The 56,721-nt window shown below is 71.7% G+C and carries 48 protein-coding genes and 1 pseudogene; 19 read left to right on the top strand and 30 right to left on the bottom strand.

From position 1 onward, the window contains the following. Window positions 1-103: 103 nt before the first annotated feature. The 4 genes from JGS39_RS12090 to JGS39_RS12075 all read left to right on the top strand — a co-directional run bounded on the left by JGS39_RS12090 (window position 104) and on the right by JGS39_RS12075 (window position 6,254). The gene (locus JGS39_RS12090) at window positions 104-1,486 is read left to right on the top strand and encodes a GH1 family beta-glucosidase (RefSeq protein WP_219568868.1); all 1,383 of its coding nucleotides are present in this window, start codon (window positions 104-106) and stop codon (window positions 1,484-1,486) included. Window positions 1,487-1,500: 14 nt separating this feature from the next. Next, on the top strand, window positions 1,501-2,757 hold the full coding sequence (locus JGS39_RS12085; RefSeq protein WP_219568867.1) for an MFS transporter: 1,257 nt from the start codon (window positions 1,501-1,503) through the stop codon (window positions 2,755-2,757). Between the two features lie 209 nt (window positions 2,758-2,966). Further along, the gene (locus JGS39_RS12080; protein ID WP_219568866.1) at window positions 2,967-5,039 is read left to right on the top strand and encodes a discoidin domain-containing protein; all 2,073 of its coding nucleotides are present in this window, start codon (window positions 2,967-2,969) and stop codon (window positions 5,037-5,039) included. Window positions 5,040-5,495: 456 nt separating this feature from the next. After that, window positions 5,496-6,254, top strand: a complete 759-nt coding sequence (locus tag JGS39_RS12075) for an IclR family transcriptional regulator (RefSeq protein WP_219568865.1) — start codon at window positions 5,496-5,498, stop codon at window positions 6,252-6,254. 52 nt (window positions 6,255-6,306) lie between these two features. On the opposite strand, the gene JGS39_RS12070 is transcribed toward JGS39_RS12075, so the two are convergent. Next, the gene (locus tag JGS39_RS12070) at window positions 6,307-6,720 is read right to left on the bottom strand and encodes an organic hydroperoxide resistance protein (protein WP_219568864.1); all 414 of its coding nucleotides are present in this window, start codon (window positions 6,718-6,720) and stop codon (window positions 6,307-6,309) included. Between the two features lie 118 nt (window positions 6,721-6,838). On the opposite strand from JGS39_RS12070, the gene JGS39_RS12065 reads away from it, so the two are divergent. Next, window positions 6,839-7,345 carry a MarR family winged helix-turn-helix transcriptional regulator gene (locus tag JGS39_RS12065; protein WP_219568863.1) on the top strand — a complete coding sequence of 169 codons (507 nt, stop codon included), beginning with the start codon at window positions 6,839-6,841 and terminating at the stop codon, window positions 7,343-7,345. Window positions 7,346-7,374: 29 nt separating this feature from the next. On the opposite strand, the gene JGS39_RS12060 is transcribed toward JGS39_RS12065, so the two are convergent. The 7 genes from JGS39_RS12060 to JGS39_RS12030 all read right to left on the bottom strand — a co-directional run bounded on the left by JGS39_RS12060 (window position 7,375) and on the right by JGS39_RS12030 (window position 12,916). After that, window positions 7,375-8,067 carry a hypothetical protein gene (locus JGS39_RS12060; RefSeq protein ID WP_308120342.1) on the bottom strand — a complete coding sequence of 231 codons (693 nt, stop codon included), beginning with the start codon at window positions 8,065-8,067 and terminating at the stop codon, window positions 7,375-7,377. Between the two features lie 137 nt (window positions 8,068-8,204). Further along, complete coding sequence (locus JGS39_RS12055) at window positions 8,205-8,552, bottom strand: DoxX family protein (protein ID WP_219568862.1); 348 nt, start codon at window positions 8,550-8,552, stop codon at window positions 8,205-8,207. Between the two features lie 169 nt (window positions 8,553-8,721). Beyond that, window positions 8,722-9,354 (bottom strand): class I SAM-dependent methyltransferase, encoded by a 633-nt coding sequence (locus JGS39_RS12050; protein ID WP_219568861.1) that lies wholly within the window; start codon window positions 9,352-9,354, stop codon window positions 8,722-8,724. 28 nt (window positions 9,355-9,382) lie between these two features. Then, entirely contained in the window at window positions 9,383-10,168 is a 786-nt protein-coding gene (locus JGS39_RS12045; RefSeq protein WP_219568860.1) for an SAM-dependent methyltransferase, read from the bottom strand. A 148-nt stretch (window positions 10,169-10,316) separates the two neighbouring features. Further along, the gene (locus tag JGS39_RS12040) at window positions 10,317-11,330 is read right to left on the bottom strand and encodes an NAD(P)/FAD-dependent oxidoreductase (protein ID WP_219568859.1); all 1,014 of its coding nucleotides are present in this window, start codon (window positions 11,328-11,330) and stop codon (window positions 10,317-10,319) included. After that, on the bottom strand, window positions 11,327-11,848 hold the full coding sequence (locus tag JGS39_RS12035; protein WP_219568858.1) for an isoprenylcysteine carboxyl methyltransferase family protein: 522 nt from the start codon (window positions 11,846-11,848) through the stop codon (window positions 11,327-11,329). The genes JGS39_RS12040 and JGS39_RS12035 overlap by 4 nt, the downstream gene beginning before the upstream one ends. A 12-nt stretch (window positions 11,849-11,860) precedes the next feature. Next, window positions 11,861-12,916, bottom strand: coding sequence for a type III polyketide synthase (locus JGS39_RS12030; protein WP_219568857.1), 1,056 nt, complete (start codon window positions 12,914-12,916; stop codon window positions 11,861-11,863). 118 nt (window positions 12,917-13,034) lie between these two features. Between JGS39_RS12030 and JGS39_RS12025 the strand changes: the two genes are divergently transcribed. Further along, window positions 13,035-13,904 carry a UbiA family prenyltransferase gene (locus tag JGS39_RS12025; RefSeq protein WP_219568856.1) on the top strand — a complete coding sequence of 290 codons (870 nt, stop codon included), beginning with the start codon at window positions 13,035-13,037 and terminating at the stop codon, window positions 13,902-13,904. A gap of 15 nt (window positions 13,905-13,919) precedes the next feature. On the opposite strand, the gene JGS39_RS12020 is transcribed toward JGS39_RS12025, so the two are convergent. The 3 genes from JGS39_RS12020 to JGS39_RS12010 form a co-directional block, all read right to left on the bottom strand. Further along, window positions 13,920-14,453, bottom strand: coding sequence for an HAD domain-containing protein (locus tag JGS39_RS12020; protein ID WP_219568855.1), 534 nt, complete (start codon window positions 14,451-14,453; stop codon window positions 13,920-13,922). A gap of 22 nt (window positions 14,454-14,475) precedes the next feature. Next, window positions 14,476-15,210 carry an SDR family NAD(P)-dependent oxidoreductase gene (locus tag JGS39_RS12015; RefSeq protein WP_219568854.1) on the bottom strand — a complete coding sequence of 245 codons (735 nt, stop codon included), beginning with the start codon at window positions 15,208-15,210 and terminating at the stop codon, window positions 14,476-14,478. Window positions 15,211-15,400: 190 nt separating this feature from the next. After that, complete coding sequence (locus tag JGS39_RS12010) at window positions 15,401-15,583, bottom strand: DUF6381 family protein (protein WP_219568853.1); 183 nt, start codon at window positions 15,581-15,583, stop codon at window positions 15,401-15,403. Window positions 15,584-15,774: 191 nt separating this feature from the next. Here JGS39_RS12010 and JGS39_RS12005 point away from each other — a divergent pair, with 191 nt between their 5' ends. Continuing rightward, window positions 15,775-16,461: a ribonuclease H family protein gene (locus JGS39_RS12005; RefSeq protein ID WP_219568852.1), complete on the top strand. Its 687-nt coding sequence runs from the start codon at window positions 15,775-15,777 to the stop codon at window positions 16,459-16,461. Between the two features lie 208 nt (window positions 16,462-16,669). Continuing rightward, on the top strand, window positions 16,670-17,401 hold the full coding sequence (locus tag JGS39_RS12000; protein WP_219568851.1) for a CDP-alcohol phosphatidyltransferase family protein: 732 nt from the start codon (window positions 16,670-16,672) through the stop codon (window positions 17,399-17,401). Here the strand turns inward: JGS39_RS12000 and JGS39_RS11995 are convergent. Beyond that, on the bottom strand, window positions 17,370-17,816 hold the full coding sequence (locus JGS39_RS11995; RefSeq protein WP_219568850.1) for an FAD synthase family protein: 447 nt from the start codon (window positions 17,814-17,816) through the stop codon (window positions 17,370-17,372). The two genes, JGS39_RS12000 and JGS39_RS11995, sit on opposite strands and share 32 nt — an antisense overlap. Before the next feature lie 214 nt (window positions 17,817-18,030). Here JGS39_RS11995 and JGS39_RS11990 point away from each other — a divergent pair, with 214 nt between their 5' ends. From JGS39_RS11990 to JGS39_RS11980, 3 genes are read left to right on the top strand one after another with little or no spacing between them, the layout of a single operon-like run. Continuing rightward, the gene (locus tag JGS39_RS11990) at window positions 18,031-19,293 is read left to right on the top strand and encodes a glycosyltransferase (protein WP_219568849.1); all 1,263 of its coding nucleotides are present in this window, start codon (window positions 18,031-18,033) and stop codon (window positions 19,291-19,293) included. Beyond that, window positions 19,290-21,041: a lipopolysaccharide biosynthesis protein gene (locus JGS39_RS11985; protein ID WP_219568848.1), complete on the top strand. Its 1,752-nt coding sequence runs from the start codon at window positions 19,290-19,292 to the stop codon at window positions 21,039-21,041. The genes JGS39_RS11990 and JGS39_RS11985 overlap by 4 nt, the downstream gene beginning before the upstream one ends. After that, window positions 21,038-22,285 (top strand): MATE family efflux transporter, encoded by a 1,248-nt coding sequence (locus tag JGS39_RS11980; RefSeq protein WP_219568847.1) that lies wholly within the window; start codon window positions 21,038-21,040, stop codon window positions 22,283-22,285. The genes JGS39_RS11985 and JGS39_RS11980 overlap by 4 nt, the downstream gene beginning before the upstream one ends. Here the strand turns inward: JGS39_RS11980 and JGS39_RS11975 are convergent. Continuing rightward, on the bottom strand, window positions 22,254-23,768 hold the full coding sequence (locus JGS39_RS11975; protein ID WP_219568846.1) for a hypothetical protein: 1,515 nt from the start codon (window positions 23,766-23,768) through the stop codon (window positions 22,254-22,256). The two genes, JGS39_RS11980 and JGS39_RS11975, sit on opposite strands and share 32 nt — an antisense overlap. A gap of 113 nt (window positions 23,769-23,881) precedes the next feature. Between JGS39_RS11975 and JGS39_RS11970 the strand changes: the two genes are divergently transcribed. Continuing rightward, window positions 23,882-25,045, top strand: coding sequence for a glycosyltransferase (locus tag JGS39_RS11970; RefSeq protein WP_219568845.1), 1,164 nt, complete (start codon window positions 23,882-23,884; stop codon window positions 25,043-25,045). A gap of 1 nt (window position 25,046) precedes the next feature. Here JGS39_RS11970 and JGS39_RS11965 read toward each other — a convergent pair whose 3' ends face one another. Genes JGS39_RS11965 through gmd form a run of 5 tightly spaced genes read right to left on the bottom strand, consistent with a single transcriptional unit; the run spans window position 25,047 to window position 32,620 of the window. Beyond that, the gene (locus tag JGS39_RS11965; RefSeq protein ID WP_219568844.1) at window positions 25,047-25,874 is read right to left on the bottom strand and encodes a glycosyltransferase family 2 protein; all 828 of its coding nucleotides are present in this window, start codon (window positions 25,872-25,874) and stop codon (window positions 25,047-25,049) included. After that, window positions 25,871-26,572, bottom strand: coding sequence for an Rv1352/Rv1906c domain-containing protein (locus tag JGS39_RS11960; RefSeq protein WP_219568843.1), 702 nt, complete (start codon window positions 26,570-26,572; stop codon window positions 25,871-25,873). The genes JGS39_RS11965 and JGS39_RS11960 overlap by 4 nt, the downstream gene beginning before the upstream one ends. Further along, window positions 26,569-28,824, bottom strand: a complete 2,256-nt coding sequence (locus JGS39_RS11955) for a LamG domain-containing protein (protein WP_219568842.1) — start codon at window positions 28,822-28,824, stop codon at window positions 26,569-26,571. Before JGS39_RS11955 ends, JGS39_RS11960 begins: the two co-directional genes overlap by 4 nt. Continuing rightward, window positions 28,821-31,610 carry a LamG-like jellyroll fold domain-containing protein gene (locus JGS39_RS11950; protein ID WP_219568841.1) on the bottom strand — a complete coding sequence of 930 codons (2,790 nt, stop codon included), beginning with the start codon at window positions 31,608-31,610 and terminating at the stop codon, window positions 28,821-28,823. Before JGS39_RS11950 ends, JGS39_RS11955 begins: the two co-directional genes overlap by 4 nt. Beyond that, entirely contained in the window at window positions 31,607-32,620 is a 1,014-nt protein-coding gene (gmd, locus tag JGS39_RS11945; protein WP_219568840.1) for a GDP-mannose 4,6-dehydratase, read from the bottom strand. Before gmd ends, JGS39_RS11950 begins: the two co-directional genes overlap by 4 nt. Window positions 32,621-32,735: 115 nt before the next feature. Between gmd and JGS39_RS11940 the strand changes: the two genes are divergently transcribed. Continuing rightward, complete coding sequence (locus tag JGS39_RS11940; protein WP_219568839.1) at window positions 32,736-33,719, top strand: GDP-L-fucose synthase family protein; 984 nt, start codon at window positions 32,736-32,738, stop codon at window positions 33,717-33,719. A gap of 99 nt (window positions 33,720-33,818) precedes the next feature. Here the strand turns inward: JGS39_RS11940 and JGS39_RS11935 are convergent, their stop codons facing one another. Then, window positions 33,819-35,321 carry a sugar transferase gene (locus JGS39_RS11935; RefSeq protein ID WP_219568838.1) on the bottom strand — a complete coding sequence of 501 codons (1,503 nt, stop codon included), beginning with the start codon at window positions 35,319-35,321 and terminating at the stop codon, window positions 33,819-33,821. A 417-nt stretch (window positions 35,322-35,738) separates the two neighbouring features. On the opposite strand from JGS39_RS11935, the gene JGS39_RS11930 reads away from it, so the two are divergent. Beyond that, entirely contained in the window at window positions 35,739-36,998 is a 1,260-nt protein-coding gene (locus JGS39_RS11930) for an FAD-binding protein (protein ID WP_219568837.1), read from the top strand. A gap of 21 nt (window positions 36,999-37,019) precedes the next feature. On the opposite strand, the gene JGS39_RS11925 is transcribed toward JGS39_RS11930, so the two are convergent. Together JGS39_RS11925 and JGS39_RS11920 are read right to left on the bottom strand one after the other, a co-directional pair. After that, on the bottom strand, window positions 37,020-38,015 hold the full coding sequence (locus JGS39_RS11925) for an MASE1 domain-containing protein (protein WP_219568836.1): 996 nt from the start codon (window positions 38,013-38,015) through the stop codon (window positions 37,020-37,022). A gap of 64 nt (window positions 38,016-38,079) precedes the next feature. Next, window positions 38,080-38,913 carry a PP2C family protein-serine/threonine phosphatase gene (locus tag JGS39_RS11920; RefSeq protein WP_219568835.1) on the bottom strand — a complete coding sequence of 278 codons (834 nt, stop codon included), beginning with the start codon at window positions 38,911-38,913 and terminating at the stop codon, window positions 38,080-38,082. Between the two features lie 251 nt (window positions 38,914-39,164). Here JGS39_RS11920 and JGS39_RS11915 point away from each other — a divergent pair, with 251 nt between their 5' ends. Beyond that, window positions 39,165-39,464: a DUF1876 domain-containing protein gene (locus tag JGS39_RS11915; protein ID WP_219568834.1), complete on the top strand. Its 300-nt coding sequence runs from the start codon at window positions 39,165-39,167 to the stop codon at window positions 39,462-39,464. Window positions 39,465-39,555: 91 nt separating this feature from the next. Here the strand turns inward: JGS39_RS11915 and JGS39_RS41635 are convergent, their stop codons facing one another. After that, window positions 39,556-40,785 carry a pectate lyase gene (locus JGS39_RS41635; protein WP_372456144.1) on the bottom strand — a complete coding sequence of 410 codons (1,230 nt, stop codon included), beginning with the start codon at window positions 40,783-40,785 and terminating at the stop codon, window positions 39,556-39,558. 357 nt (window positions 40,786-41,142) lie between these two features. Between JGS39_RS41635 and JGS39_RS11905 the strand changes: the two genes are divergently transcribed. Next, the gene (locus JGS39_RS11905; protein WP_219568833.1) at window positions 41,143-41,790 is read left to right on the top strand and encodes a DUF6629 family protein; all 648 of its coding nucleotides are present in this window, start codon (window positions 41,143-41,145) and stop codon (window positions 41,788-41,790) included. A 407-nt stretch (window positions 41,791-42,197) separates the two neighbouring features. Continuing rightward, complete coding sequence (locus JGS39_RS11900) at window positions 42,198-42,677, top strand: lamin tail domain-containing protein (protein ID WP_219568832.1); 480 nt, start codon at window positions 42,198-42,200, stop codon at window positions 42,675-42,677. A 97-nt stretch (window positions 42,678-42,774) separates the two neighbouring features. Here JGS39_RS11900 and JGS39_RS11895 read toward each other — a convergent pair. Together JGS39_RS11895 and JGS39_RS11890 are read right to left on the bottom strand one after the other, a co-directional pair. Continuing rightward, window positions 42,775-43,080: pseudogene (locus JGS39_RS11895) on the bottom strand (hypothetical protein); the annotation flags it as partial. A 189-nt stretch (window positions 43,081-43,269) separates the two neighbouring features. Next, window positions 43,270-45,294 carry a SpoIIE family protein phosphatase gene (locus JGS39_RS11890; RefSeq protein ID WP_219568831.1) on the bottom strand — a complete coding sequence of 675 codons (2,025 nt, stop codon included), beginning with the start codon at window positions 45,292-45,294 and terminating at the stop codon, window positions 43,270-43,272. A 259-nt stretch (window positions 45,295-45,553) separates the two neighbouring features. Between JGS39_RS11890 and JGS39_RS11885 the strand changes: the two genes are divergently transcribed. Beyond that, window positions 45,554-47,434 (top strand): rhamnogalacturonan lyase, encoded by a 1,881-nt coding sequence (locus JGS39_RS11885; RefSeq protein ID WP_219568830.1) that lies wholly within the window; start codon window positions 45,554-45,556, stop codon window positions 47,432-47,434. Window positions 47,435-47,505: 71 nt separating this feature from the next. On the opposite strand, the gene JGS39_RS11880 is transcribed toward JGS39_RS11885, so the two are convergent. Then, window positions 47,506-48,810 (bottom strand): DUF6777 domain-containing protein, encoded by a 1,305-nt coding sequence (locus tag JGS39_RS11880; RefSeq protein ID WP_219568829.1) that lies wholly within the window; start codon window positions 48,808-48,810, stop codon window positions 47,506-47,508. 141 nt (window positions 48,811-48,951) lie between these two features. On the opposite strand from JGS39_RS11880, the gene JGS39_RS11875 reads away from it, so the two are divergent. After that, window positions 48,952-50,262: a streptophobe family protein gene (locus JGS39_RS11875; RefSeq protein WP_219568828.1), complete on the top strand. Its 1,311-nt coding sequence runs from the start codon at window positions 48,952-48,954 to the stop codon at window positions 50,260-50,262. Here JGS39_RS11875 and JGS39_RS11870 read toward each other — a convergent pair. From JGS39_RS11870 to JGS39_RS11850, 5 genes are all read right to left on the bottom strand, one after another. Further along, window positions 50,235-51,269, bottom strand: a complete 1,035-nt coding sequence (locus JGS39_RS11870) for a serine/threonine-protein kinase (RefSeq protein ID WP_219568827.1) — start codon at window positions 51,267-51,269, stop codon at window positions 50,235-50,237. The genes JGS39_RS11875 and JGS39_RS11870 overlap by 28 nt on opposite strands. Next, entirely contained in the window at window positions 51,269-51,850 is a 582-nt protein-coding gene (locus tag JGS39_RS11865) for an SH3 domain-containing protein (protein WP_219568826.1), read from the bottom strand. Before JGS39_RS11865 ends, JGS39_RS11870 begins: the two co-directional genes overlap by 1 nt. 9 nt (window positions 51,851-51,859) lie before the next feature. Beyond that, window positions 51,860-54,211 (bottom strand): FHA domain-containing protein, encoded by a 2,352-nt coding sequence (locus JGS39_RS11860; RefSeq protein WP_219568825.1) that lies wholly within the window; start codon window positions 54,209-54,211, stop codon window positions 51,860-51,862. 111 nt (window positions 54,212-54,322) lie between these two features. Then, window positions 54,323-55,963: a phosphoglucomutase (alpha-D-glucose-1,6-bisphosphate-dependent) gene (gene pgm / locus JGS39_RS11855; protein ID WP_219568824.1), complete on the bottom strand. Its 1,641-nt coding sequence runs from the start codon at window positions 55,961-55,963 to the stop codon at window positions 54,323-54,325. 64 nt (window positions 55,964-56,027) lie between these two features. Next, window positions 56,028-56,721: 4'-phosphopantetheinyl transferase family protein (locus tag JGS39_RS11850; RefSeq protein WP_219568823.1), on the bottom strand; the 694-nt coding region annotated here is incomplete at its 5' end.

Raw genomic sequence — 56,721 nt, 5'->3', positions numbered from 1 at the left:
ACAGCCGCCCCCTGGGCTGCCGTTGGGGTGCGAAGAGCCACCGTCGGCAGGATTCCGGAGCCACCGCGCGGGCGGCCGAACCTGGGCGACTCGCGCACCACCGATGAAGGCAGCGCCAGTGACGACGAGCTTCACCGATGCCACTCGACTTCCCCGGCTCCCGGCCGACTTCGTCTGGGGCGCCTCGACCGCCGCGTACCAGATCGAGGGCGCCGCCGACGAGGACGGCAAGGGGGCGTCCATCTGGGACACCTTCGTACGGCGCCCCGGGGCCGTACGCGACGGCCACACCGGCGACGTCGCCTGCGACCACCACCACAGGTTCGACGAGGACGTCACGCTGATGCGCCGCCTCGGGCTCGACGCGTACCGCTTCTCGGTCTCCTGGCCCCGCGTCCTGCCCACCGGCGCGGGCAGGATCGAGCCGCGCGGACTGGACTTCTACGACCGCCTGGTCGACGCGCTGCTCGGCGCCGGGATCGAGCCCGTACCCACCCTGTTCCACTGGGACCTCCCACAGGCCCTGGAGGACGAGGGCGGATGGCTGAACCGCACGACCGCCCATCGTTTCGCCGAGTACGCGGCCGTGGTCGCGGAACGGCTGGGCGACCGGGTCAAGCGGTGGATCACCCTCAACGAGCCCTTCGTCCACATGTCCTTCGGCTACGGCTTCGGCGTCCACGCCCCGGGCCGCGCACTGATGCTGGACGCACTGCCCGTCGCGCATCACCAACTGCTCGGCCACGGCCTGGCGACGGCGGCGCTGCGAGCTGCCGTTCCGGGCGGGCAGGTGCTGATCGCCAACAACTGCACGCCCGTCCGTCTGCGCCACGACGCCCGGCACGACACGGACGTGGCGGCGGCCTCCGCCTATGACGCCCTGCACAACCGGCTCTTCAACGATCCGCTGCTGCTGGGGAGGTATCCCGACCTGTCGGCCTACGGCATGACCGACCCGAGCTGGGGAGGGATCGTGCGCGAGGGCGATCTCGCCACGATCGCCGCACCGCTGGACGGGCTGGGCGTCAACTACTACAACCCCACCTGGGTCACCGCCCCGGCCGATACCGCCGCCGCGCTGCCCTTCGACCTGGCCGAGCCCGCAGAGCCGTACGAGCGGACCGCGTTCGGCTGGCCGGTGGTTCCCGATGGGCTCACGGAGCTGCTCACCGGACTCGAGGCCCGATACGGCAACGACCTTCCACCGGTGTGGATCACCGAGAACGGCTGCTCGCAGCCGGCCGGACTGCACGACCGGCCGCGCATCGAGTACCTCGCCGGGCACATCGACGCGATCGCCCGTGCCGTGTCCCGTGGGGTGGACGTGCGCGGCTACTTCACCTGGTCGCTGCTCGACAACTTCGAGTGGGCCGAGGGCTATCACCAGCGCTTCGGTCTGGTCGAGGTCGACTTCACCACCCGGCAGCGCACGCCCCGGGCGAGCTTCGAGTGGTACCGCGACCTCATCGCCTCCCAGCGGTCCTGAGCGGCGGAGCCGTCATGTCACATGCCTCCGCGGCGGACGACGCCGCCGTCTTCGCCGAGCCCACCGTCCCGGTCAAGGCCGTGTGGACGGTGAACCTCTCGCTGGCCACGCTGGCCGTCTTCATGGCGTTCATGACCCCCATCCAGATCCTGCTGCCTCTCCAGCTGGAGCAGATCGACCCGCACGACAAGAACGACGCGCTCTCGCTCGTCACCGGCCTCGGCGCACTCGTCGCGGTGCTTGCCAACCCGCTCGCCGGCGCATGGTCGGACCGCACCACGAGCAGGTTCGGCCGCCGCCGGCCCTGGATTCTCGGCGGCGCTCTCGCCGGGGCGGCGGGGCTGTCGATCACCGCCACCCAGCACACCGTGGCCGGGGTCGCCGTCGGCTGGTGCCTCGCACAGGCGGGCCTGAACGCGATGCTGGCCGGGGTCACCACCCCGATCGCCGACCGTGTACCGCTCACCCAACGCGCTCAGGTCTCCGGCTGGACCGGCATCACGCAGTCCTTCGGCCTCGTCCTCGGCGCGCTGATCACCACACTGCTCATCACCGGTGTCCGCTCCGGCTACGCCACCCTCGCCGTGCTCACCGTCGCACTCGCCCTCCCCTTCGTGCTCCGCCACTCCGAGCCGCCCCTGACCCGGGCACTGCGCCCCGCCTTCGACGCCCGCGCCTTCGCCCGCTCGCTCTGGGTGAGTCCCTGGCAGCACCCCGACTTCGGCTGGGCCTGGCTCACCCGGTTCCTGATCAACCTCGGCAACGCCCTCGGCACCCTGTACCTGTTCTACTTCCTCACCGACGCCGTCCACTACGACGACCCCGGCACCGGCGTCCTGATCCTCACGGTGATCTACACCCTCTGCGCCGCGCTCACGGCCATTCCGGCCGGTGTCCTGTCCGACCGCCTCGGGCGCCGCAAGGTCTTCGTCGTCCTCTGTTCGCTGGTCATGGCCGCGGCGGCAGTGCTGCTCGCCGCGCTGCACACCTGGCCGTCCGCCCTCGCCGCCGCGGCCGTCCTCGGTGCGGGGTACGGCATCTACCTCGCCGTCGACCAGGCCCTGGTCACCCAGGTCCTGCCCGAGGCGACCGACCGTGCCAAGGACCTCGGTGTCATCAACATCGCCAACTCCGGCCCGCAGGTCCTCGCCCCCGCTATCGCCTCGCCGATCATCACCCACCTCGGCGGCTACACCGGCCTCTACGCCACCGCGGCCCTGGTCATCCTCGTCGGCGGACTCCTCGTCAACCGCATCCGCGGCGTGGCCTGACGAACGGCCGGACGGGCGGGCCTGTCCGTACGTCCGGCCATTCGACTCCCGACACTCGTTCAGTCCGCAACTTGCCTCAGCCGAGCGTGAGTTCATTAAAGATGAGAAATTCTCATGTTTCCCTGCCGTGACCGTTGACTCCGTCGGCCGCGGTCGCGATTCTGATAACTCGTCAGTAACGTGAATGAGCATGTCAATCGAAGCGAGTGATGACCATGGCTCGACCTCCGCGCCGCAGATTCGGATCCCTCACGGTGGTGTCACTGCTCCTCGCGGTGCTGTCGCTGGTACTCGGCCCGCTGCCCAGCTCCGCGGCGGAGCCGGATGCCGGCTGGTGGAACCCGACCGCGCGGCCCGCGCCCGACGCGCAGATCAATGTCACGGGTGAGCCCTTCAAGGGCACCGACGCCCAGGGCCGCGTAAGGGGCTTCGTGGACGCCCACGACCACATCATGTCCAACGAGGGCTTCGGTGGCCGGCTGATCTGCGGCAAGCCGTTCTCGGAGCAGGGCGTCGCCGATGCGCTCAAGGACTGCCCCGAGCACTACCCCGACGGCTCGCTCGCCGTCTTCGACTTCGTCACCAAGGGTGGCGACGGCCGGCATGACCCCGACGGGTGGCCCACCTTCAAGGACTGGCCCGCTCATGACTCGCTGACCCATCAGCAGAACTACTACGCCAATATCGAGCGGGCCTGGCGCGGCGGCCAGCGGGTGCTGGTCAACGACCTGGTCACCAACGGCGTGATCTGCTCGGTCTACTTCTTCAAGGATCGCAGCTGTGACGAGATGACCGCCATCCGTCTCGAGGCGAAGAAGTCCTACGACATGCAGGCCTTCATCGACAAGATGTACGGCGGCCCGGGCAAGGGCTGGTTCCGGATCGTCACCAGCAGCGCCCAGGCCCGCGAGGTCATCGAACAGGGCAAGCTGGCTGTGGTCCTGGGGGTCGAGACGTCCGAGCCGTTCGGTTGCAAGCAGATCCTGGACATCGCGCAGTGCAGCAAGGCGGACATCGACCGCGGGCTGGACGAGCTGCACGATCTCGGCGTGAGCAGCATGTTCCTGTGCCACAAGTTCGACAACGCCCTGTGCGGGGTGCGCTACGACTCCGGCGCGCTCGGTACGGCCATCAACGTGGGCCAGTTCCTGTCGACCGGTACCTTCTGGAAGACGGAGACCTGCCGCGGCCCGCAGCACGACAACCCCATCGGCAACGCGGTGGCGGCCGAGGCGCAGAAGCTGCTGCCGAGCGGGGTGGCCGTCCCCGCGTACGCCTCGGACGCGCAGTGCAACACCCGCGGACTGACCGGCCTGGGTGAGTACGCGGTACGCGGGATGATGAAGCGCCACATGATGCTGGAGCTAGACCACATGAGCGTCAAGGCCGCGGACCAGGCCTTCGACGTCCTCGAGTCCGCGTCGTACCCGGGTGTCATCTCCTCGCACAGCTGGATGGACCTGGGTTGGACCGAGCGCCTCTACAAGCTCGGCGGGTTCGCCGCCCAGTACATGAGCGGTTCCGCGGCGTTCAGCGCGGAGGCCGCACGTACGGAGGCGCTACGGGAGAAGTACCAGGTCGGCTACGGCTACGGCACCGACATGAACGGCGTCGGAGGCTGGCCCGCCCCGCGGGGCGGGGACGTTTCAAACCCGGTGCGGTACCCCTTCCGCAGCACGGACGGCAGTTCGGTGATCGAGAAGCAGACCACCGGCGAGCGCACATGGGACTTCAACACCGACGGTGCCGCGCACTACGGCATGGTCCCGGACTGGATCGAGGACATCCGCATCGTCGGCGGCCAGGGCGTCGTGGACGACCTCTTCACGGGCGCCGAGTCCTACCTGCGTACCTGGGGGAACGCCGAGAAGCACAAGTCCGGGGTGAATCTGGCCTCGGGAGCGGCCGCCTCGGCGTCCACCTCGGAGTGGTGGAACCCGGCCGTCAGCTTCGCCCCCGGCCGGGCCGTGGACGGAGACGAGGGAACTCGCTGGGCCAGCGAATGGACGAACGACCAGTGGCTGCGGATCGACCTCGGATCAGCGAAGCTGGTCGAGCGCGTCACCCTCGACTGGGAGGCGGCATACGCGAAGTCCTACCGCGTCGAGCTGTCGCTGGACGGCAAGAACTGGCAGACGGCCTGGTCCACGGCTACGGGTGACGGAGGCCTGGACACGGCGCGGTTCACCCCGGCGCAAGCGCGCTACGTACGCATGCACGGCCTGGAGCGCGGCACCAAGTGGGGCTACTCGCTCCAGGAGGTCGGCGTCTACAGCGGCTGACGGCGCCTGCTGCGCCGTTCCGGCCCCGGACGGCCGGACAGTGGGCCGGTGAGCGGGCGGAGGGGGTACGGCAACGGGCCGTACCCCCTCCGGTGCGTCCGGAACGGCGGGCAGCTGACTGCTCTACTTCGGTTACGACCTCGGAAAGACCTATCAGGTGCCCGACACCAACGTGTCGGGCTCCGCGCTCCGCGCGATCGTCCGCAGGCACTGTCCGCTGTCGTACGTCCTCGGTGCCGGCATCCCGGACGCCACCATCGACCTCGTCGCCGGAGTGGTCACGAGGGCTGCCCCGGGGCGGCGGGGCGGCCCGCCGGGGTGTCCCGCGGTCCCGGGTGAGGCGGGCGGTCCGGGGCCATGTCGGCCGGACGGCGTACCCGTGCGCAAGGGGTGCTCCCGGCGCCCCGCGGCGGGGACGCCTTGCCACTCCCGGGTACCGGGGTGATGCTTGGGGGCATGGCTGACCAAGCCGGACCTGAGCCTGTCGCGGCCGTCAGACGTGCTCTCCGCCTGTTGGAGGCCGTCGGGGCACACAGGAGCGGAGCCACCGTGCAACAGCTGGCCCGGGAAGCGGGGCTTCCCCCGGTCACGGTGGCCGAGCTGCTGCCCGGACTGGCCCGGGACGGGTTCGTGACCGACCTGGGCGACGGCGCGTACGTCCTCGTCGACACGGGGACCGGGTCGGGCGCCGCACGCGACGGCCGAGAGTTGCACGAGCGTGTCCGCCCCGTGCTCACCGCACTGCGGAACGACCTCTCGGCCGCCGTGTACCTGACCCTGTACGAGGAGGGCGAGATCCGTGTCATGGAGATCGTCGACAGCGCCAGGACCCCACGGGTGGACCTCTGGGTGGGCTTCGAGGATGCCGGGCATGCGACCGCCCTGGGCAAGAGCGTGCTGCGGGAGCTGGACGGGGAGGCGCGGGCCGAGTATCTGTCGCGGCACACCCTGACCGGGCTCACACCCAGGACCATCACGCGCCCGGAGGAGCTGCTCCGGCAGCTGGACACCTCGTCGGCGGCGCCGCTGGTGATGGACCGCGAGGAGTACGCCCGGGGTACGACCTGTATCGCGGTGCCCGTGTACAGCGGCGATCAGGTCGGGTCCCTCGGCATCTCCTTCCGGTCGGATCGGATGTACCGCTCCGACCGGGTCCGTGAAGGGCTGCTGGCCTCCGCGATCCGCGTGTCCAGGCGGCTCTCGCTCCCCGGGTGAGCCCGGGGCCCTCCCGGGTCCGCCGCCGCGCACGCGCTGCTCGGCGGCCCGGCTACTCGATGACGAGCTCGACCGGGATGTTGCCGCGGGTCGCGTTCGAGTACGGGCAGACCTGGTGGGCCTGCTCGACCAGCTTGCGACCGGTGGCCTCGTCGACGGACGAGGGCAGTTCCACGCGCAGCGTGACCGCGAGCCCGAACCCCTCGCCCTGCTTGCCGATGCCGACCTCGCCCGTCACGGCGGCGTCGGTGACATCGACCTTGGCCTGACGGCCCACGAGGCCCAGGGCGCTGGCGAAGCACGCGGCGTACCCGGCGGCGAACAGCTGTTCCGGGTTCGTGCCCTCACCGTTTCCGCCCATCTCCACGGGGATGGCGAGCCGCAGGTCCAGCTTGCCGTCGGAGCTGACGGCGCGGCCGTCACGGCCGTGGGTGGCGGTGGCGACGGCGGTGTAGATCGATTCCATGGAAACCGGTTCCTCTCGAAGGTCATGTTCCGCGGCGGGTCCGGCCGCTCTCCCTGAAGTGAAGCACACAACTTAGTTGTGCACAATCAAATGGGGTGTCCGGCGCTATGCTGGATCCATGACCGCCACGCCCAGCACTGCCCGCCAGGACCCGCCCGAGGCCGGCTATCTCCGCCTCGACCAGCAGATCTGCTTCTCCCTGAACGCCGCCTCGCGCGCCTTCGGCAGTGTCTACCGGGTGCTTCTCAAGGATCTGGGGCTCACCTACCCCCAGTACCTCGTGATGCTGGTGCTCTGGGAGCACGGCGAACTCCCGGTGAAGGCGCTTGGGCAGCATCTGCGGCTGGACTCGGGCACGCTGTCGCCGCTGCTCAAGCGGCTCGAGGCGGCGGGCCTGGTGCGTCGTGAGCGGAGTGCCCGGGACGAGCGCTCGGTGCGGGTGCACCTCACGGACGAGGGCGCGGCCCTGCGTGAGCGGGCGCTGCTCGTACCCCGCCGGATCGCCGCCGCGACGGGTTTCGGCCTCGACGAGATCAGCGAACTGCGCGAACGCCTCGACCGGCTCACTGACGCACTCGACGCGGCGGCGACGGCGGAGGGGCAGGACGGTGTCGACCCGAGGTAGCTCCCGCGCGACGCGTGGCGCGGTGCCGGTCAGGCGGCGTACGCGGTGACTGCCAGCGTGGCGGACAGCACCTTCCACAGCGCCCAGGCGCCCGCACGGCTCGCCACCGCGCACGGGGTGCTCCGCGTGCAGCGGGTCGGCCGGTCCTGCCAGGCACTCACGACCAGATAGTGGAAGCCGAACGTGCGGCTGAAGGCGAAGCGGATGTGCAGGCCGTCGCCCAGGTCGTGACCGGGACGCGTCGAGATCTGCAACCGGGTGGCGCCGACGGCTTCCACCCGGACCGGGTTTCCGCCCAGCAGATCGCACTCGTCCGCAGGCCGGATCCGGGCCGGACACGCGCCGCTCACCGGGAACAGCCAGAAGTGGTCGGTGAGCTGCCGGCGCACCTCGTGCGGACTGGTGAACGGATGCAGCCCCAGCGAGTAGCTGTACCGGTACAGCCACTTCACGCCGCCGTGGCATGCCGCGGGACCCTCGTCGCACCCCTCGGCGGCCGCTCCACGGCTGCCGGAGGGCTGGACGGGGGAAGCGTCCGCGTACGACGACGGGGCCGGGGCGACGAGCGCGAGCGAGCCGGCGAGCAGCACGGCCGACGTGAAGAGTGCGGCCGGACGGGTGAACCCCGGCGTGTGCCGGGAGCCGACTGCGCCACCTTCGCCCGCCGCCCCTTGCGCGGACCCGGGGGAGGCGCCGGACCGAGGGCGATCCGTCTTCCGCATCAGCGCCTCCCGACGTGCGGTACGAGCCACCTGGACGCTATGTCCTCGGGAAGGGTTCGGCATCTTTGCCCGGGAGACCCCGCCCGGCGTGGCGTGGCTCCTTGCCCGGGCACCTCCCCGGCGAGGAGCCGCCGGGTTCAGGCCGCGAGACCGAGGACCATGGCCCCGACGACCGGAGCCGCGTACACCAGGGGGAAGGGGATGTGCGTGTACCGGCGGGCCCGGATCACCGTGACGACCGCACCGGCGAAGTACAGCACGAGTCCGGAACCGGCCAGGAAGCCGACGACCGGGACGAACAGCCCGGCGACCAGACCCACGGCCCCGGCGGCCTTCGCCGCGCCGAGCCACGTCCACCAGGAGCGCGGGACGCTGTAGTCGGTCAGGGCCTGGACCACCCACTGGGCGCGGAACAGCAGGGCACCGGCCGAGTAGCCGGCCATGGCGGCAGCGACGAGAGTGACGACGACGTGGGCGACGGACATGATGGGAGCTCCTCAGCGGGCGGGTGCCGGGGTGTTCTCGCCGGCCTCGGTGGCCGGTCCGGCACCGCACTGAAACGCCCCGACGGGAAAACGTGACGGGTCCGCGAAGAATCTTTTCCGGGTGCGGCCCTGCGACGCGCGGGGCGACGCGCCCCGCCGCGCCACCCCGTCAGGTCCTGCGCGCCAGGAGGAACAGCTGGGGCTCGGGCACGGCCGTCGGATGGTCCGGTGTGAACAGGACGCTCTCCCGGGCCAGGACCGTGAACCCGGCCGCCGTCACCACCGCGGTGAACGCCTCCTCACCGAAACTGGTCACCCGCACCGCCTGGTCCATGAACGTGCCGCTCACGCCCTCGATGTCCAGCGGTACCGTCGCCACGGCCAGATGGCCGCCGGGCCGCAGCACCCGGGCGGCCAGGCGCAGCACGTCCGTCTGCTCCGCACGGGACAACTGGAGGAGCGCGAAGTACACGCAGACCGCGTCGAAACGCCCGTCCTCCAGAGCCAGATCACGCACATCGGCGCACCGGAACTCCGCCCCGGGCACCTGCCGGGCAGCGATGTCCACCATGACGGGGGAGACATCGACGCCGAGCACCTCGTGGCCTGCGTCGGCGAGGGTCTGCGCCGTCGGCCGTCCCGTGCCGGAGCCGATGTCCAGCACCAGGCTGCCCGGAGTGAGGCGCTCCAGCAGGGAACCCAACGAGGCGTGGTGCACGGCCGATCCGCCGAACGCCCGCTCGTAGTCGGCGCCGAGAGCGTCGAACACCGACGCGGCGGTGGGGTGCCGGTCCGAATCCATGGCGGACTCCCTTCTTCTCCGGGTGTTCCTACGGTACGCGGGCGACGGCCACGTACAGTCCGCTGTGCTCGGGCTCCGGCGCGGGCGTGTCGCGGAACCACTCGGGCGCCGTGACGAGGCCCGGCTCGGTGACGGCCAGCCCGTCCAGGAACAGGGCGAACTCGGCCCGGGTACGCAGCGCCAGCCGGATGCCGCCCTTGTCGTACTCGTCGGCCCCCTGCTGCCCCCGTTCCGGATTGACATCGGACGCACCCTGGGACAGCACCACGTAACTGCCCGGGGACAGCGCGTCCGTCAGGGTGCGGACGATGCCGACCGGGTTCACGTCATCGGGCAGGAAGTGCAGCAGGCCGAGCATCGACAGGGCCACCGGGCGCCGGAAGTCCAGGACCTTGTGGGCCGCCTCGATGATGGTGCCGGGTTCACGGACGTCCGCCGGGACGTAGTCGGTGGCGCCCTCGGGCCGGCTGATCAGCAGCGCCTCGGCGTGCCGCAGGACGATGGGGTCGTTGTCGCAGTACACCACTCGTGAGGCCGGGTTGATCTCCTGGGCGATCTGGTGGAGGTTCGGCGCGGTCGGAATGCCGGTACCGATGTCGAGGAACTGGTCGACACCCTCCCCGGCCAGCCACGCCGTGGCGCGGTTCATGAACGCGCGGTTCTGGTGGGCGCCGATCTTCGCCTCGATGGGCAGTTGGTCCGCCACCGCCTGGTCGACGGGGTAGTTGTCCTTGCCTCCGAGGAGCGCGTCGTAGACGCGCGCCGACTGCGGCCTGCTGGTGTCTATCGGGGGCTGGGACGTCCCTGTCGTCATGGCGAACTCCGTTGCAGATGAGGTGAAACCGCTCCTGTGGTGAAGTCTGCCACAGCAACTTGGCGATGATCATGCGGTGTTGGGGAGCGTCGGCCGGCCCGCCGGGCCGGTGGCCTGCACCGGAGCGGAATCCGGTACGGCGCGGCGTCTACTGCAGTGCGCGCACCGCGGCACCGAACAGGGCCGGAGCCCGGTGCGCGGCCGGGACGATCAACCTGGCGGTGGCAGGACGCCGGGCCACCGACAACAGACCGGCTGTGAGCAGCCGATGACGCCGGGTCAGCCTGGCCCAGCCGGCCGGGTAGTCCTGCGGGCGGCCCGCGGCGAGCGCGTCCACCGCCGCACCGGCCGTCGCCACGGCCAGCGCGACCCCCTCACCGGTCAGCGCGTCCACATAGCCCGCGGCGTCGCCGACCAGCAGGACCCGCCCCGCCCGCCGGCTGCGCGCCCGCCGGCGCAGGGGCCCGGCGCCGCGCACGGAACCGGCCTCCCGGCCCAGCAGCCTGGCGGCCAGGCGGGGGAAGTCCGCCAGCTGGCTCTCGTACGCACGACGCTTCCCGCCGAGCACCGCCACACCCACCAGGCCGTCCCCGAGCGGCGTCACGTACGCCTCACCGTGGCGGGACCAGTGCACCTCCACGAACTCCGTCCACGGGTCGACGCCGTAGTGCCGGCGCAGCCCGTAACGGCGCACAGCGCTCTCGGGCCCGTCCAGGCCGAGTCCACGACGGACCGGCGAGTGCAGCCCGTCGGCGGCGATCAGCCAACGGGCGGTGAGCCCGCAGACGCCGACCCGGTCATCGCTCTGGCGAACCTCCCCCGCTTTCCCCGGCACGATCCGGACCCCGAGCTCCACCGCACGCGCGTGCAACGCGGTGTGCAGTGCCGTCCGGCGCACCCCGAGCCCGGCCCGGCCACGGAACGCGGCCGCCGCGCTCCGCGCCCCGTCCACGTAACGGATCCCGCGCAGGGGGTGGCCGGACACCTCGATGCCGAGGGCGCGCAGCGCCGCCACCCCACTGGGCATGATGCCCTCGCCGCACGCCTTGTCGACGGGGGAGGCGCGGGGCTCGACCACGACGGTCTCCATACCGAGCGAGGCCGCCCGGATCGCCGCCGCCAGACCGGCCGGGCCGCCGCCCGCGATGAGGAGATCGATCACGCCGGCACGCCCCCGGCGGAGGCGAGGGCCGCCTCCTCGCACCGGACCCGTACGGCCATGAGAGCCCCGTTGAGCACGGTGAAGACCACCGCGGTCACCCAGGCGCCGTGGACCAGCGGCAGTGCGAGCCCCTCCGCCGCGACGGCGACGTAGTTGGGGTGGCGCAGCAGGCGGTACGGGCCGCCCGTCACCAGCGGCAGCCCCGGCACCACGATGACGCGGGTGTTCCACCGGTGGCCGAGCGTCCGGATGCACCACCAGCGCAGTGCCTGCGCGGCCACCACCACTGCCACCATCGTCCAGCCGAGCAGCGGCACGAACGGCCGGTCGGCCAGTCCGGCCTCGGCCAGACACCCCGCCAGCAGCGCCGTGTGCAGGGCGACCATCGCGGGATAGTGACCGCGGCCCGACTCGGTTCCGCCCCGGGCCAGCGCCCAGCGCGTGTTGCGCAGGGCCACGGCGAGTTCGGCGAGGCGCTCGCCCGCCACGGCCAGCACCAGTGCCGTGTACCAGATCATGCGTCCTCCGACCTACCAGCGCAGCAGCACCAGTTCGCAGCAGAAACCGGGTCCCATGGCCATCAGCAGTCCGGGAGAGCCCCGTTCGGGCCGCCGCTGCTCCAGTGTGTCGCGCAGGACGTGGAGCACCGAGGACGACGACAGGTTCCCCACGTCGGCCAGCGAACGCCAGGTGACGTCGAGCGCGCCGTCGGGGAGCGAGAGGACGTCGCTGACGGCCTCCAGCACCTTGGGACCGCCCGGGTGGCACACCCAGTGGGCGATGTCCTTCGGCTTGAGCCCGTGCTCGGACAGGAAGTCGCCCACGTCGTCCGCCAGATGGCGGCGCACGACGTCGGGAACGGCCGGATCGAGCACCACCTTGAAGCCCGAGTCGCCGATGTCCCAGCCCATGACGTGGCCGGTGTCGGGGTACATCCGGCTGCGCGTGGCCACCACCTCGGGACCCGCCTGGGCCGCCCTGCCCTCGCCGAGCGCCACCACGGCGGCGGCCCCGTCACCGAACAGCGCGGTCGCCACCAGATTGGCGGGCGACGCGTCGCCGCGCTGGAAGGTGAGGGAGCACAGCTCCACCGAGAGCAGGACCGCCACGTCGTCGGGCCGGCCGAGCAGGTAGTCGTGGAGGCGGGCGATCCCCGCGGCCCCGGCGACGCAGCCGAGCCCGAAGACCGGCAGCCGTTTCACATCCGGGCGCAGACCGAGGCGCCCCACGAGCCGGGCGTCGACGGAGGGAGCGGCCACACCGGTCACCGAGGTGAACATCAGCAGGTCCACGTCTGCGGGCCGCAGCCCCGCCGTCCGCAGCGCACCGCGCAACGCATCGGCGCCCAGGTTCACGGCCTCCTTGATGAACACGTCGTTGGCGTCACCGAAACCGTCCAGCTCCGCGTAGCGCTCCAGCGGCAGCACCATGGTGCGGCTGCGCACCCGGGCGTTCTCGTGCAGCCGGTCCAGGACCCGCCGGTCGGCCCCCGGCGGCAGACAGGTGCGGGCCACCATGTCGGTGACCTCGCGCTGGGTGTGGCGGTAAGGGGCCAGGGTGCCGTGCACGGCTGCGATCCGCGTCATCCCGGGCCCTGCTTCTCAGGCGTCATGGCCCATCCCTGCCCCAAAACAGGGGCAAAACACCGCAGACAACCCGTGCGGCTGTCAGGTCTGCGGTGTCCGGAGTACCTACGATCACGTGATGGGCACCCAGGACCCCTCTCGCGCCTACGCTCCGACCACGTTGCCGCTCCGCCGCACAGTGGGGCTGGCCCGCTCCTGCCATCCGGGGCCGGTCGTCGCCGTGACCGCCATCGCGGGCGCCCTGGGCGTGGGCGTAGGGCTCGACGGTGTCCGCTGCGCCGTCCTCGTCGCCGCCGTCCTGAGCGGCCAGCTCTCCGTGGGCTGGTGCAACGACGCGTTCGACGCCCGCCGGGACGCCGCAGCCGGACGCACCGGAAAACCCGTGGCCGAGGGCTCGGTGAGCCGCCGGACGGTCTGGGCGGCGGCGTTCACCGCCGCACTGCTGTGCGTTCCGCTCTCCCTGGCCTGCGGCCTGCTCGCCGGCGCGGTGCATCTGACGGCGGTGGCGGCCGCCTGGGCGTACAACCTGAAGCTGAAGGCCACAGCCCTGTCCTGGCTTCCGTACGTCATCGGGTTCGGCACCCTGCCCGCCGTGGCCGCGCTGGCCCTGCCCGGCCGCCCCGGTCCGACGTGGTGGGCGGTGACCGCGGGCGCCCTGCTGGGTCTGGCGGCCCACCTGGGCGACGTGCTGCCCGACATCGAGGACGACCTGCGCGGCGGCGTGCGCGGGCTTCCGCACCGGTTGGGCCCCACCACCACCGGACTGCTGCTGCCGGTGCCCCTCGTGGCGGCCTCCGTGGTCCTGGCCCTCGGCCCGGCGGGCCCGGCAGGGCTGTGGGGAGCGGTCACACTCGCCGTCGCGGCGCCCGCGGCCCTCGCGGGGCTCCTGCTCGCCCGGACCTGGCGCAAGGCACCGCTCGCCGCGGCTGCCGTGGTCGCGGCGGCGGACGTGACGCTCCTGCTGGTCCGCGGCACCGCGCCGGTGTGACCCGGGCACACGGCCTCACAGCGTGCGCCCTCGCACCCTGCGCAGCCAGACGCCGAGCAGCCGCAGGTCGGCCGCGGTCAGCCCGAGCCCGGGATCGACGCGGTGGAGCAGGGCCGGTCCGCCGTGGTGGGCCGCCACCCAGCGCCGGTCCCGCTCGGTGATCTCGTCGTCCACCCACACGAAGGCGCGCCCCGCGGCCCAGCGGACGAGCGTGCGCGTCTTCCAGTGGAGTCCCGCCGGTGTGCCCCGCTCGTCCTCGTCCGAAGGAGCGGGCCAGGAGACCACGCGCAGTTCCGGCAGCCCGAGGCGTGGTGCGACGACCGTGTTCGCCTCGTCCTCCCAGGTCGTCGCCCAGACCAGCTCGCACCGGAGCGCGGCAAGCCGGGGCCCCAGCGCCGGGTCGATCCTGTCGAGCAGCGGATTCGCCCCGGCCTCCGGCGGACCCGGCGCTCCCGGGAAGACGGGGTGCCCGCCGGCGCGCGGGCCGAACGGGATGAGGGGGCCGTCGACATCGAGGAAGAACAGCGGGAGCCCGCCGGGACCGGTCACCGCCGCACCGTACAACCGGGCGTCAGCGACCGCCCGCCACCCTCAGGATCGCCCCGGTGGCGTACGAGGCGTCCTTCGAGAGCAGCCACGCGACGGCGCCGGCGATCTCCTCGGGCTCTCCCGGCCGGCCCAGGGGGATTCCGGCGGCGGCCTTGTCGGGGCGTTCCGGGTCCGCGTGGAAACCGGTGCGGATGATGCCGGGGGCGACCGCGTTGACGCGGATGCCCGCCGCCGCGACCTCCTTGGACAGCCCGATGGTCATCGTGTCCACGGCTGCCTTCGCGGCGGCGTAGTGGATGTACTCGCCCGGACTGCCGAGCGTGGCCGCCGCCGACGACATGTTCACGATGGCCCCGCCGCCCGACCCGGTCATGTCACGCACGGCACGCCGCGCGCAGAGCAGGTAACCGACGACGTTGACGTCGAGGGCACGCCGGAGCCCGGCCGCGTCGGCATCGGCGAGCGGGCCCGTCGGACCGCCGACCCCGGCGTTGTTGACCAGACCCGTGACCGGGCCGAGTTCAGCCGCCGCGGTGTCGAAGAGCAGGTCGACGCCGGCCTCGTCGGTCGTGTCCATCCGCACCGTGACGCAGCGCCGGCCCACCTCCCGTACGGCCACCGCGACGGCCTCGGCCGCTGCCGCGTCGGAGCGGTAGCCCAGGGCGACGTGATGACCGTCGGCCGCCAGCCGTACGCAGACGGCGGCTCCGATCCCGCGACTGCCACCGGTGACAACGGTGACCGGCTGACGGCTCATGCAAGGCCCCTCGCTCCTGTGTGACGACGATGTGACGTCCTCGGTGAGGTCCCATCGTAGGGAGCGGTGATCAACCACCTCCGGGTGGGCCTCCGCTGCCCGGGGGCAGGCGTACGCGCGGCGCAGGCACGCCGATGGGCTGCCACCCCCTCATGGAAGGGTGGCAGCCCGTCGTCCGCGTGGGCGGTGGTCACACGGGGCGTTCGCTGCCGCTCCGGACGCCCTGCTGCTCGCTCTGCTCCTGCAGCTTCCGGGCCTTCTCCTGGAGCCGGCGCCGCTGCTCCGGATCGCTCGTGCGCTCCGCGGCCTCGGTCATGTGCCTGGCCTTCTCGCGCATCTGCTGGGCTCGGCCGGTTTCTCCTGCAACGCTCATCGTCGCTCCTTGAACGGTAGGGAAGAGCGGGCCCCCTCAGAGAAGCAGCGCCGCGTGAGCAGCGCACCCCGAAGCGTCACGTACGGTGAGAGCGGCAGGTGGGTCGGGTGTGACGCCGTGGCGACGCGACGCGGGCACCGGGAGCGGAACCGGCGTGATCCGGGCCTCCGGACGCTGGCATGATCAGGGGTATGAACGAGCGCATGATCGCCGCGTGTGACGGGGCGTCGAAGGGTAATCCGGGGCCGGCCGCCTGGGCCTATGTGGTGGCCGACGCGGCGGGCAGGCCGCTGCGGTGGGAGGCCGGTCCGCTGGGCACCGCCACGAACAACGTCGCCGAGCTCACCGCCCTGCAGGAACTGCTGGAGTCACTCGACCCGGCCGTCGCGCTCGAAGTCCGGATGGACTCGCAGTACGCGATGAACGCCGTGACCAGGTGGCTGCCGGGCTGGAAGCGCAACGGCTGGAAGACCTCGGCCGGCAAGCCCGTCGCCAACCGTGACCTGGTGGCCCGCATCGACTCCCTGCTGACCGGCCGGGCCGTGGAGTTCGTCTACGTGCCGGCCCACCAGGTGGACGGTGACCCGCTGAACGCCCTGGCCGACCAGGCCGCCAGCGAAGTGGCCGTCGCGCAGCGCGCGGCGGGCACCTCGCAGGGCTCCGCGGACCTGCCGGTTCCCGCACCCTCCCGTGCCACCGAAGGGAGGCGGACCGGCGCCGCGACGAAGAAGGCGGGGAGTGCGGCCCGGGCCGGAGCGACCATCCGCGCCAAGTTCTCCGGGCGGTGCCACTGCGGAAAGCCGTACGCGGCCAAGGACATGATCGCCAAGAACGACCATGGCTGGGGCCACCCGGAGTGCCGGACCGCCACCGCCTGACGGGCATCCGGCTGGACGCCCTTCCCGGCCGGGTCCCGGAGATCCCGCCCCCGCGAGGGGGCACGCGTGCCATGATGCGGCTCCGGCGGCGAGGGCCTTTCGTCTGGATCGTGCCGGGCCCACGGGCCCGGCACGATCCAGACGAAAGGCCCTGGGTATCCGAGATGCCGCCGCGGCAGTGGGATCGGCGCGACACGCTGGGGGGCGTATGGAAAGCACGGGCACGGTGCTGCGTGAACTGCGCGGGGCACAGAAGTCGGCCAAGGGGGTGTCGCTCTACTCCCGGTACGTGAACCGGCCGGCCGGCCGGGTCTTCGCGGCGGCTGCGTACCGAATCGGTATGACACCCAATCAGGTCACTCTGCTGAGTGCGGCGTTCACCTTTTCCGCCCTTGCGGCGGTGGCTCTGACACGCCCCGCCTGGGGGCCGGCGGTCCTGGTCTACCTGGGGCTCGCCGTGGGGTTCGCCCTCGACTCGGCCGACGGCCAGCTCGCCCGGCTGACCGGCCGCGGCGGCCCCGACGGCGAATGGCTCGACCATGTCGTCGACTGCGCGAAGATGATCCTCGTCCACACCGCCGTACTGATCTCGTTCCACCGCTACTTCGGTCTCGGCTCCGACGCCTGGCTGCTGCTGCCGCTCGGCTTCCTGTTCGTCGCGGTGCTCACGTTCTGCGCCGGGCTGCTGCGTGAGCAGCTGGGCAAGTCCGCCGCCCGTTCGGCGCCTTCCGGAGGAGCGCCGGCCGGGCCGGTCTCCCGGCTGCGCGCGGTAGCGCTGCTGCCGGCCGACTACGGCGTGTTCTGCCTGGTGTTCCTGCTGCTCGGCGACGAGACGGCGTTCCGGACCGGATACGCCGTACTCGCCGCCGTGCACGCGCTGTTCCTCGTGGCGTTCCTCGGCAAGTGGTTCAGGGAGCTGAGAGCGCTCCGGGCAGACTGACGAGCGTGTCCAGCGCCCGGCGCAGCTGGGTGCTGGACGTGTGGACGGTGTACGGGAAGTAGACGACCTCCACACCGACCTCGGCGAAGTCGCGTTCCAGCCTTTTGCCCTTCTCCGTGTCGCGCCAGTCGTCTCCCTTGAAGATGACGTCGAACCTGACCTGTTGCCAGGTCTCGACCTTGTCCGGGACGGTCTCGACGAAGGCGGCGTCCACGTACCGCACGCTCCGCACGATCTCCAGCCGTTCCGGCAGCGGTATGACCGGCTTGTGCCCCTTGGCGAGCGCCGCCATCTCGTCCGAGACGACCCCCGCCACCAGGTAGTCGCACTGACTGCGGGCATGCCGCAGGATGTTGAGGTGACCTATGTGGAACAGGTCGTAGACCCCCGGCGCGTAGCCGACCCTGTGCACCATCCGTTCTCTCCCCCCACGGTGTGAACGTGATGTCCGTGTCCCATCGGCTGGTGTCCGGACATGGCATCCGGTCCGGTGGGATATCGGTATCGGTGTTGATGGTGCAACGACCTTACTGTGAAGACCACTTGCGCATCTCGTGAACGGATAAGCTCACTTTTGGGGCTGTTCCTTGGGGGAACACAGGTGGCTCCGGGGGGAAGGCGATCGTCCGATGACAGAAGAAGAGCACCGCAAGCCGCTCGACGGCCGCCGTCTGCTGGTGGTCTCCACGAACTACGCGCCCGAGCTCACCGGCATCGGTCCGTACGCCGCCCAGCTTGCCGAGCACTGGGCCCGTTCCGGGGCCGACACCCATGTGCTGACCGGTATGCCGCACTACCCGTCCTGGCGGACGGAGGAGGCCTACCGGGGGGTGTGGCGGACCGATGAGCAGCGCGCGGGTGTCACCGTCCACCGGCGAAGACACTATGTGCCGCCCCGTCAGAGCGCCCTGCGCAGAGCCGCCTTCGAAGCGAGCGTGCTCGCGCACGGTCTCGCCGCCCCGCCCGCGCTGCGGCCCGACGCGGTGATCGCCCAGCTTCCCAGCCTGGCCGGCGGCGTCATCGGCGCCCGGCTGGCCCGCCGCCACGGCATCCCGTACATACCCGTCGTGCAGGACCTGATGGGCGCCGCCGCAGCCCAGAGCGGCATCCGGGGCGGGGGCAGGGCAGCCGCCCTGGCGTCACGGGCCGAGCGTTACGCGCTGGGGGCCGCCACGCTGGTCGGAGTCATCCACGAGAGCTTCGTCCCCCGGGTCACCGCCTACGGAGTGGCCCCGGAACGCATCCGGCTGGTTCCCAACTGGACCCACGTACAGGCCCCTTCGGCGGACCGTGCCAGGACCAGGGCCCGCCTCGGCTGGCGCGAGGGCACGCCCGTGGTGCTGCACTCCGGCAACATGGGGCTGAAACAGGGGCTGGAGGTCCTCGTCGACGCGGCGCGGCTCGCTCCGGAGATACGCATCGTCCTGATGGGGGACGGCAATCAGCGCGACGCCCTGCTGGCCCGTGCGTCCGGCCTGCCCAACCTCGACTTCCTGCCGCCGGCCGGTGCGGACGAGTTCACCGACGTCCTGGCCGCCGCCGACGTCCTCGCCGTGACCCAGCGCGCGTCCGTGCTCGACATGAGCGTGCCCTCCAAACTCACCTCGTACTTCGTCTCGGGCCGCCCCGTCGTCGCCTCCGTGGCCGACGGGGGCGGCACGGCCCAGGAGGTGCAGCGCTCGGGCGCCGGACTCCTCGTCGCACCGGAGGACCCGGCCGCGGTGCTCGCGGCGGTCCGCAAACTCGTCGAGGAACCCTCCGCCGCCGACGAACTCGGCTCCAACGGGCCGCGGTACGTGGCCCGCCATCTCGGCAGGGAAGCCGGTCTTGCCCGCTTCGACGCACTGATCACCGAGGTCCTTCAGGACGCCGAAGGGAGAGACCGCCGATGACCCACCCGATCCGCGCCCTGGAGGACCAGGACGAACCCGCGCTGCTGAGGGACCAGTTCCGCCAGCTCCTGCGCTACCGCACCCTGCTCGCGTGCGGTGTCGTCGTCGGACTGCTCGGCGCCGGCTGGCTGGCCCTGGGCGGCGAGGACACCTACACCTCCACCGGTGAGGTGTCCGTACGCTCCGCCACGTCCGACCCCTTCGCCGCAGGCGCCTCGGCCGACAAGGGCATCAACATCGGCTCCGAGCGCCAGACCGCGGTCAGCGACGCGGTCGGCACCGTCGCCGTCGGCTCACTGACCAAGACCGGCGACGCCGTGGACGTGGGGACGCTGCTGGCCGGGCTCCAGGTCACCAATCCGCCCAACACGCTCGTCCTCAGGTTCTCCTACACCGGCCGCACCCCCGAAGAGGCGAAGGCCCGCGCCCAGGCACTCGCCGAGGCCTACCTGGAGATACGGCGGGAACGCACCGAGAACAGCATCGACAACATGGTCGACGGCTATCGCGCCCAGCTGAAGCCGCTCACCGAACAGCGCGACAGACTCGCCGAGCAGGAGACCGGCACGGTGGGCAACGACGTCACCAGCGCGCGGGCCAACCTCATCGTCTCCATCTCCGAACTGAGCCAGAAGATCTCGGAGTTGCGGGCCCTGGACACCACACCCGGCTATCTCAACAAGAAGCCCGTCGCGCCCGAGAAGCCCAGCGGTGCCGGGCTGCCGCTGCTTCTCGGGCTCGGTGGCGTCGTCGGACTCGCGCTCGGCCTGCTGCTTTCCTGGGTACGGCTCGTCTTCGACCCCGCCGTACGCTCCACCAGGGAACTCGTCCGCTCGCTCGGCGCCCCGCTGCTCGGCACACTGCCCAGGGAGCGTGCCGCGGCCGGACCACTGCTCGCCATCGGACGCGGTGGCAGCAGACTCGCCGAGGAGTACCGGGCGGTGGCCTTCCGGCTCGCCTACGACCCCTCGTTCACCGAACGCCGCCGGATCCTCGTCACGGCGCCCCGCGGCGACAACGACATGGCGACGGCCGCGGCGGCCAACCTCGCGGCCGCCTTCGCCGAGATGGGGCGCGACGTCCTGCTCGTCGAGGCCGATCTGAGGGCCCCGTCCCTGGCCGGGGCGCTCGGCGCGGTGGGACGCGCCGGCCGGCCCAGCTGGGCAGCCGAACGCGACGGGCGCGGCTGGCCCTCGGACAGCCGCACCAACGTGGACGTGCCCGGATCGGGGGCCTTCACGCTCATCGCCGGCCGCCGTACGGACAACGTGCCGCGCGCCCTGACCTCCGCGCCCGTCAGCCGGATCCTCGCCGAGGGCGGACGGCCGGGAGCGGTCGTCATCGTGCTCGCGCCGCCCGTGCTCTCGTACGCCGACGCCGTCGCCCTCATCGACCGCGTCGAGGGCGTCGTGGTGGTCTGCGACCCGCGTGAGGTGCACCGCAGCGACCTGGAGCGCATCCGCGAGATCATCGGCGCCGCGGGCGGCTCCGTCCTCGGCACCCTGCTCCACCCCGGCTACGGACGCCTGGAGCGCCGGGCCCGCCGGAAGGCGGCCAAACGCCGGGGCCGCAGCCGGCCCGCACCCCCGGACGGCCGCGACGGCCAAGGCGACGCGGAGACGGACGGCCCCGACCGGGCGGACGACGTCGCCCACACCGGCGACCCCACCCAGACGCTCGGCCTGCGCACGCTGGACAGCGGCGGACGCGGCGGCAGCGACCACAGCAGCACCGCGGGACGCAGATGAGGGCACGCACCGCCGTCGTCTGCTCGGTCGCGGACCAGGGGGTGGCGGCGCTCACCAACATCCTGGTCCTGGTGGTGGCCGCCCGGCTCTCCACCGTCGCCGACTTCGCTCGCTTCTCCGCCGTCTACCTCGTCTTCTCCGTACTGCTGGGGGTGTCCGGCGCCTACACCGGACAGCCCCTGGTGCTGCGCAGGGGGGCGGCGACCGACGAGACGCGTGGTGCCTGCCGGTCGGCGGTCGGCTTCACCCTGCTCGTCTCTGCCGTCACCGGCGGCCTGCTCGCCGCGGTCTGCGCACTGCTGCCGGGGGAGACGGCACGCGCCGCGGCGATGCTCGGACTCGTACTGCCGGTCGTCCTCGCGCAGGACACGGCCCGCTACGCATTCGCCACACTGCAGGCCCAGCACCTGGCGCTGGCCTCCGACACGCTCCGGCTGGTCTGCGTCCTCGGCGCGCTGGCCGTACAGCCGCACGGCACCCCGGCGGCCCGGCTGGTCATCGTCTGGGGCCTGAGCGCCCTGCCCGCGCTCCTGCTGTCCGCGGCCGTACTGCACCGCAGGACGGCGGGCACCCCGGTGCGGCTGAGGCCCCTGCTGGGGAAGGGGCACCTGGGCCGCCGGTTCGTCGTCGAGTTCGGCGTGGGCAACGCGACCAGCCAGCTCTCCGTGCTCGGGCTCGGCGCCGTCGGCAATCCCCTCGTCGTCGGCGCCCTGCGCGGCGCCACCACGCTCTTCGGCCCGCTGAACGTGCTGTACACCTCGGCCACCGGCTTCGGCCCCCCGCTCCTCGGGCGGCTCGCCACCGACCGGCTGAGGGTGCGGGCCACCGCGGCCCTGGCCGGCCTCCTGGCGCTCACCGCCGCGGGCTGGGCCACCGTCCTCGCCCTGCTCCCCGGATCGGCCGGCCGTCATCTGCTCGGCGATACCTGGCCGACGGCGGCGGCGCTGCTCCCGGCGACCGGCAGCCAGTACGCGGCGATGGCCGTCGGCACCTGCGGACTGCTGGCGCTCAGGCTGCTCGATCCGCGCACCACACTCTCCATCCAGGTGGTCTTCTCCCTGGCCGCTGTCGCCTTCCTCGCCGGCGGCTATCTGACCGGCGGAGTGATGGGCGCCGCCTGGGGCCTGTGCCTGGGATCCGTCTGCAAGGCGGTCGCCACCTGGACCCGGGTGGCCCGGCTCACCCGACGGGGCGAGCGCGGGCACACCCCCGTCACTGCGACCGCCGTCGGCTCCGGCCCGTGAGACTCGTGACCAGTGCCAGGCACAGCGCCGCGATGGCGAGCTTCCCGACGGCTTGAAGCAGGGGACCGCGCAGCAGGATGAAGGTGTATCCCGCGATCAGTGGCGCCGTGATGGCCAGGACACTGCCGGGCCCCGGACCGTCCCGCGACACCGCCCGCGCATAGCGGCGGTCGGTGCGCGCCGTCGCGTAACCGATCAGGGCGAACCCGCCGATCAGGCCCGGTGCCCCGAAGTCCACCCACAGCTCGGTCCACATCGGCGCGGAGAGATTCGTCATGTTCATCCCCATCCACTGCCCGACGCGCACCCCGGTGTCCTCCGGTTTCCCGCTCCACACCGCACGGGGCACGAAGAAGAAGGCGGAGCCCGCCAGTTGGCGGCCGTACGTGTGGCCACGGGTGTCGACCCACGAGATGGTGTTGGCGAACATCACCGTCTGGTCGTAGTCCTTGGTGGCCAGCGGTTCGAACACCGACGACGACTGGACCGGGCGGTACCCGGAGTCGTCGTAGCGGAACCTGTCCGCGTACGGGAACAGCACCAGGGCGCCGACGACCCCCATGGCCAGCACCGAGCGGTACATCGCCGCGCTGCTCGGGAACGCCGTGAACAGCAGCGAGACCAGCACGGTCAGGAACCAGTAACGGGCGTTGGATATCGGGTTGTTCACGACCAGGTTCACCCCGGCCAGCGCGATCCACACGAGGACGGTGGACGGCGAACGCCGGGCCCGGCGCGAGGTCACCAGCCGGCGGGTGTAGAAGAGCAGCGCCAGCAGGGCCGGAACCGTGCCGAAGCCCTTCAGGAACGCCGAGCCCACATTGGACTCCCCGGACGCGACGCCGCTCTCCGCCACCGAGGCGCTGATCTCCTGCCTGCTGGAGAAGAACACGCCGGGCCCGCCGAGCTTCAGCACGTAGTAGCCGCTCGCCGCGAAGGCGAGCAGCACCAGCAGCCGCAGCCTGACCGGATGCGCCGTGGCCGGGCCGCCGCCCCCGCGAGCCGTGGTGCGCCGCCGCAGCGGACGCCGGGATGCCAGCAGCGCCCCCAGGTCGAAGGCGGCGCACCCCACCAGGATCAGGGCGATCGCCGTGACCAGATCGGAGCGCGGCCCGACCACCGGCGTCGGCGTCTGACCGATGACCGCCTGGGCGAACGGCGCCACCCCCATCGCGATGTACACGAACATCCAGAAGACGCCCTGCAGCAGCCGCCGCCGGGTGGACAGGATCATGGTCGAGAGCCGGGCCCCGGCGTAACACGTCAGCACGAGCTGCAGCCAGTACGCCGTGTCCCGGGATCCGGTGCCGGGCTGGGCGGCGATCAGGGCCGGCAGGAAGCAGACCAGCCCCAGGATGAGTGGCACGGCCATCGCCCGGGAGAGCATCGCCCAGGACATCGGCCTGGCGGGCGGCTCGACCGGATGGCGCGGGCCGTCCCCCCGGACGGGGGCGGACGGCGGTGCCTGGTGCACGGACGTCATCGTCTCCCCGTTCCGTGAGCCTGCGCGCCTGTGAACACCTTAGCGAATCAACCCACTTGAGGTGATGTGATGACTAGTCTGTGAACAGCCGGCCGAGGTCGAGGGGAACCCTGGTGAAGATCCTGCACATCGTCACACTGCACACCCCGGACCACGCGTTCGGCGGTCCGACCCGAGTGGCCCTGAACCTGTCGAAGGTCCAGCGGGCAGGGGGCGACGACGCCCGGATCATGGCCCTGGGCGACGGCTTCGACGGCCCCCTGCCCGGCGAGGTGGAGGGTGTGCCCGTCCACCTCTTCCAGGCCCGCCACGTGCTGCCGATGTTCGAGGTCAGCGGCATCGCGTCGGGAGCCCTTCTGCGGACCGCGCACCGCATGATGCGGGGCGCCGACCTCGTGCACGTCCATCTGATGCGCGACCTGGTGACGCTGCCCGCCGCGCTCCTCGCGCTGGCCACCCGGACCCCGCTCGTCGTGCAGACGCACGGCATGGTGGACCCCACCGAGAAGCGGGTGGCGCAGTTGACGGACCTGCTGGGCGTACGGAAGGTCCTGCGTGGCGCGGACGCGGTGCTCCATCTGACCGAAGTCGAACGGGCCGATGTGAACGCGGTGGCCGCCCCCGTCCCGCTCACCAGGACCGTGCGCCTGGTCAACGGCGTGCGCCCGCAGGAGTTCAAGCCCGCCCGCGATCCGGCCCGCCCGCCGACCGTGCTCTTCCTCGCCCGGATCCAGGAGCGCAAGCGCCCGGAGGACTTCGTGGCCGCGATGCCCGCGGTCCTGGCGAAGCACCCGGACGCGCGGTTCGTCCTGGCAGGACCCGACACCGGCGCACTCCCCGGCACCCTGCGTCTGGCCGGCAGCCTGGGCGTGCTGGACTCGCTCGACCATGTCGGACCCCTGGGCCACGAAGAGGTACTGGCCGCCGGACGGCAGGCCGATGTGTACGTCCTGCCCTCGATCGAGGAACCGCTGGGCGTCTCGGTCCTCGAAGCGATGTCCGTCGGCACCCCCGTGGTCGTCACGCGCACCTGCGGCCTCGGCCCGGACGTGGCCCGGGCCGGAGCCGGCCGGGTCATCGACAGCCGGGTGGGTGAGGACGGGGCCAACGCGCAGAAGGTCGCGCAGGCCGTCCTGGAACTGCTGGAGCCCGAGGCCAACGCCGAAGCGGGGAAGGCCGCCTGGGAGCTGGTGAACGAACACTTCACCATCGACGTCGTGACCCGGACGCTCCGGCGGACCTACGAGGACGTGGTGGCCCGCCGGAAGCGCCGATGAGTCAAGGAGACGGACTCTCCCGCGACTTGAGAGCGATCTGCCACCGGTAGAAGCTCATCGCCAGGGCGAAGTCGAGCCCCGCCCGCCCGTCCAGGAAACCCCGCCGGTACACGTACATGTACGCGAAGGACACCAGCGGTTTGAACGGGGCCTTGTGGAACAGCTGCCCCTGCCGGGACTTGACGCGGCGCACCTGTTCCTTGACGTCGGGATGGTGCTCCAGCCACGCCTCCCAGTCCGAGTACCTGTTGTGCCGCTCGAACCAGGCGGTCACCGGATCGAGGTCCTGGTGCTCGATCGGGTTGCGCAGGGATCCCGCGCTGTCCGCGACCGGCTGGTAGTGCCCCTCCACCTCGCCGATGCCCGGCGCGTCGAGATCGCCCACCTCCGGGTAGTGGCTGCGGGTGCGATCGGTCAGCGAACGCTTGCGGATGGTGTACCCGTGCCGCAGCCTCTTGCCCGAGAACCAGTACCCCAGCGGGATGTCGTACGCGGCCGGCCGGGGCGCGTCCGGATCGGCGAAGATCTGACGCAGCTCGGCCAGCAGACCCGGGCTCAGCCGTTCGTCGCCGTCGAGCAGCAGGATCCAGTCCAGGTCCGTGCGGACATGGTCCAGGCACCACTGCTTCTTCCTGGGGTGCCCGCCGTCCCAGGTGTACATCACGACCTCGGCCCCGCACTCCGCGGCGATCTTCGCCGTGTCGTCGGTGCTGTGCGAGTCGACGACGACGACCGCCTCGAAGTGGCCGAGCACCGACTTCACCGCCTCGGCGATGTTGAGCCCCTCGTTCTTCGTGGGGATCGCCACGGCTATCGGCAGTCTGCTCATCCGTTGTCTCCTTCGGGCAGCCAGGCGTAGCAGCCTGTGGAGGTGAAGGCGCGGGCCGCCTCCGGGATCGTGACCACGGTCCGCCTGCCGTCACCGGAGGACCCCGACACGAGGTTCTTGCCGTTCGCCCCCGTTACCTGCCAACTGCAGGCCTTGGTGGGGGAGACGTCGCGGTAGCGCCCCGCACGGAGCGCCTTGCCCTCGTGCGTGCCGTCGGCGTACCCCCCGGAGGCCCGCTCCACCAGCTCCTCGTGCTGTACGCACAGGTGCTCGACGGCGGGTTCCGCGTCGGTGATCTCACCGCTGATGATGGCGCCGACGGCCGTTTCCCGGTCCACCTTGACGAGATACGTCAGCCGGTCGCAGGTCTCCTGCCCGGTCTGGAGCACGGCCGCGGGATCCATGCCCCTGGGGACGCGGTCTACGAGGTACTCCTTCTGCTTCTTCGTGAACGTGCCGGTGGCCGGCGTGAGTTCGGCGGCGGGGACCTTCGGTGGCTCGCTGGTCGGGGAGGCCTTCGGATCCGTGGCGGAAGGACTCCCGGATCCGGCCTCGGGCCCCGATGATGCCGCCCCCGACGAGGCCGCGGGGCCGGCTGCGGCCGGCTTCTGCCCACCCCCGTCGTCGGAGGACGAGCCGCAGGCGGCCAGCGCCGCCGTCATGACGACGACGGCGCCGGCCAGGAACGGATACCTCATCCACCCGTCCTCAGTGCGTAGTGGGCAGTGACCTTCGAGCTGCTCAGCACGGTCGGGTAGACCGCCGTCTCGTCGACCTGCCCGGCGAAGAAGTTGCTCGTCGGACGGCTCGGCCAGCCGGACAGATTGTCCCCGCCGACCCGCCAGTAGCCCCGGTAGTTCCTGTTGCCGGTGTACAGCGGGTTGGTGGCGCGGAGCTGTCCGTCGACGTACAGCGCCACGCCCCCGGAGCCCTGGGTGGCCACCACATGGTGCCAGGCCCCGTCGTTGTACGCGGCGGACGTGGCCACCGCCCGGTAGCCGCCGCTGTAGACCCCGAACACCAGACGTCCGTCATTGCGCATGTAGACGTGTTTGTCGTGCTGGCCGCTGTCCTCCATGGTCAGATTGCCGAAGCCGAGGATGTTTCCTCCCCGGGTGGTCGTGGTCTTGACCCATGTCTCCACCGAGAAGGTGGAGGGCGAGCTGCTCGGCCTGTTGCCGTAGGCGTACTCGTCCGTGCCGTTGAAGCCGATGGCGGTCGACGGACCGGAGACCGCCGCCGGAGTCTGGCGATAGGACGGCGCGTTGCGCAGGAAGCCGTTGTTCAGATTGCCCGAGGCGTCGGCGGCGAACGTCGAAGTCCCCTCGTCGTAACGCCAGTACAGCGAAGCCCCGTCGGCGATCACCCGGGCGGGATATGCCTCCGCCTCGGACGCCACCACCGCCGTCACCGCGGGCGACTTGGCGCTGGTGTTGGTGCCGTCGCTCGCGCTGATCCGGTAGGTGTGCGTCTCACCCGGTGCCACGTCCCGGTCCGTCCACGTGAGTTGAGGACGGTCCCAGAACACGGAGAAGCCCGTGATGGTGTGCACAGGGGTGCTCGCGCCGTCCTTGTAGATCCGGTACGTCAGCTCCCCGTCGTCGGTGTCGAAACTGGTCTGCCAGTTCACGTCCACCTCGCCCGGGCGGACCGTGGAGACACTGGCGTTGGGCACCCACGGCGCCCCCGTGTCGGGGCCGTCGGCGAACCGGGTCAGGCCCTGCTGCGCCGAGCCGTTGACCGTGGTGAACTCGCCGCCCACCCACAGATAGTGACGGCCACCCTTGTCCGTCTGCGCCATCACCCGCGGACCGACGGGCTCCCCGATCCCGTCATTGGTGTCCGGGAACCACGGCAGCAGCTTCGGGTCGTCGACCGCCTGCGCCAGCAGGTGCTTGCGCGGCTGGTCGGGGAACTCGCCCATGGACGCGCAGTCGTGCGCGTGACTGCCGCTGTACAGCACCCCGTTGTGCACCAGCAGCGCCTGCGTGGCGCCCAGGCACGTGTCGCGCCAGACCTGGGAGAACGTGGCCAGGTCGAGGGCGATCCGGCCGTCGAAGACACCGCCCCCGGTGCCTTCGTTGGCGGTGTAGAACTGGGTGGCGTCCGACGTCAGGTCCTGCACCGTCGAGGTGTTCGGAATGAATCCCGGATAGCTCTTGTCCAGGGCGCCCGTCGTCGCGTCCACCACGGCCAGCGCATGCGAGTTCGTCCCGTTGACGGTGAAGAAGTCCCCGCCGATCACCACGTGCGAGCCGTCGGGGGTGACCTCCACGGCCCGGCCCACCTCGTCCGTGTTCGCGGTGAACGGCTTGAGCTGGGCGCCGGTGGTCACGGCCGCGAACTTGTTGCGCGTCTGCCCCGCGACACTGTTGAAGTCGCCGCCGAGATAGACGGTGTCATCCGTGACGGCGAGCGCCCGCACGGTCGCGGACACGGCGACCTTGAAGTTCTCGCGCGGGGTGCACGTGGCCGTGTCGATGGCCGCGATGTTGCTGACCCCGACCCCGTTGACCGCGCCGAACTGACCGCCCGCGTAAAGGGTGTCACCGTCCGGCGACAGGACGAGGGACCGTACGGTCGCCGTCCCGGACGAGAGGGTGAACGACAGGCTGCAGCCCGTCGGCGCCCCGCTCGCGGCGTCGAACGCGGCGAAGTTCACCGCCGGCTGCTCGGAGGTACCGGCAGCCGCGTCCGGCGGCCTCACGGTGGAGAAGGTGCCGCCCGCGTAGACCACCCCGTCGGCGGAGGCGGCCATCGACCACACGATGCCGTTGGTCTGCCACGTGGTCAGGTCGTCCGCCGTGATCGAGACCGGTGGGGCGAGGGCCGCCGCCGGGGAACCCCCGGCGGCGGCGCTCAGGGCCCCGGCGAGCAGGCAGAGCGCGGCGGCCGCGGCACGCGCGCGGCCGTGGGCGCCGCGTCCGCGCCCCGTACTTTCGTTCATCATTCAGCTCCGAAGGTGAGAACGAGCTGCGGCCGGTAGGCCGCGGTTGCGACTTCGCCGGACCAGATACGGAGACTGTCCGTCCCGCTGCTGGTCAGAGCGAATGAGTAGGCGGAGCCCAGGGCCCCGCCCAGTACCGGCGCGTTCAGCTCCACCGAGTAGTCGGTGGAGACGGCGGTTGCGCCGGAGATCGTCCCCAGCACCGTCGTGGCAAGTGACGGGCGGGTGTTGTAGGTGACCGCCGACTCGGTCCACGCGCCGGTGACCGGCACGAGTGTGTGGGGTTCGGCCGAGCCCGCCGTGGCGTCGGACGAGGTACGGAAGGTGAGCCGGGCGCTCCTGAGCTGCTGCCCGGCCGGGGCGGCGGGCAGGGCGAAGCGGAGGTAGCCGAGGTACGGCGTGGTGCCCCGGGAGGCGAGCTGGGTGTCGTTGTACGTGGTGTTCGCGGCGACCCCGTTGACGTACGCGTCCTCCGTCGGCGTCAGCGTGAGCGTGGTGTCCCCGGGACCGGACGGGGTGTCCGCCAGCTCGTGGTGCGCGGCCACCTGGGCGGCGGTCAGCGCGGAGGGGTAGATGGCCGTCTCGTCGACCTGCCCCGCGAAGTAGGTGCTGGTCGGACGGTTGGGCCAGGCGGTGGCCATGGCGTCACCGCCGACCCGCCAGTACCCGTTGTACGAGCGGTTGCCGGTGGTGGCGTTGCTGCCGGCCTGCGCCCCGTCCACGTAGAGCCGCATGCCGGACGGGCCCTGGGTGGCGACCGCGTGGTGCCAGGTGTTGTCGTTGTAGGACGCGGCGGAGGTGATCGTCGGGCGGCTGCCGGAGCTGCCGACCTGCACCCCGAAGGCGAGACGCCCGTTGTCGGTGAGGTACAGGATCTTGTCGGAGATCCCGCTGGTGTGCCCCTGAGCGGTGCCGATGTTGCTGCCGTACCCGACGAGGCGCCCGCCGCGGGTCGTGCTCGTACGGAACCACGTCTCGATGGAGTACGGGGTGGGTGAGGTGTAGTGATGCAGCCGGTCGCTGTAGACGTACTCGTCGGTGCCGTTGAGGGTGAGCGCCGAGGAGCCGGTCACGGCGGACGGAGTCGAACGGTACGAAGGGGTGTTCATGTACACCCCGCCGTCGCCGTTGTCCGAGGCGTCCGAGGCGAAGGCGCCGCCCGCCTCGTCGTAGCGCCAGTACAGGTCCGTCCCGTCGGCGAGCACGCGCTCCGCGTACGGACTCGCCGAACCGGTCGCGGTGACCGAGGCGTTGGCGGAGAGCGTGCTGGTGTTGGTGCCGTCGCTCGCGGTGATCCGGTAGGAGTAGCTGCGGCCCGCCACCACGTTCGTGTCGGTGAAGGTCAGCTGCGGCCGGCTGAAGAAGAGCGAGGAACCCGTCGTCGTGTGGACCGGCGTCGAGCCGCCGTCGCGGTACACCCGGTAGGTGAGCCGGCTGTCGTCCAGGTCCAGGCTCGAACGCCAGGTCACCCGGACCTCACCGGCCCGCGGCGCGGAGAGGCTGACCACGGGTGCGGACGGCGCCCCCGTGTCCGGCGAGTCCGCGAAGCGGGTCAGGGCCTGCTGGGCTACCCCGTTGACCGTGGTGAACTCGCCGCCGACCCACAGGAAGTCGTGACCGCCGCGGGACGAGACGGTCAGCGCGCGCGGGCCCACCGGTTCACCGATGCCGTCGTTGGTGTCCGGCAGCCAGCCGAGCATCGCCGGATCGTCGACGGCCTGTGCGGTCAGGTGCTTGCGGACCTGGTTGGGGAAGCCGCCCATGGTGGAGCAGTCGTGGACGTGGCTGCCCGCGTACAGCACCCCCCGGTAGACCCGCAGTGCCTGCGTGGCGCCCTGGCAGGTGTCACGCCAGCGCTGGTCGAACGTGGTGAGGTCCATCGCGAGCCGGCCGTCGAACGAGGCGCCTCCGGCCCCTTCGCCACCCACGTACCAGCCGCCGGACAAGGAGTCCGTGACGATGTCCTTGATCACGGCGGACGACGGGATGAAGTTGCCGGGGTAGGCGCGGGTCAGCGCCCCGGTGCCGGCGGCGGTCACCGCGAGCGCGTGCGAGTTCGACCCGCCCACCGTGAAGAAGTCCCCGCCGATGAGCACGCTCTGCCCGTCCGGAGTGACCTTCAGCGTCCGTCCGGGATCATCCGCGTCCGGGTTCCAGGCCGTCAGCGCACCGGCGGCCGTGACCGCGCCGAAGAAGCGGCGGGTCTGCCCGTTGACGCTCTGGAAGTCGCCGCCCGCGTAGACCGTGCCGTTCGCGGCCACGTCGAGCGCCCGCACGGTCGCCCCGAAGTCCGGAGTGAAGCCGGGACGCAGCGTGCAGGTGGCGGTGTTGACGGCGACCAGACCGTTGGCGGCCGTCCCGTTGACCGCGTTGAAGTAGCCACCCACGTACAGCGTCGACTTGTCGGGGGAGACCGCGAGCGCCCGTACCGTCGCGGTGCCGCTGGAGCGGGTGAAGGACAGCGGGCAGCCGGTGGGCGCCCCGGTGGCCGCGTTGAACGCGGCGAAGTTGACGGCGGACGTGGTGTTGCTGCCTGCGGGGGAGCCGGCCGGGCGGACGTTGGTGAAGGTGCCGCCCGCGTAGACGACCCCGTTCGCCTCGGCGAGCGACCAGACGATGCCGTTCGTCTGGTACGTGGCGAGGTGGTCGGCGGTGAAGCCGACCGGATCGGTGAGCGCGGCAGCCGGGGGAGCGGTCACCGCGGAAGCGGTCAGGACCCCGCCCGTGAGGGCGAGGACAGCGGCGAACACACCGCTGCGGCTGCGTCTGAGACGTCCGGGATATCTCATCGGTCCACCCGCACGGCTGCTCCGGTGAGCTGATCGGCCAGCTGCCGGACATCGGCGTCGACCATGATCCGGGCCAGCTCCTGCGCCTTCACGGCAGGTTTCCAGCCCAGCAGCTCCGCGGCCTTGGACGCGTCCCCGATCAGCGCGTCGACCTCACTGGGGCGCTCGTACTTCGCGTCGTAGCGGACGTGCTCGCGCCAGTCGAGACCGGCGTGCTCGAAGGCGTACTCCAGGAACTGCCGGACGCTGACACCCTCGCCGGTCGCCACCACGTAGTCGTCCGGGGTCTCGCACTGCAGCATCCGCCACATCGCGTCGACGTACTCGGGGGCGTACCCCCAGTCACGTACGGCGTCCAGATTGCCCAGATGCAGATGCGTCTGCAGTCCCGCCTTGATCCGGGCCACGCCACGAGTGATCTTCCGGGTCACGAAGGTCTCCCCGCGACGCGGCGACTCGTGGTTGAACAGGATGCCGTTGACCGCGAACATCCCGTACGCCTCGCGGTAGTTGACGGTCGCCCAGTACGAGTACACCTTGGCCACGCTGTACGGGCTGCGCGGATGGAAGGGGGTCTGCTCGTTCTGCGGCGGCGGATTGGCGCCGAACATCTCCGAGGACGACGCCTGGTAGACCCGGGTGTCGATGCCGCTGGCCCGCACGGCCTCCAGCAGCCGGATCGTTCCGAGACCGGTGACGTCACCCGTGTACAACGGGGCGTCGAAGGAGACCCGGACGTGCGACTGCGCGCCGAGGTTGTAGACCTCGTCGGGGCGGATGTCGCGCAGCAGGTTCACCAGGGCGACCCCGTCGGCGAGATCGGCGTGGTGCAGCACGAACGAGCGGTTCTCCTCCTCCGGCCCCTGGTAGATGTGGTCGATCCGCTCGGTGTTGAAACTCGACGAGCGGCGGATGAGCCCGTGGACCGTGTATCCCTTCTGGAGCAGCAGCTCGGACAGGTACGAACCGTCCTGTCCGGTCACCCCGGTGATGAGCGCGGTCTTCGCCATGTCTCCCCCTTCTGCGGCCGCCTGAGAGGCGGACGGGCAACACCGAAATTTCAGAGTTTGAGCGATCTGCGGCAAAACGTCACCGCGTCATACAACTGCTGGCACAATCCGAGCCATGACGACTGATCTCCCCGGCCCTCCCCAGGAATCCGTCCCGTCCCTGCTACGACCCGGCGCCCGTGTGTTCGTCGCCGGCCACCGCGGTCTCGTGGGCTCGGCGCTGGTCCGGCGCCTGACCGCCGACGGTCATGAAGTGATCACCCGCGGGCGCGAGTTCCTCGACCTGCGCGACGCCGAGCGCACCGGAGCCTTCCTTCGCGACGCCCGCCCCGACGCCGTGGTGCTGGCCGCCGCCAAGGTCGGCGGAATCATGGCCAACAGCACGTATCCCGTGCAGTTCATCGAGGACAACCTGCGCATCCAGCTGAGCGTGATCGCGGGCGCGCACGCCGCCGGGACCGAGCGGCTCCTCTTCCTCGGCTCGTCCTGCATCTATCCCAAGCTGGCCCCGCAGCCCATACCCGAGTCCGCGCTGCTCACCGGCCCGCTGGAGCCGACCAACGAGGCCTACGCCCTCGCGAAGATCGCCGGAATCGTGCAGATCCAGTCCTATCGCCGTCAGTACGGTGCCGCCTACATCAGCGCCATGCCCACCAATCTCTACGGACCCGGTGACAACTTCGACCTGGAGACCTCGCACGTGCTGCCCGCTCTGATCCGCCGCTTCCACGAGGCACGGCAGGGCGACGCCCCGGCCGTCACGCTCTGGGGCTCGGGCAGCCCCCGCCGGGAGTTCCTGCACGTCGACGACCTGGCCGCCGCCTGTGTACTGCTGCTGGAGCGGTACGACGGTGACGCACCCGTCAACGTGGGATCCGGCGAGGACCTGACAATCCGCGAACTCGCCTCCACCGTGGCCGATGTGACGTCGTATCAAGGCCGGGTCGAGTGGGACACCGCCAAGCCGGACGGAACGCCGCGCAAACTCCTGGACGTGTCCAGGCTGTCCTCCCTCGGCTTCAAGCCGCACGTCCCGCTGCGTGACGGAATCGCCCGGACCTACGCCTGGTGGCTGGACCAGCAGGGCGCACAGGTCTGACCGGCCTCCGGCACCGGACGCCCGGGCCGGGTGGACGGCCGCGGCAGTGCGACCCTCCACCCGGCCCGCTCTCCTTCGTCTCATGCGTACCGCCCGTCCTCAGTACGCCCCGCGGCCGTCGGTGACGGCGCGCAGCGTACGGGCCATGAGTCCCACGTCCGTGGCCACCGACCAGTTGTCGACGTACCACAGGTCGAGTGACACGGTTTCCTGCCAGGACAGGTCGGAGCGCCCGCTGACCTGCCAGAGACCGGTCAGCCCCGGCCTGACGGCGAGCCGTCGCAGCTCGCGCTCGTCGTAGCGCGACACCTCGTCCGGCAACGGCGGTCGTGGACCGACCAGGGACATGTCACCCCGCAGCACGTTGAAGAGCTGGGGCAACTCGTCGAGGGACGAGCGGCGCAGCAGCCGGCCGATGCGGGTCACCCGGGGATCCCGGCGCATCTTGAACATCGGGCCGTCGTTCTCGTTCGCCGTCACCAGTCGCGCCTTGTGCTGCTCGGCGTCCGCCACCATCGTGCGGAACTTCCACATGGTGAACGGCTGGTTGTGCTGCCCCTGCCGGATCTGCCGGTGGAAGACCGGCCCGGCCGAGGTGAACCGGACCGAGGCCGCGACCGCCACCAGCAGCGGGGCCAGTGCGATCAGGCCGAGCGCGGCGCCGGTGCGGTCCACCGCGGCCTTGAGCACCTGCTGCGGGCCGCGCCGCAGTGGCGGCACTATGTGGAGCAGGGTCAGCCCGGCGGCCGACGAGGGCCGGACGCGGCTCTCGGCGATCTCCGAGAGATGCGAGAGCACCGACAGGTCGAGCCCGCCGTCGTGCAGGCCCCACGACAGACGCCGTAACCGTTCCTCGGCGAGCTGCGGTCCGGGCACCACCAGCGCCAGGTCCGCTTCGTGGGCGAAGGCCGCACCCAGCACCGTCGACGCGTCGTCGTCGGCCGGCTGCGGCGCGAGCCGCCCCGGCACCGGGGCCTCGCAGGTCAGCGCCGTCGTCCCGACGGGCACGGCGGCCACCACGAGGTAGCCGTGGTCCGCCCGGGCGGCGAGCAGTCGCACCGCCCGGTCCACCCCCGCGGCCTCGCCCACCACCAGGACGCGGCGGGCCGTCCTGCGCCGCCCGGACCACGGCAGTCGCCGCGCCCCGGATGCCGCTGCCGTCGCCAGCAGGCCCGGGACCAGGGCCACGACGGCCGTCGCCGGGTCGATGGTGCCGTCGACGGCGGTCCAGAGCACCGCCATCAGCCCGATGAGCAGCAGCCAGTCGCCGGTGGCGGTCAGCACGCCCGGTGTGCGGCCCGTGCCGCGTGCCGTGTACCGGCCGCGCACAGCCCGTACGCCGGACCACACCACCGCGGCGGCCGCCGCGCCGGCCAGGGCCCTGGGCTGTCCGTCGGTGCGCAGGACGAGCCAGGCGGGAATCCCCAGGCCGAAGAGGTCGAAGCCGATGACGAGTGGCAGATACCGGCCGGGTCTGTTCTTCGGCCCGGGCCGGTCGAAACGGTCGCGCTGTACGGTCGGGCCCTGCCGCAGGCGGTCGAAGTCCTGGCGGCGGGGCCGGTGCGAAGGAGTCCGTGGACGAGGCGTCCCCGCCAGTCCCACGGGCCCTGATATTTCGGATTCGGGTAGCTCGACATGCCCCATGAACCCCCCAGTCACAGTCGCATTGCCACAAACGGGGCGCATCCGCCGATCCTGTGGACTGACGGATGCGCCCTCGCTCGGTGCACGATATCCACACACGTGCCATTTCGCTGGAGTTCCAGTGAAGTTCAGACAGGCCGTTCGCACCGGAACTCGTCCCGTTCCGTACTGGATCTCAGGTTCTGTGGGCGGCTGTTGGTATTTGGGACACACCGGAATCGGATGGTGTGCGGATATGTACGACCGCCTGCCAACTGCCCTCCGCGGCAGCAGCGTTGAGTGGGACACCCCGCTCGCCTCCGTGACACCCGCTGCCGTCTGGGAGAATGCGGTGCCGGGGGACAGCGCCCGGCACGAGCGAAAGAGGAACGTACGGTGACTCCCGCGGAGACGAACTGGGCCGGCAACATCACGTTCGGCGCGAGGCGGGTGTGCGTCCCCCGTACCGAGGCCGAACTGCGGGAAACGGTCGCCGCCTCCACCGAGGTGCGGGCGCTGGGCACCCGGCACTCGTTCAACACGGTCGCGGACACGGCCGGGGACCTCGTATCGGTGGCCGGGCTGCCGCGGGTGGTCGACATCGACCGGGCCGCGGGAGCGGTGACGGTCAGCGCTGGGCTCCGGTTCGGGGAGTTCGCCGGTGAGCTGAACGAGAGCGGCTTCGCACTGCACAACCTGGGCTCCCTGCCGCACATCTCGGTGGCCGGTGCCTGCGCGACCGGAACCCACGGTTCGGGTGTGGGGAACCGCTCCCTCGCGGGCGCTGTCCGGGCCCTCGACATGGTGACGGCGGACGGCGGGACGGTCACCCTGCGGCGCGGCGACGCGGACTTTCCGGGTGCGGTGGTTTCCATGGGCGCCCTGGGCGTGGTGACCCGGCTGACCCTGGACCTGGTGGACGCCTTCGACGTACGGCAGTGGGTCTACGAGGACCTTCCCGAGTCCGTGCTGACCGGCCGGTTCGACGAGGTGATGTCGGCCGCGTACAGCGTCAGCGTCTTCACCGACTGGCGGCCGGGCCCCGTGGGACAGGTGTGGCTCAAGCAGCGGGTGGGGGACGAGGGGACGCCGGAGGCGCCGGCCGAATGGCTCGGTGCACGGCTCGCCGACGGTCCGCGCCACCCGATCCCCGGCGTGCCGGCCGGGAACTGCACCCGTCAGCAGGGTGTCCCCGGGCCGTGGCACCGACGGCTGCCGCACTTCCGTCTGGAGTTCACCCCCAGCAACGGCGACGAGCTGCAGTCCGAGTACTTCGTGGCCCGGGAGGACGCCGCTGCGGCGTACGAGGCCGTGGGCCGGCTCCGCGAGCGGATCACCCCGCTGCTCCAGATCTCCGAGATCCGTACCGTGGCGGGCGACGACCTGTGGCTGAGTCCCGCGTCCGGCCGGGACTCGGTGGCCTTCCACTTCACCTGGGTCCCCGACGGCGCGGCCGTCGCGCCGGTGCTCGCGGAGATCGAGGAGGCGCTGGCTCCGTTCGGTGCCCGCCCGCACTGGGGCAAGGTTTTCGGCACCGATCCCGGCGTGCTGCGCACGCTGTACGGGCGGTACGAGGACTTCGAGCGGCTGATGACCCGCTACGACCCGGCGGGCATGTTCCGCAACGACTTCCTGGACCGGCACTTCCGGCCGTGAGTCCGGCCCGCCCCGGGTTGATCAGCGGCTCTGGCGTTCGTCCCTCGACCGGGACGGCCAGGCGGCCGCCGATCTGCCCGGGGCGAGCTGGTCCACCAGGTCGGCCAGCTCCTCGCAGGCACGCTCGATCCGGTGCCGGACGGTCTGCTGTTCGGCGACGAGGGCGGCCAGCAGCAGCGCGGTCAGCGCTACGGCCCCGTTCAGAACCGTGAGGTTGACCATGATCTCGAGCATGGTGTGGTCCTCGAACGGCCCCACCCTGTCCGTCCCCGCGACCACCGCCAGGACCGAGATCAGCAGGGCGCACGGAGCGCTGCCCGCGAGCTGGAAGCGCAGCGCCGCCCAGATGAGGATCGGGAACACCAGGTAGAGCATCGACAGCGAGCTGCGGGTGGCGAGCAGCGTGCCCGGCACCGCGACGACCAGCAGCGCGGTTCCCTCCACCCACCGGTCGGTGAGCCGCGGCATCCGCAGACGACGCAGCACGAGCAGCAGTGGGGTGATCACGAGGACGCCCATCACGTCACCGGCCCACCACGCGGCCCAGACCGGCCAGAACCCGCTCGCGGGCAGTTTCCCGTCGGCCAGCAGTACAGCGGTTCCCGTGCTCGCGCTGATGGCCATGCCGGTCATCGCACCCAGGAACACCAGGACGACACCGTCGCGCAGCCGCGCCAGTTCCGGACGGAAGCCCGCACTGCGGAGCAGCAGGAAGGCGCAGACGGGCGCGAGCGTGTTGCCCGCCACGACGAGGGCGGTGGACGCCGACACCGAACCGTTGAGCGTGGCGATGACGAGCAGGGAGCCGAGTGAGATCCCGGGCCACACGCGCAACCCCATGACCAGCAGGGCGCCCAGCGCGATTCCGGTCGGCGGCCACAGCGGCGTGACCACCGCCCCGTGGACCGTCACCTGCCGGAGCAGGCCCAGGTCCGCGGCCACGTAGTAGGCACCGGCGACGGCCAGGATGCGCAGTAAAGTCATGGCCCTGCGCCGGTTCTTCTCGCTGTGGATCACGGTTCTCATGAGACACCGGCCGTGACAGGAGGCCGCTGCGTGACACGCGCCGCTCTCCCCGGCCTCATCCGGAGGCGGCGGGAAACGCCTCGTGGCGCAGCACGAGTACGGCGGCGTCGTCCTCGTGCCCGGTGCGCTCCGCCGTCCCCAGGACCGCGTCGGCCAGCTCGTCCGCATCGTCGCGGACCCGTGAGCGGACCAGTCGTACGACGGCGTCCAGTCCCTCGTCGATCGGGTACGACGGCCCTTCGATCACCCCGTCGGTGAGGAGCACGAAGGCCCCGTCGGCGGTGAGCCGCCGGGTGGTCACCGGGTACTCCTCACCGCTCTGGATCCCGAGCGGCAGACCGCCCTCGTCCTCCGTGACGCCCGACCGGCCGTCCGCCGTGGCCCACACCGCGCCCACATGACCGGCGCGGGCACTCTGGAGTTCCCGGGTCCGCGGATCGAGCCGGACGAAGGTGCAGGTCGCCAGGAGGCCGGAGTCGACGGCCAGCAGGAGGTCATTGGTCCGGCCCACCACCTCGCCCGGATCGGCCGCCGTGGCCGCGAGCGCGCGCATCGCGATCCGGATCTGGCCCATGAAGGCCGCCGCCTCGACGTCATGGCCCTGCACGTCCCCGATCGCGAAGGCCAGTGAACCGTCCGGCAGCCGGAAACCGTCGTACCAGTCGCCGCCGATGTCCAGGCCGTTGCGCGCGGGGGTGTACCGGGCTGCGGTCTGAAGGCCGGGCAGCGCGGGAAGCGTGGCAGGGAGCATTCCGCGCTGCAACGCCTCGGCCAGCTCCACCCGCGCCTGATGCAGCTCCACCTCCCGGCGGGCCCGCGAGGTGAGGTCCTGGAGGGTGGTGAGCAGTTCGTCGGAACTGGCCGGGCGGGGAGGACGACGCCGGTTCATGGGCCGCTCCGCAGGGCAGGTGGTGGCCGTCCGCACCACATGGGGGTGGCGGATCGGGCCATGAGGTCGACGCCGGTGACCCGGAGGGCAAGGGCCCGGCTGCTGCGGGCGTGGTTCCTGCATCCTATTTCGGTCCGGGCGTCCTCGCAGGCCGAGCCGTGACGGGCGTGCGCGGCCGGTTGGGTGGATGCTGGAAGCGGAGCCGTACGGCGGCGGGCGCCCGCCTGCCGGTGCGGGCCGGGAGGTGCGCGATGAACCGCACGATGGAGTGGACGGTCCGTGTCGATCTGTCGGAGGACGACGGGACGACGAAGGCGGAGGCGGTGCTGGACACCGGTACGGCGAGACTCACCGGCCACGGGGTCGCCCGATGCAGCCCTCAGGACCCGGACGTGCCCACCATCGGTGACGAACTGGCGGCGAGCCGTGCGATGCGCGATGTCGCGGGTCAGCTGATGAGTGTGGCCGACCGTGAACTGGGCAAGGCCGGCGCCGGCCCCGGGGACGGGCCCGTGCCACCGCCGTACGCCTGGTCGGACGCCACGGCCTGAGGGCCCGTCCGGCCTCCGCGTCGGCAGGTCACGGCTGCGGACCCGCCCGCCCCGGTGTCCGGGGCGGGCGGGCCCGGCATGTCACCGGTGATCAGTCGACATAGGTGATGTCGGAGGTGGCGTACAGGCAGTTCGTACTGTCCGGGCCGGTGCCCGTCTTACTGGGCTCGCCGCTCGTCACACCCTTGTGCTTGGTGCAGATGTCGATGTCACGGTCTCCGTCGTCGTAGATCGTCACGCCGGAGAGACGGGCCGTGTCACCGTAGTTGGGGTTGATCCCCACGAGACCGTCGCCGGGCGCGGTGATCCAGACGTTCTGTACCTGGACGTGGCGGCCGTACTGGGTCGAGCAGTTCCCACAGGAGCGGTAGAGCTTGCCGAAGTCGCTGACCTGGAAGTTCTTGATGATCAGGGTGCCTCCGCCGTTGTGCTGGAACACCTTGTCGTCCGCCAGCTTCGCGCCGCCGCCGTCGATCGTGCGTACCAGTGAGGAGGAACCGCCGAGGAAGGTGGCGGCGTCCTCGCCCACGTCCTCCCACCACACGTTCTTCAGCGTGCAGGCGCCCAGGCAGTGCACACCGTCCGCGGCGGGGGAACCGAGGATGACGTTTTGCAGCGTGGCACCGTCCGCCAGCTCGATCAGGGCCGGCTGGTCCTCGTCCTGGCCGTCACTGCCCAGGTCGCCGCTGCCGTAGAAGCGCTTCAGGCCGCCGTCGTAGGTACCGGAGACCTTCATCGTCGAGCTCACGGCCTGGCTGCTGGTGGCCGTCGGCCAGGCGGGCGGGGAGCCGGGGTTCGTCGGCGGGTCGGTCGGCGGATCCGTGGGCGGGTCGGTCGGTGTCGATCCGGCCGCGGTGAACGTCCAGCGCTTGCTGGTCACCGAGTCGCAGGAGTTCTGCTGGACGAGGGCGCCGGCCGCGGTCGAACCGTCCTTGACGTTCAGGCACTTGCCGCCATTGGCGTTGACGACCTGGTACGTGCTGCCGCTGACCTGGGTCAGCGTCCACACCTGGCCGGCCCCACCGGTACAGCTCTGCTGCTCCACGGCCTTGCCCGCGCTGGTCGAGGCGCCGCGGACACCGGCGCACTTGGCGCTGTGCGCGGCGGTCAGCGTGTAGCCGCTGCCGGAGCTCTTGAGCTGCCACGTCTGGTTCGCGGCACCACTGCAGGACCGCTGGGCGAGCTGGACGCCGTCGGAGGTTCCCGCGCCGGGAACCTCCAGACACAGTCCGCTCGCGGCGTTCGACAGGCTGTACGAGCCGGCTGCGGGGGCCGCCGTCGCGGAGCCGGTGGCGAACAGCGCCGTGAGCCCCGCGAGCACGAGCGACGCTATCGCGACGAACGAGGCGGCTGCCCGGCCGCCCCTGCGTCTGGCATGCTGATTTCTGGTACGCACTGGGTATTCCTTTCACCGCCTGCGGTGTCCTCCGCAGGCACCAATGAGTGGTTTGGTGCGGTGGTAGGCAATCCCTCGACCATCGGAACCACGACTCGCGATGTTCCGTATGGTGAACCGAGTTCTTGTATGAGAACAGCGGTGACGGTACGTCAACGGCATGGACCGGTCAAGAAGTTGGAGTGTCATGATTCGGCACCCGCCGGGGCGGGCCGTAGCGTGACGGGGGAGCGGCCGCGGCGGAGACCGGTCGCCACGGACGAGAAACCCCTGGGTGACGCCATGTGCTGGAGTGCGACCGTCGACCTCGTCGCGGGCACCGCGATTGCGGCGATCGGTGCCGCCTGCGTGCTCCGCACCCGCCGGGTCCGGGACCTTCCGCTCGCGGCGTTGCCGCTGCTGCTGGGGGCCCACCAGATCATCGAGTCCGTGGTCTGGCGCGCGGACGGCGGAACGGGGCCGGCCACCGTCGCGTGGGCGGTCATCGCCCTGCCGGTCCTGGCGCTGTGGGTGCCGCTGGGCGCGCTGTGCGCGGCTCCGCCGCGGGCCCGGCGCGGACTCGCGGTGCCGGTGGCGGCGGGGGCGGCGACCTCGGCGGCACTGGCCTACAGCCTGGCGACCCGGCCGGTGACCGCGCAGATCCGTGGCCACACGCTCGGGTACGTCCTCGACCTGCCGCGGCCCGAACTGCTCGTGGCGGGCTACCTCCTGGCCGCCGTCGGATCGCTGCTCCTGTCCGGTGACCGGGTGCTGGTGTGGCTCGGCGTACTGGTCGCGGGCGGGGCCGCGGTCTGCGCCGCGCTGTGGCGGCTCGAGTTCATCTCCACCTGGTGCGCCTTTGCCGCGGTCTGCTCCGTGGTCCTGCTCGGCTGGTCCGGGAGGCGCCCGGCCGGGCCCACGGGCAGCCCCGCCCGCACTGCCGGGGAGTGACGGACGAGCCGGGACGGGGTCTTCGGACGGTGTTCGAGGGAACGTCCGTGCTGCTTGCCCGGGGTAACGGAACGGGCGTTCAGGTCCGGCCGTGACGGCGCTGTTACGGATGCGGGCCCGGACCGGCCGGGCGCGGACCCCGGTGCCGCGGGGACCTGTTCCGGAGCCGGCCTCCGTCAACCCGGCGCCGTGCGGGTGGATGCAGCGGCCAGCGATTGACAGGTACCCGGGGGTTCCGGTGGATGTCGCGTACAACCGCGTGTGACGGAAATGTCCGCATCTCGTAACACCGCTCCGGATGGTCACCCGACACCGGGCAACCCGGTCAAAGTATGGCTTCCCGGCACCACGCCGGGGCCGAACAACGCCCGGACCGCAAGGCCCGGGCCTGTACTTGAGGGGTCTTCATGTCCCGTTCCGCACGACGGATCACCGCTGCTGTTCTCGCTTCCGGCGCCCTGGTGGCCGCCGCCGCCCTCCCCGCGGTCGCGGACGACCACGACCACGGCCACGGCCGCGGTCACGCCCCGCGCTCGGCCGTCGTTCTGGGCAAGATCCAGTACAACAGCCCCGGTCGCGACAACGGTTCGAACCGCAGCCTGAACGGCGAGTGGGTCACCGTCACCAACACGAGCCGCCACTCGGTCAACCTGCGCGGCTGGACCCTCCGTGACGAGAGCCACCGCACCTACCGATTCGACCTGCGGCTGCCCGGCCGTTCCTCGGTGCGTGTGCACACCGGCGTGGGTCGCGACTCCCGCACCGACGTCTACCAGGACCTCCGCCGCTACGTCTGGGACAACAGCGACACGGCGACCCTGCGCGACGCGCACGGCCACAAGGTCGACTCCAAGTCCTGGGGCCACCGCCACGGCGGCCACCGCTGACCCGTCGGCGGCCGCCCACTGAACCCGGGGCGGCCGCCGGCGTCCTGACCGCGGCGCATCACGGCCCGACCTCCGTGGTGCGCCGCACCCATGTCCGTCACGAGGCGCCGGCAGCCTCCACGCGTTCCCCGTCGAGCGCTGCCACCGCCCCGCGCGCATCGCCGATCGTCGTGCAGTCCACGGCGACGAAGCCCACCGGGCCGCCTCGCTCCCGCTCGCACCGGTGGGCCCGGTCCAGCACCCGCTGACGGGCGTCGACCTTCCCCGCGTCCCGCCGGCTGCCGCCCGCGGTCGTGATGAAGTGGTTCAGCGGGAACAGCCGCTTGCCGATGTCGCCGCGGTGCGGGACGCAGGTCGTGTCGGCGGGGGAGCGGAACGCGAACGGCGTCTCCATCCCGTACCGGCGCACGGTCGCGGTCAGGGCCGTCACCGGCGCGCACAGGGCGGCCGGCACGAACGCGACGGCACGCAGAGGGTGCGGCTTCCCGCGGAACGTCTCCATGCCCGTGCCCATGCCCTCATGTTCCGTCTGCCCGGGCGATGCTGTGAGCCGGAGCCTTCCGCGGCCCCGTTCACGGCGTGTGCCGCCCCGTCAGGAAACCTCGTCGGGCGGGACCTCCTGCTCGGTCCAGAGGGCCTTGCCGTCGACGCTGTACCGGGTGCCCCAGTGCGTGGCGAGCTGGGAGACGATGAACAGGCCGCGGCCGCCCTCGTCGACGGTGCGGGCGTGACGCAGATGCGGGGCCACCGGGCTGGTGTCGTGGACCTCGCAGGTGAGGGTGCGGTCCAGCAGGAGCCGCAGATGCAGCGGCGGGGTTCCGTAGCGGACCGCGTTGGTGATCAGCTCGCTCACGATCAGCTCGGTCGCCTCGATCGTCTCCTCGCCGAGGTTCCACCCTTCGAGCCGGTCGCGGACCAGGGTCCGGGCGATGGCGGGCGTGGTCCGGTCGTGGGCCAGCTCCCAGGTGGCGAACCGGTCGGGCGGGACCACGCCCGTTCTGGCGAGCAGGAGCGCGGCGCCGTCCGGGTGCGTCTCGGCGGGGATGTTGTAGACGACGGCGTCGCACAGCTCCTGCAGAGGCCGGTCCGGGTAGGCGAGCGCGTCCTGGACCCTGGTCACGGACTGGTCGTCGGACAGCAGGGAACCGGTGAAGAACGCCAGCACACTGCCCTCGGCGAGTTCGACCGTCGCGGTGGCGAACGGGGCGCTGTCGTCCGAGAACAGCGGCGGCCCCTCGGGCACGTCGAGGGCGACCGGGCGGCCGTCCGGGGCGACGGCGGCCGGCCCCGGATGCCCCGCCCGCGCCACGGTGCAGGTCCGGGTGAACGGGTCGTAGACCGCGTACAGACAGGTCGCCGTCAGCGGCTGGCGGTGCAGCGAGTCACCGGGCGGGAGCGACCGGCGCTCCCGGGCGAGGCGGTCGGCCGTGTCGTTGAGGCGGGCCAGTACCTCGTCGGGGTCCAGGTCGAGACCGGCCAGGGCGTGCAGGGCGGTCCGCAGTTGCCCCATGGTGATGGCGGTCTGGAGCCCGTGCCCGGCGACGTTCCCGATGATCAGCGCGGTCCGGGCGCCGGACAGCCCGATGGTGTCGAACCAGCAGCCGCTGTTGCGCCCCGGAAGCAGCACATGCGCGGTCTCGATGGCGATCCGGGTGCCGTTGTACTGGGGCAGCAGCCTGCGCTGGACGGTCGAGGCGATCACATGGTCGCGCGCGTAGCGCCGCGAGGTCTCGATGCTCAGCGCCGCATGGGCGGCTGCCGTCAGGGCGAACGTGAGGTCCCGCTCGTCGAACGGTTCGGAGCCCGGGCAGCGGTACATGCTCACGAGGCCGAGGAAGGCCCCGTGCAGTTTCAGCGGTGCCACGATCAGGGAGTGGGCGCCGATCGCCTCGACCATGTGCCCGGCGACCGGATCCGAGTCCAGCCACGGGGTGTCCGGGCCGAGCCGGACGAGCCGGGGCCGCAGATCATTGGCGGCGAGCGCGTACGGGGTCCCCGCGGGCAACCGCCGCGTCACGCCCACCGGCGTGTCCCCGTCGGTCCCCAGCTGGGCCGCGCGGCGCAGCGGGACATCGGATCCCACCGGGCTGAGCGGTGCGCTCGAACCGCGCAGTACGTCGTCCACCACCTCGACCACGGTGAAGTCCGCGAACCGGGGCACGAGTGCTCTCACGAACCCTTCGCAGATCGCTTCCATGTCGAGGGAGTGCCCCACATTCCTGCGGACCGCGGCCAGGGCGTCCACCCGGTCGCGCGACTTCTCCCGTTCGTTGATGTCGACGACGGCCGCCAGCAGTCCGAGCGGCCGGCCGGAAGGGTCGTCGAGGCGGTGGACCGTGACCATCAGACTGCGGTCGGGCCCGGGCGCCCCCATGAGCTGCCCGCGGATCACATGGTTCAGGACGGGCACACCGCTCTCCAGCACGCCGCGCAGCAGTTCGTTCGACTCCTCGGGGTCATGGAGCCGGTACGCCTCGGTGAAGTGCAGTCCCACGATCCGCTCGGGCGCGACCGCGTCGGACAGGGAGTTGACCCGTTCCACGCGCAAGTCCGTGTCCAGCACGTGCAGTCCCACCGCGGACTGGCTGAACAGGGTGTCCAGGAGCGCGTCCGTCATCCCGTCGGCCGAGGGCCTCCCCGGGACTGCACCGGCGTCCGGCACGTCGCACCCCCATCTGGCTCCGCCGCCCCTGCGATTCGGCAGCTCTGCCGACAGCGTGCGCATGCCCCGCGCGGCCCGCCACCGCACTGCGGCAGACGGGTGAAGCCGGCCCGCCCGGAACTCCGTGCACATCCGGTGCGCCCCGACGGCAACCTTTCCGGCCCCGGCGGTGACTGGGTGGTACCCGACACCCCCACTCCGGAAGGCACGCACCGTGGCTCCTGAGCATCCCCGATCCCCCCGCGGCCGCCGCACCCGTACCCTGGTCGGCGCCGTCACCGCAGGCGTGCTGGCCGCCGCCGGACTGATCGTCACCGGTCAGACCTCGCATGCCGCGACCGCGCGCCAGGCGGAGGCGCTGGACCGCGGCGTCGTCAGCGTCCACACCGACGCCGGCAACCTGATCAGCTGGCGCTGGCTGGCCACCGACGCCGACGACGTGTCCTTCAACGTCTACCGCGCCGGCACGAAGGTCAACGCCTCACCGGTCACCGGCTCGACGAACTACTTCCACGCCGGGGCCCCCAACTCGGCCGACTACACGGTGCGGGCGATCGTCGGCGGCGTCGAGCAGAGCGACTCCGTGCACGCGATCCAGTTCCGCAGCGGCTACAAGGACGTGCCCATCAGCCCGCCCGCCGGCGGTACGACCCCCGACGGCGTCGCCTACACCTACGAGGCCAACGACGCCTCCGTCGGCGACCTCGACGGCGACGGCGCACTCGACTTCGTACTGAAGTGGCAGCCCACCAACGCCAAGGACAACTCCCAGTCCGGCTACACGGGCAACACGATCGTCGACGGGATCAAGCTCGACGGCACCCGGCTGTGGCGCGTCGACCTGGGCCGCAACATCCGCTCCGGCGCTCACTACACCCAGTTCCAGGTGTACGACTACGACGGCGACGGCAAGGCCGAGGTCGCGATGAAGACCGCCGACGGCAGCGTCGACGGCAAGGGCACGGTGATCGGCAGCGCGTCGGCCGACCACCGCAACTCCTCCGGCTACATTCTGTCCGGACCCGAGTACCTGACCATGTTCAACGGGCAGACGGGCGCCGCCATGGGCACCGTCGACTACGTTCCCGCGCGTGGCACCGTCTCCTCGTGGGGCGACAGCTACGGCAACCGCGTCGACCGCTTCCTGGCCGGCACCGCCTACCTCGACGGCTCCCGGCCCTCGCTGATCATGGCCCGCGGCTACTACACGCGTACGGTGATCGCCGCCTGGGACTGGCGCAACGGGGCGTTCACCAGGCGCTGGACCTTCGACACCAACAGTTCGACCAACTCCGGCAAGGGATACGACGGCCAGGGCAACCACCAGCTGTCCGTCGCCGACGTGGACGCGGACGGCAAGGACGAGATCGTCTACGGCGCCATGACCGTCGACGACAACGGCAACGCCCTGTGGACCACGAAGAACGGTCACGGCGACGCCATGCACGTCGGTGACCTGGACCCGTCCCGGTCAGGACTCGAGGAGTTCAAGGTCGACGAGGACAGCTCGAAACCCTCGTCGTGGATGGCGGACGCCAGGACCGGCCAGATCATCTGGTCGACGCCCGCCGCCGGCGACAACGGACGCGGCGTCAGCGACGACATCTGGTCCGGCAGCGCCGGCGCCGAGTCCTGGTCCTCGGCGGCCGACGGGGTACGCAGCCCCAAGGGCACGGTCGTCGCGAGCCGCAAGCCCTCCAGCGCCAACTTCCTGTCCTGGTGGGACGGCGACACCACCCGGGAGCTCCTCGACGGCACTCACATCGACAAGTACGGCACCTCCGGCGACACCAGGCAGCTGACCGGGGCGTCGGTCCACTCGAACAACGGCACCAAGGCCACCCCCGCGATCTCGGGCGACCTGTTCGGCGACTGGCGCGAGGAAGTGGTCTGGGCGACGACGAACAACAACGCTCTGCGCATCTACTCCACGCCGTACGAGACCGGCACGAAGATCACCACACTGCTCCACGACACCACGTACCGCACGGCGCTGGCCTGGCAAAATACCGCGTACAACCAGCCGCCGCACCCGAGCTTCTTCATCGGCAGCGGGATGGCGGCCGCGCCCCGGCCCACGGTGTCGACGCCCTAGTTCCGCGGCGGGGTACGCCGCCGTCGGGGCGTCGGCCGTATCGACGCCCCGACGGATCCCCGGACCGTGCCCTACGCCGTCCCGGCCGCCGTCCCGTCACCGGACGCCGGCGGGGCGGGCGGCGGGGCTTCGGACTCCCCGGTCTGCGGGGTCACGGGCTCCGGGGCCGACTCCGATGTGGGCGGGGGCTCCTCGGAGGACGGCGGCGGTGACGGGGGCGGCTCCTCGGACGAAGGAGGCGGCGGGGGCGGCTCCGTCGACTCACCGGGCTCCGTCGAGGGTGACGACGGCTCCCCGGACGACGGGGCACGTGAGGAGGGATCCGAGGGGCAGGGCTCGGCCGAACCGCCGCCGGACCGTGGCGGACACCGTGAGGCGTCCGAGTCGGCGGGCGGGTGGGTCTTCTTGTCGCCGTCACCCGTGTCGCCGGCGTCCCGTTCGAACCAGCCCTCGGTGCCGGGGTCGAACATGACGAACACGTCCACCGGCTGTGCGGCGGGCTCCACCACCACGACGTCTCCGGCCCGGTAGCCCGGCCACGCCTCGCCCCTCTGCCGCGGGGTTCCCTTCAGCGCGACCGGTGGCAACAGGGGGTTCCCACAGGCGCACCGGACCCTGGGCACGCCGCGGTCGTCGATCAGCACCGCCGTGCCGGCCTGGAGGACCGCCTGGTAGCTCGTGGCCGAGCCGTTCTCGTAGCCGTGGTTGGTCACGCGGGTGTCGAGCCGCAACTGGACCGGAGTGAGGGCGCGCAGATACGCCGGGACGCCGGACGGGTCGATGCCCTCGACCGAGGCGAAGGCCTTGTTCTTGGCCGGCTGGTCCGCAAGGGCGGTGATCTGCTTCTCCACGTCGCAGGAGGCGACCTTGCGGGTGCCGCCGTACAGGCCGGGCGCCGAACCGTCCACGCCCTGGGTGACGTTGGACCGGGTCCGGGAAGCGCTCGCCACCGGACTCGGTACGGCGGTGGGCGTCGCGTTCCCGGCGCTGCTGCGTGCGGTCGAACCGGTGAACGGATCGGGACCGGTCGATCCGGCCGCCTCGAGGAACACCTCCCCGCCCGCCCGGTCCGACCCGCCCGGCCGGGTGAGGACGACGGTCAGCACCACTGCCGCCACCAGCGCGACCGCGATCGTCGCCACCTTCGGGACCGACCGCCACCAAGGGGTGCGGGGGCCGTGCCCCGGGCCCTCGGGGGTCTCGCCCGGACCGCCGGGGCCGGGAGGTCCGTCATGGCCGCCTCCGGAGGGCGGGCCCGCCGGCGGGCCGGACGGGCGCTCGGGAGGCGGCGGGACGGGGCCCTCCTGGGAAGGACCCGAAAGCGGTCCCGACGGCGGCCCCGTGGGGCGGCCGGACGACGGCGGCTGGTCACTCACGGCTCTTCTTTCCCACGCCAGGATCGGTGCCGAATTCTTCTGGTATCAGCCATTGTGTGCCCACTACCGGCGCGGCTCGCAAGCCGACGCGGTCGGCCCACCCGAGGGGCGGAGCACCTCGCGGCTGCCTAGCGTGGGGCCGTGAGCACACAGGGATCGGACGGCCGGGACCGTACGGGGACGCGGGCCGCGCACGGCTGGGGCGACGCCCTGCTGACCGTTCTCGCCGGGCTGCTGGTCATGGGCGTCACCGCCGCCCTCGGACTGTGGGCGGCGGGCGCCGCGGAACTGCCCGGCGGTTCCTTCCCCCGCGTGGTCGCGGCCGTCGTCGTCATGGCGGCCGGCGGATCGGTCGCCCTGTCGGGGAACGCGGGGGAACTCGCCAGGACGCACGCGGACATCTCGGCACTGCCGCTCTCGGTCACCCTCGCCGGCGCGCTCGTCCTCGCCGCCGGATTCCTTCGCCCGCTGCGGCACCGGGCCGTCACCACCACTCGCGAACTGGCCGGATGGGCGGGCCGGATCGCGGTGCTGTGGCTCCTGGTGCTCGTCGCGCTGTCCCTCCTGGCCCGGCAGACCTTCGACGTCCCGGCGGCCGACCCGACGGGCGGCGCCATCGGCGACGTGCTCGACGCGTCGCCGCAGGTCGGGTTCCGTGCCGAGATCCCGCTGACCCTGGTCCTCGGCCTGCTCTGGCTGGCCGGCGTCCTCGTCCTGGCCCTGCTCGTCTCGCGCGGCGCGCCGCTCCCCGCACGGCTGGTGCGATTCCAGGAATCGGTGCGCCCGGCCGCGTACGCGATGGCGGCGCTGCTGCTCGCCTATGTGCTGGTGGGGCTGGTCATCGCGCTCGTCGTCGTGGTGACCCGCGGGCATCCCGGCGAGACGTTCGCGGTGATCCTGCTCGGACTGCCCAACCTCGTCTGGCTGGTGTTCACCCTGGGCCTCGGGGTGTCCTGGGAAGGCAAGGTGGACGGGCCGTTCGGACTGCCGATGCCCCAGGTACTGGACTCCGTCCTGCGGACACCGGACCTCTCCACGCTGAACGTCGGCACGCTCGCCGAGCAGGACGGCCGCGTCTGGTGGTGCGTCGTCGTCGCCGCGTTGTTCACCCTGGCGGCCGCGTTCCTGATGGCCGTGCGTTCACCTGCCCGGATGCATCTCTGGCAGCATGCCGTGCACATGGCCGTGGCGCTGGCGCTCACCGTGCTCGCCGTGTGCCTGCTCGTCCGGATCTCGGCTCACTACGGGCTGTCCCTCCTCGGCCTCGGTGACCTCGGTGGTGGCCTGGGCGGTGAGGTGCTGCTTCGACCGCGACTCTGGGGTGCGCTGGGAATCGCCGTGCTGTGGGGGCTCGTCACCGGCTTCCTCGGCGGGCTGCCGGCCTCCCGCGTCCACCGGCACGGTGAGGTGGATCCGGACCGGCCCTACCCGGATCCGTCGGACAGGCCCTGACCGCCGAACACCGGCAACGCCCACCGCGGCGGCGCGGGCGGCGGTTCGGGCCCCGACTGCCAGGCACCGATCCTCCGGTCCACCTGCGTCGGCGGATGGCCGCCGCCCACCTCGCCCCGCGCCGCGGCACGCAGCGCGGCCACGAACTGGAGGCACGAGTCGTAGCGGTCGTCCGGGCTCTTGGACAGGGCCTTCGACAGCACCGTGTCGAGGCCGGCCGGAAGATCGGGGCGCAGCCCCGTCAGCGCCGGCGGCGGGTCGAACTGATGGGCCCACAGCAGCGCCATGTCGTCGTCGCGCTGGAACGGCGGGGCGCCGGCCATCGTCTCGTGCACGACGCACGCGAGGCTGTAGACGTCGCAGCGACCGTCCACCGGACGGCCCGAGATCTGTTCGGGTGCCACGTAGTCGAGCGTTCCGACGAACTGGCCCACGGAGGTGAATCCCGTCAGTGACAGCGACTTCTTCGTGAGGCCGAAGTCCGTGAGGTACACGTGCTCCGGATGGTCGCTGTCCGTGCCCGCCGCGACCAGGATGTTGCCGGGCTTGACGTCCCGGTGCACCAGATCGTGATCGTGGGCGGCATCGAGCGCGGACGCCACCTGGGCGGCGATCCGGAGCGCGGTGCCCAGGGGGAGCGGCCCCTGCCGGTCGATGAGGGCGCGCAGATCCTGGCCGGCGACGTAGCGCATGGCGATATAGAGAATGCCCTCGGTCTCACCCGCCTCGAAGACCGGGACGATGTGCGGGTGGTCGATCGCGGCGGCCACCCGCGACTCATGGGTGAAGCGCTTGCGGAAGGTGTCGTTGCGGGCGAGTTCCGGGGCGAGCAGTTTGAGGGCGACCGTGCGGTCCAGGCGCAGATCCTTGGCCCGGTAGACGACGGCCATCCCACCGCGTCCGATCTCGCCCTCCACCAGGTAGTCGGCGATCTGCCTGCCGATCAGGTCGGAGGGCCGCCCGGTGGGCAGCGCGGAATCGTCGGGAGGGCCGGTGGCGGCGGCCATCACCCGTCACCCGGCCGGGTCCGCGGATGCGTGCCGGGGTCGACGAGCCGGGTCGCCTCCGGCCCGGTTCCGCCCGCCGGGGCGCTGCTCGGCCGGCCGGGTCCGGACCCGGCCGCGTAGGTCGTCAGCCGGGCCCCGTCCGTGTACACCCAGCGCTCGTGCTCCGCGTCGAACAGCCATACGGCCTCGCCGTCGACGACCACTCCGGCCCGCAGCCCCTGGGTGCGACGGCGGAAGGTCTCGCCGTCGATGCGGCCTTCGAGGAGTTCATCGGATGCCCGGCGGAAACGGTCCAGCGACTCCTGGACGCGGGCGAGCAGCGGCCGCGGGTCCGCCGTGCGGGCCATCGGCGCTCCGGCCTGCGGCGGGTCGTGCGGTACGGACACGAGCAGCCGGCCGTCGACCCAGGCGGACCAGCCGTTGGCGCACAGGACCTGACCCCAGTCGCCGCGCCGGTCGAGCAGTTGCACGGGAAGCAGCGGGTCCAGGGGCTCGGTGGGCCGGGACACGTCGGGCGCCTCCCAGGCGGGCAGCCCGTCCTGGGGGACGACATGGGTGGGGCGGAAGTCGCCGGTCTCCATGGGCCGCTCCTACTTCCGCATGATGGCGGGCTCGTGCCGGCGCAGGAGCCGGGCCACCGCGAATCCGAAGACGACGGAGAGCACCACCAGCATTCCCATGTCGAGGAGCCAGATCCCGGCGGAGTGCTCGAACAGGGGGTCCGCGGTCAGCTTCCCGGGCACGATCCTCGCCAGGCCGATCGTCCCCGCCATGGCGCCCAGCGCCCAGCGGGAGGGGATCAGCCAGGACAGCTGCTCGATACCGGGCACCCCGTGCAGCTTCAGCAGCGCGCCGCAGAAGACGACCTGGACGATCGCGAGCAGCACCAGGAGGGGCATGGTGACCTCCTCCTTGCGCACCAGCGCGGACACCAGCAGGCCCAGCATCATCGCGGTGAAGGACAACAGCGCCACCGTCAGGGTGATTTCGACCAGTGGCGGCAGCAGTACCCCTTTCCCGCCAGGGGCGTTGAGATCGACGCCCACGAGACCGACCAGCGTCAGCACGACGGCCTGGAGCACTGTGATGGTGCCCAGCACCACGACCTTGGACATCAGATACGCGGATCTGGACAGGCCGACGGCTCTCTCCCGCTGGTAGATCACCCGTTCCTTGACCAGTTCCCGGACCGCGTTGGCGGCGCCGGTCAGGACGCCGCCGACACACAGGATGAGCAGCGCGTTCATCGCCGTCTCCTGGGTCAGCTTGCCTCCGGCCAGGGCCCGTGTCATGGCGCCCATCACGAACGGCAGCGCGATCATGATGACGAGGAACGTCCGGTCGGCGCCGAGCGCGGCCGCGTACCGCCGTACGAGGGTCCGCAGTTGCGCACCCCAGCTGCGGGTCTTGGGCGGCGGAGCGACCTCCGCGGCCGCGGCGTGCGGCAGCCGGGGCTGCGAACTGGCGTTGGCGATGTACTGCCGGTGGAAGGGGGAGGCGGCGAACTCCTCGGCCCAGGGACGGTCGCGGTCGTTCTCGAAGGCCTCGAACGCCTCCGGCCACTCGGCGAATCCGAAGAAGGCCAGCGCGTCCCCGGGCGGACCGTAGTAGGCGATCTTCCCACCCGGCGCGAGGACCAGCAGCCGGTCGCACACGTCCAGGCTCAGGACGCTGTGCGTGACGACGATGACCGTGCGGCCGTCGTCGGCGAGCCCGCGCAACATGTGCATGACCGAGCGGTCCATGCCGGGGTCGAGACCCGACGTCGGCTCGTCGAGAAAGAGCAGCGACGGCTTCGTCAGCAGCTCCAGGGCCACGCTCACCCGTTTGCGCTGGCCTCCGGAGAGACTGTGGATCGGCTGGCCCGCGCGCTGTTCGAGTCCGAGCTCGCGCACCACCTCGGTGACGCGTTCCTGGCGTTCGGCCTTGGCGGTGTCCTGCGGGAAGCGGAGCTCCGCCGCGTAGCCGAGGGCTCTGCGCACGGTCAACTGGGCGTGCAGGATGTCGTCCTGCGGTACCAGGCCGATGCGCTGGCGCAGTTCGGCGTAGTCGTGGTAGAGATCGCGGCCGTCGTAGAGGACGGTCCCCTCGTCGGCCGGGCGCAGTCCGGTCAGGGCGTTCAGGAGTGTGGACTTGCCCGCACCACTGGGCCCCACCACGCCCAGCAGGCACTTCTGGCCCACCGGGAAAGCCACGTGGTCGAGCAGTGTCTTGCGTCCCCTGTCGACGGTGACCGCCAGGTCCTGGACGTCGAGCGACACCTCACCGGTGTCGACGAACTCCTGCAGCGTGTCCCCGACCAGGCAGAAGGCGGAGTGGCCGATGCCGACGATGTCTCCGGCGGAGACAGGTGCGCGGTCGGCCGGCTGACCGTTGAGGAAGGTCCCGTTGTGCGAGCCGAGGTCGACGATCTCGTACGTGCCGTCCGTATGGGCCAGCAGTTCGGCATGGCGGCGGGAGACGCTCAGGTCGTCGACGACCAGGTCGTTCCCGGATCCGCGGCCGATCCGGATCGTGCGGGACGGCAGCGGTCTCACGGTGGTCGGCTGCCGGAAGGTGCCGGTCGCGGCGGGCACGGAGACGGCAGACGGGCGGTCCGGTGAGGGCGTCGGCGCAGGTGCGGGCCGGACCTTCAGCACGGCCTGCGGGCCGTCCTCCGGATGGCCGAAACGCAGGAGAGTGCCGGGTCCGACGTCCGATTCATGGATCCGCCGGCCATCGGTGTAGGTGCCGTTCGTGCTGCCCTCGTCCTCGATCGACCAGCGGCCGTCCGGCGCCCTGAGCACCGCGTGGTGCCACGAGACCCGGACGTCGTCGATCACGATGTCGCTCAAGGGGTCGCGTCCGACGTGGTACTCCCGGCCCGGACTCATCACCGTGGGTCCTGCGTCGGTTTCGAGCACGAGTTCGGGTGCAGTCGGTGCGACCGGCGGCTCTCCCATGCCCGAATTCTATCGACCGGTACGGTTATGTGCCCGATCAGTCGGCGGTGTGCGGGGGAGGAGCCGGACCGTCTCCCCCCGCACCGGCCGTGCGGGGGGAGACGGCTTCTGTCAGGCGTCCAGGGCTGCGGAGACGACGGCCTTCGCCTCCTCCTGGACACGGGCGAGGTGCTCGGCGCCGCGGAAGGACTCCGCGTAGATCTTGTAGACGTCCTCGGTGCCCGAGGGGCGCGCCGCGAACCAGGCGTTCTCCGTCGTCACCTTGATCCCGCCGATCGCGGCCCCGTTGCCCGGCGCCGCGGTGAGCACGGCGGTGACCGGTTCGCCCGCCAGGGTGTCGGCGCTGACCTGCTCGGGGGAGAGTCGTGCCAGCACGGCCTTCTGATCGCGGTCCGCGGGGGCGTCGATCCGGGCGTAGGCGGGCTCACCGAACCGGGCGGTCAGCGCCTGGTAGTGCCGGGACGGCGAATCGCCCGTCACCGCGAGGATCTCGGAGGCGAGCAGGGCCAGCAGGATGCCGTCCTTGTCCGTCGTCCACACCGATCCGTCACGGCGCAGGAACGAGGCCCCGGCCGATTCCTCGCCGCCGAAGCCGAGCGACCCGTCGGCCAGGCCGTCCACGAACCACTTGAAGCCGACCGGCACCTCGACCAGCTGCCGGCCGAGATCGGCGGCGACCCGGTCGATCATGCCGGACGACACGAGGGTCTTGCCGATGCCCGCACCCGCAGGCCACCGGTCCCGGTGCGAGTACAGGTAGTTGATGGCCACAGCGAGGTAGTGGTTCGGGTTCATCAGCCCCGCGTCCGGGGTGACGATGCCGTGCCGGTCGGCGTCGGCGTCGTTGCCGGTGGCGATCTGGAAACGGTCGCGCTGCCCGATCAGCGAGGCCATCGCGTACGGCGAGGAACAGTCCATCCGGATCTTGCCGTCCCAGTCCAGCGTCATGAAGCGCCAGGTGGGGTCGGTGAGCGGATTGACGACGGTCAGGTCGAGCCGGTGCTGCTCGGCGATGCGGCCCCAGTACGCGACCGACGCGCCGCCCAGCGGGTCGGCGCCGATCCGTACGCCGGCCGCGCGCACCGCGTCCAGGTCGAGCACGGACGGCAGGTCCGCCACATAGCTGCCCAGGAAGTCGTACGTACCGGTCGAAGGCGCCGCCAGCGCCCGGACGTACGGCAGGCGGCGGACGTCCTTGAGACCGCCGGCGATGATCTCGTTGGCCCGCTCCTGGATCCAGCCGGTCGCCTCGGACCCGGCCGGGCCGCCGTTCGGCGGGTTGTACTTGAACCCGCCGTCGCCGGGCGGGTTGTGCGAGGGCGTCACCACCACCCCGTCGGCGAGGTGCGAGGCGCGTCCCCTGTTGTACGTGAGGATGGCGTGCGAGACCGCGGGGGTCGGCGTGTAGCCGTCGGCGGAGTCGATGAGCACGGTCACGTCGTTCGCGGCGAACACCTCGATGGCGGTCACCCGCGCGGGTTCCGACAGCGCGTGGGTGTCGGCCCCGAGGAAGAGCGGCCCGTCCGTGCCCCGCTGCGCCCGGTACTCACTGATCGCCTGGCTCGTCGCCGCGATGTGGTCCTCGTTGAACGCGGTGGCCGTCGACGACCCGCGATGCCCCGAGGTGCCGAAGGCGACCCGCTGCCCCGGTTCGGCGGGATCGGGGTGCAGCGTGTAGTACGCCGTCACCAGCCGCGCCACATCGGTCAGGTCCTCCGGGCGTGCCTGCTGCCCGGCTCGTGTCTGCGGCATCTGCCACTCCTCCGTATCGGTCGGTCAATGCGATCTGCCCGCCCCGTCATTTTCGCCGTTCGCCTCAGCGGGCGGGCGGCTGCCCCGCCGCGCGCACCGCCACCGCCGCCGCATAGCCGGCGGGGACCCCGACATCGGTGACCGTCCACCCCGCGGGGCCCGGCCGGGGGCGGGGACCGGTGCCCACGTGTTCGGCCGCGAGCCCGTCGGCCAGGCCGATGCCCTCGCCCTTCAGGTAGGCCTCCTTGCGGGTCCACACCCGGGCGAAGGCGGCAGGGCGCTGCTCCTCGGGAAGCTCCGCCAGCTCGCGGGACTCCGCCGGATGCAGCTGACCGGCTATCTCGGACACGGTTTCGGGCTTGGGGACGAGCTCGACATCCGCTCCCACGGGCGTGTCCGCGAACGCCAGCAACGCCACCCCACGGGTGTGCGAAAGAGAGAAGTGCACACCGCCGTCGGTCGCGGGACGGCCGTGCGGGCCACCGCAGGACGGGCACGGCTCCCGCCTGAGGCGCACGGCGTCCGGAGCGACGCCCAGCCGTGCCCCGAGCAGCAGCCTCAGGGCCACGTGCGCGGCGACGTAGCACCTGCGGTCGGCAGCGACGACCAGGCGTGCGGCTCTGTCGAGTTCGCCGGCATCCAGGATCCCCGGCGCGAGCCGCTGTGCGTCCCCGCTCTGCCGTTCCGCGTCCACCAGCCACAGGGCGGGGGCGCCGGGCGGGAAGAGCGGGGCGGGGATCCGGTGGCCGTCCTCGGGG

The organism is Streptomyces poriferorum, from assembly GCF_019399235.1.
GTDB lineage: Bacteria > Actinomycetota > Actinomycetes > Streptomycetales > Streptomycetaceae > Streptomyces > Streptomyces poriferorum.
This window is presented reverse-complemented; position numbering and strand designations above follow the sequence as displayed.

What these genes read in the sequence shown, in the direction of transcription:
- JGS39_RS12025 (WP_219568856.1), top strand. Translation starts at nt 13,035, where the DNA reads ATGGGCACCCAGGACCCCTCTCGCGCCTACGCTCCGACCACGTTGCCG.
- JGS39_RS12015 (WP_219568854.1), bottom strand. Translation starts at nt 15,210, where the DNA reads ATGAGCCGTCAGCCGGTCACCGTTGTCACCGGTGGCAGTCGCGGGATC.
- JGS39_RS11870 (WP_219568827.1), bottom strand. Translation starts at nt 51,269, where the DNA reads ATGGCCGCCGCCACCGGCCCTCCCGACGATTCCGCGCTGCCCACCGGG.
- JGS39_RS12070 (WP_219568864.1), bottom strand. Translation starts at nt 6,720, where the DNA reads ATGGAATCGATCTACACCGCCGTCGCCACCGCCACCCACGGCCGTGAC.
- JGS39_RS12010 (WP_219568853.1), bottom strand. Translation starts at nt 15,583, where the DNA reads ATGAGCGTTGCAGGAGAAACCGGCCGAGCCCAGCAGATGCGCGAGAAG.
- JGS39_RS11940 (WP_219568839.1), top strand. Translation starts at nt 32,736, where the DNA reads ATGACGACTGATCTCCCCGGCCCTCCCCAGGAATCCGTCCCGTCCCTG.
- JGS39_RS12055 (WP_219568862.1), bottom strand. Translation starts at nt 8,552, where the DNA reads ATGTCCGTCGCCCACGTCGTCGTCACTCTCGTCGCTGCCGCCATGGCC.
- JGS39_RS11975 (WP_219568846.1), bottom strand. Translation starts at nt 23,768, where the DNA reads ATGACGTCCGTGCACCAGGCACCGCCGTCCGCCCCCGTCCGGGGGGAC.
- JGS39_RS12005 (WP_219568852.1), top strand. Translation starts at nt 15,775, where the DNA reads ATGAACGAGCGCATGATCGCCGCGTGTGACGGGGCGTCGAAGGGTAAT.
- JGS39_RS11960 (WP_219568843.1), bottom strand. Translation starts at nt 26,572, where the DNA reads ATGAGGTATCCGTTCCTGGCCGGCGCCGTCGTCGTCATGACGGCGGCG.
- JGS39_RS12060 (WP_308120342.1), bottom strand. Translation starts at nt 8,067, where the DNA reads ATGCGGAAGACGGATCGCCCTCGGTCCGGCGCCTCCCCCGGGTCCGCG.
- JGS39_RS12065 (WP_219568863.1), top strand. Translation starts at nt 6,839, where the DNA reads ATGACCGCCACGCCCAGCACTGCCCGCCAGGACCCGCCCGAGGCCGGC.
- JGS39_RS12075 (WP_219568865.1), top strand. Translation starts at nt 5,496, where the DNA reads ATGGCTGACCAAGCCGGACCTGAGCCTGTCGCGGCCGTCAGACGTGCT.
- JGS39_RS11860 (WP_219568825.1), bottom strand. Translation starts at nt 54,211, where the DNA reads ATGGGAGAGCCGCCGGTCGCACCGACTGCACCCGAACTCGTGCTCGAA.
- JGS39_RS12000 (WP_219568851.1), top strand. Translation starts at nt 16,670, where the DNA reads ATGGAAAGCACGGGCACGGTGCTGCGTGAACTGCGCGGGGCACAGAAG.
- JGS39_RS11920 (WP_219568835.1), bottom strand. Translation starts at nt 38,913, where the DNA reads ATGAACCGGCGTCGTCCTCCCCGCCCGGCCAGTTCCGACGAACTGCTC.
- JGS39_RS11865 (WP_219568826.1), bottom strand. Translation starts at nt 51,850, where the DNA reads ATGGAGACCGGCGACTTCCGCCCCACCCATGTCGTCCCCCAGGACGGG.
- JGS39_RS12030 (WP_219568857.1), bottom strand. Translation starts at nt 12,916, where the DNA reads ATGACGCGGATCGCAGCCGTGCACGGCACCCTGGCCCCTTACCGCCAC.
- JGS39_RS11915 (WP_219568834.1), top strand. Translation starts at nt 39,165, where the DNA reads ATGAACCGCACGATGGAGTGGACGGTCCGTGTCGATCTGTCGGAGGAC.
- JGS39_RS11985 (WP_219568848.1), top strand. Translation starts at nt 19,290, where the DNA reads ATGACCCACCCGATCCGCGCCCTGGAGGACCAGGACGAACCCGCGCTG.
- JGS39_RS12080 (WP_219568866.1), top strand. Translation starts at nt 2,967, where the DNA reads ATGACCATGGCTCGACCTCCGCGCCGCAGATTCGGATCCCTCACGGTG.
- JGS39_RS11890 (WP_219568831.1), bottom strand. Translation starts at nt 45,294, where the DNA reads ATGACGGACGCGCTCCTGGACACCCTGTTCAGCCAGTCCGCGGTGGGA.
- JGS39_RS11990 (WP_219568849.1), top strand. Translation starts at nt 18,031, where the DNA reads ATGACAGAAGAAGAGCACCGCAAGCCGCTCGACGGCCGCCGTCTGCTG.
- JGS39_RS11950 (WP_219568841.1), bottom strand. Translation starts at nt 31,610, where the DNA reads ATGAGATATCCCGGACGTCTCAGACGCAGCCGCAGCGGTGTGTTCGCC.
- JGS39_RS12035 (WP_219568858.1), bottom strand. Translation starts at nt 11,848, where the DNA reads ATGATCTGGTACACGGCACTGGTGCTGGCCGTGGCGGGCGAGCGCCTC.
- JGS39_RS12090 (WP_219568868.1), top strand. Translation starts at nt 104, where the DNA reads ATGAAGGCAGCGCCAGTGACGACGAGCTTCACCGATGCCACTCGACTT.
- JGS39_RS11900 (WP_219568832.1), top strand. Translation starts at nt 42,198, where the DNA reads ATGTCCCGTTCCGCACGACGGATCACCGCTGCTGTTCTCGCTTCCGGC.
- JGS39_RS12045 (WP_219568860.1), bottom strand. Translation starts at nt 10,168, where the DNA reads ATGACGACAGGGACGTCCCAGCCCCCGATAGACACCAGCAGGCCGCAG.
- gmd (WP_219568840.1), bottom strand. Translation starts at nt 32,620, where the DNA reads ATGGCGAAGACCGCGCTCATCACCGGGGTGACCGGACAGGACGGTTCG.
- pgm (WP_219568824.1), bottom strand. Translation starts at nt 55,963, where the DNA reads ATGCCGCAGACACGAGCCGGGCAGCAGGCACGCCCGGAGGACCTGACC.
- JGS39_RS12085 (WP_219568867.1), top strand. Translation starts at nt 1,501, where the DNA reads ATGTCACATGCCTCCGCGGCGGACGACGCCGCCGTCTTCGCCGAGCCC.
- JGS39_RS12050 (WP_219568861.1), bottom strand. Translation starts at nt 9,354, where the DNA reads ATGGATTCGGACCGGCACCCCACCGCCGCGTCGGTGTTCGACGCTCTC.
- JGS39_RS11965 (WP_219568844.1), bottom strand. Translation starts at nt 25,874, where the DNA reads ATGAGCAGACTGCCGATAGCCGTGGCGATCCCCACGAAGAACGAGGGG.
- JGS39_RS11995 (WP_219568850.1), bottom strand. Translation starts at nt 17,816, where the DNA reads ATGGTGCACAGGGTCGGCTACGCGCCGGGGGTCTACGACCTGTTCCAC.
- JGS39_RS11905 (WP_219568833.1), top strand. Translation starts at nt 41,143, where the DNA reads ATGTGCTGGAGTGCGACCGTCGACCTCGTCGCGGGCACCGCGATTGCG.
- JGS39_RS11980 (WP_219568847.1), top strand. Translation starts at nt 21,038, where the DNA reads ATGAGGGCACGCACCGCCGTCGTCTGCTCGGTCGCGGACCAGGGGGTG.
- JGS39_RS11955 (WP_219568842.1), bottom strand. Translation starts at nt 28,824, where the DNA reads ATGATGAACGAAAGTACGGGGCGCGGACGCGGCGCCCACGGCCGCGCG.